Below are 57,671 nucleotides of genomic sequence, written 5' to 3'. Positions count from 1 at the left end.
AACTTCAACATCCGCGGTGGTGGAAAACGGGTAGACTACTTCTCCAGTATCTCTATCAATCACGAATCGGGTATGCTGAAAAATCGTTCAAAGGACTTCTTCTCATACAATAATAATATTGATGTGATGCGCTACAACTTTCAGAATAACATCAATGCCAAATTGAGTAATAGTTCTAAATTATCATTGCGTCTGAACGTACAGTTACGCAACATGACTACTCCCAATCAAGGAGTAGGAGCAATCTTCAGCAATGCCATGAATACATCGCCTGTTGAATTTCCGGTCTATTTCCCGGATGACGGTGAAACTCCTTATATCAAATGGGGAGCAACAGAGCGTGTGAATGCCGACTACCAGACAAACCCGGTGGCTCAGGCCGCTACAGGTTACAATAAGTCATTTGAGAGCACAGTGATTGCCGCCTTGGAATTCAATCAGAAACTAGACTTTCTGACAGAAGGATTAAGCCTTAAGGCGTTAGCTTCATTCAAGAACTGGTCAAGCTCTACCAACGCACGCGCCGGTAAATGGAACAGATTCGCATTGACAGGATACGAAGAGGACGGTAATGGCGGCTATACCTATACTACCAGCCGCATCGGAGACGAATTCCAGACAGACTTGACTGCAACCAATTCAACTTCCGGCGACCGCCGTTTCTATTTAGAAGGAATGCTGAATTATAGCCGCACTTTTGACGAACATGATATCAATGCAATGTTTATCTACAGCCAGGACGAATATGTAAACAATGTACCGGGCAACGGAAACTTCATCGGTTCATTACCCAAACGCAAACAAGGAGTTGCAGCACGTGCTTCTTATGCTTATGCAGGAAAATATATGGCTGAAGTGAACGTTGGTTATAATGGTTCGGAAAACTTTGCAAAAGGACATCGTTTCGGTCTTTTCCCATCTGTTGCCGTAGGTTACAACATCAGTGAAGAAAATTTCTTCAAACCTTTGAAAAACACAATCAGTAAATTAAAACTACGTGCTTCATGGGGATTGGTGGGTAACGACCAGATTAGCGATGCACGTTTCCTCTATATGTCTCAAATCAATTTAAGCGGAAAAGGATTTACCACAGGTGTCAATCAGAATGTAACCTACAGCGGTCCGGTATATCAACGTTATGCCAACGAAGATATCACATGGGAAGTTGGAGAAAAGATAAATTTCGGAGTTGACCTACAATTATTCCGTTCTCTTGATTTAACATTCGACATCTTCCGTGAAAATCGTCGCGACATCTTCCAGGAGAAACAAACCGTACCAACTTATATGGGTACGGCATCCACCAAAGTATATGGTAACTTAGCCGCTATGCGCAACCAAGGATTTGAACTGGCAGCCAGCTATAACAAACAGTTCAACAAAGACTGGTTCGTCAGCTTTAAAGGAACTTTCACCTATGCACATAATGAAATCACCAAATATGATGAGTCTCCCAAATACCCTTGGCAGTCAAAAGTAGGGGCGAGTGCCAATATGAATGCCATCTATATCGCTGACGGGCTCTTTATTGACAGTGAAGATATTGCACACCATCAGCAACAGCTGGGCTCAACGATCGTTCCGGGTGATATCAAATACGTAAATGTATCAAGAGACTGGTACGGATATGACGACAATCTAACTGATACAGACGACTGGGTATGGGCAAAATATCCAAGTGTACCTGAAATTGTATACGGTTTCGGTCCATCTATCAAATGGAAGAATCTGGACTTCTCCTTCTTCTTCCAGGGAGTAGCCAAAACGTCTTTCATGGTGAAAGATATGCACCCGTTCGGCGATAACTCATTGCGCAACGTACTTTCATGGATAGCAGACGAACGCTGGAGTCCGGACAACCAGAATACCAATGCGACTTATCCGCGTTTATCTAGAAAGACCAATGCTAACAATACAAAGTTGTCTACCTACTGGCAACGTAACGGAGCTTTCCTAAAATTAAAAAATGCAGAAATCGGCTATACTCATAAAAATATGCGTATATACATCAGTGGCTCCAACTTGCTAACGTTTGCCCCCTTCAAGCTATGGGACCCTGAACAAGGTGGCGGTAGCGGTCTTTCATATCCTACCCAGCGCGTATTCAACATTGGATTCCAAATGACTATTAACAACAAATAATACCTGAGAAACATGAAAAAGCATATTTTATATTTACTGTTCTTCTTGTCAGTAATGGGATTGAATACTTCCTGTAACTACCTGGACATCGTTCCTGATGAGACAGCCACAGAAGCAGATGCTTTTGCAAACCCACGTGCGGCATTAAAATATTTGTACTCATGCTACGGTTACCTCCCCCAATCTAATATGGTTCAGGGATGTATGGACTTCACCGGAGATGAGACTATCAGTCCGTTTGCCGAGACTTACGTAAAATTTGCAGAAGGTTCTTACGACTCCAGCAATACGATTATCAGCTACTGGAATACACTGTTCCAAGGTATCCGTCAATGCTACCTATTGAAAGCTAATATCAGTTCTGTTCCTAACATCAGTAAGGACGAAATAGACCTTTATACAGCGGAAGCAGACTTCCTGATTGCTTACTTCCACTTGTTATTGATTAAATGCTACGGGCCGACTGTCTTGGTAAAAGAACTCCCGGCACTCGATACACCAGCAGCCAACATGCTCGGACGCCGTCCTTACGATGAATGCATCGATTGGGTAGCCAACTTGTTTGATGATGCTGCTCAAAGACTGCCTGCTACACGTAGCACTGCTGATTATGGACGAGCCACCAGCGTTGCTGCAAAAAGCCTGAAAGCGCGTATGCTGCTTTATGCCGCCTCACCGCTATTCAACGGAAACCCTGACTATGCAAATTTCAAGAATCCCGATGGTGAGCAATTACTGTCAACCACTTATTCGGAAGAGAAATATAAGCGTGCCGCAGATGCAGCATGGGAAGCGATCGAACTGGCAGATGCTGCTCATTATAAACTTTATGAATCAACTTCCGTCAGCACCTCTTATCCGGAGCCAAATGATCTGACACAACGTAGTTTACGTATGACCTTCATAGACAAAGAAGACTACGGTGAAGTGATCTTCGCTGAAACCCGCAAGGCCGGAACCTACAGTATCCAACGTAAATCGATTCCCTACTTCCCCCGTGGTTCATGGAATGGTATCGCCCCCACTATCACAATGATCGACCGGTTTTACACAGCCAATGGATTGCCGATTGATGAAGATCCGGAGTTCAACATTAACAACAAACTGGACATCGTGACTATCCCGGATGGTACCACTTATGCTGTACCGGGAAGACAAACGCTGTATATGCATATGAATCGCGAGCCCCGCTTTTATGCATGGGTTGCTTTTGAAAACGGTTATTATGAATGCCGTACTACTGAAGAAAGATATGCGTATAGTAGTTTCTGGGGGGCCAAAGCTTCAGATGACAAATGGATAACCGGCTTCTTGGCAACAGAAAACTGCGGCGTCAGAGCCGATGACGGAAAAGTCGTTACTGCTGCCCGTAGTCAGAACTACTCTAAAACAGGATATCTGAACAAAAAAGGAGTGCATCCGGGTACAGAAGCTAACATCAACCAAGTAGAACCGACCATCGAATACCCCTGGCCTATCATTCGTCTTGCCGAACTTTACCTGAATTATGCCGAAGCTTGTGTAGGATACGGTAAAGAAGGTTATCCCGAAAAAGGAATGGCCTATCTGGACAAGGTACGCAAACGCGCCGGACTTAAACCCGTATTGGAAAGTTGGGCAAAGGCCAAACAGCCTTTGACAAGCTACGACGGTCAATGCGGTCCTGACGGCAGAGTGATGAAAATTGTCAGACAGGAACGTATGATCGAGCTTTATCAGGAAAATCATAACTTCTGGGATATTCGCCGCTGGAAAATGGGAGAAACCTATTTCAATGTCAAAGCACGTGGCCTGAACATTCTTGCCGAGAGATTGGAAGACTTTGCCAAGATTGTAGAGATACAGGACAAACGTACATTCGATGCTCCCCGTCAGTATCTGATGCCTATTCCTGCAGGTGAAGTCAGCAAAAATCCAAACATGGTGCAGAACCCGGGTTACTAATCAATGATGAATAACAACTATAAAAAAACAATCTGATTATGAAAAAGATACTTATGGCGATGTACCTTATCGGAGGGTTGGCCATGCTTTTCTCCTGTAACGATGACAGTTCATCGTATCCGACACCCAGCGACATCGACAATCTGAAAGCGACTCCCGGTCCCGGACAGATTACTTTGAGCTGGACGACGCCTGCCGATGAAAACCTCTATTATGTACAAGTAGAATATAGCATCGAAGCAACCGGTAAATCGTACAGAAAACAAGTCAGCCAATATGCCAGCGAACTGGTGATAGATAACCTGTTACAAAAATACGGTGAAATTGACTTCACCGTACAAGTCTTCAATCGTGGCAATACGGCAGGGCCCAGCCACCAAATAACGGCTCAGGCTGAAAAAGCCAGCCCCACTTTCGGCACTCCTGTGAAACTGACACTGGATGGTAAGAAGATATGGACCAATGCCCCCTTCCCTACCCGTCCGGTAACGGCTTTGGTAGATGGAGATATTACAAACTTCTTCCATTCTCAGTGGCAAACGACAGTGGCAATGCCTCATTACCTCGTGATAGACTTAGGAGAAGAAGTCAGTGCTATCAAGTTCCGTTCAACCAATACGAACCGTCCGGCAGACAGCTCGTGGAAAACGATTAATTTATATACGAGCGATGATTACAATCCGGCCCAATGGTTTGATGGTGTGAAATTTATAAATGGAGACAGTGTTGATATCTCACAGGCAGGCACTCATAAGGAAACCACTTTGACGGAACTTCCCGACGGAACAAGTGAAGTATATAATTCCGAAATAATCCCTTTGTCAAAACCTTCCCGATATCTTTGGTTTGAAGTGACAGAGACTACTAAAGGCACCTCCTATTTTGCACTGGGAGAATTGGAAATCTACAAATGTTCAATGGTCGTACCGGAATAAAAACACAAATGAAGAAATATACACTGCTTTTCTTTCTACTATCGTTTCTGCCATGCCTGTCTACGGCATGCTCTGACGATGACGGCTCTTCAACCCCCAATTTAACCGTTGGAAAAGAGACAGTTGACTTCAATTGTGAGTCCGGTAGCCAAAGTGTAGTTATCACTACCAATGTGGATACCTGGACAGTCAAATCAGATAAAAATTGGTGCCACCCGTCAGCAGACGGGAAGGCACTAAAAATATCTGTAGATGAAAGCGAGGAACGGTATGTGCGCAAAGCAACTGTTACCGTCATAGCTGCCGACCAGACGAAGACAATCACCGTACGCCAGTTGGGATACGAACCTGCCATTCTCGTTGACCAGCCCAGCTTTGAGGTAGGGGTGATCGGTGGAGAAATCCAGTTTGACGTGACGACAAATGTAGAAGTAAAATTCACTTTGCCTGAATGGATTACTGAGAGACCTGCCAGCCGCGCACCAGCCACAGTTACCACTACACACACTTATGTGGTGAAAGCGACCGTACTTGACAATCAGCGTCACGGCAACATCGAAATAACAGAAGTACTACCGGCCATTGATACCAATACCGAACAGGCAGAGCCTGTGAACGCATTCGTATCTGTTACCCAAAAAGGACTCAACGAATTTGCCGAAGGCAACGGAGAAGATGTAAAGGGCGACATCAAGATTAAAGTAGTAAGCGGAACGGCTTCTTCTTTTCAACCCGGCAGTGACATCGAGAAATCTTTTGACGGAGATTACTCGACACTTTATCATTCCAGCTGGAGTAATGGTGCAGGCAACTATTTCCCCATCACACTAACCTATAATTTTGAAACAGTCACAGATATCGATTATTTGATCTACCATCCACGCAGCAGCGGAAACAATGGCAGATTCAAAGAAACAGAAATACAATATTCAGTAGATGGTCATACATTTACCAAACTCTTAGAAAAGGATTTTCAAGGTTCAGCTACAGCAAGCAAAGTAACATTCGACCAAACGATACAGGCGAAGTCTTTCCGCTTCATCGTGAAAAGCGGTGCCGGCGACGGACAAGGATTTGCTTCATGCGCCGAAATGGAATTCTACGCAAAGAATCCCGTAAACTTTGATTATTCGACTCTATTCACAGACGCAAGTTGCAGTGAGCTAAAAAACGGTATTACGGAAGACGACATTGCGAAGTGCGAATACCCATTCTTTAAGAATATAGCTTATTATATGATTAAAGGTAAGTATCCCGCAGAATTCCGTATTAACGAGTTCAAGGCATATCCTAATCCGGATATCCAGTCGGCAACCCATAAGACAAACCCTTATAGCCAGCTGGACAATCCAACCGGAATATCAGTCAGGGCAGGTGAAAGCCTGATTGTTCTGGTGGGAGACACACACGGCTATGACATCGGACTGCGGGTACAGAATCTGGATGCGCCCGGGAATGACGGTTTTGGTGGAGTGACCTACTTACTGAATCAGGGAATCAACAAGCTTACTATCAGCGAGCAAGGGCTGGCATACGTGATGTACGTCACGAATACTCTGGACGATCCGGGGGTAACTCCTGTCAAAATTCATTTTGCTTCGGGAAAAGTAAACGGCTACTTCGACTCACAAAATCCGGAACATACCGGACGTTGGTCGGAATTGCTCAACAAAGCAACCAACCGGTATTTCGATGTACTGGGGAAATATGCCCACCTCACTTTCGAAACGAGCGACCTCAAAACGTACGCAGGCTCCAAAGGAGATGAACTGATAGACCTCTATGATAAGATCGTATACAGTGAACAGCAGTTACTGGGATTGGAGAAATACGACAAGATGTTCAGGAACCGGATGTACTTGAATGTTATGTATCACTCCTACATGTATGCAACAGCCTATCACACAGGTTACAACCGGACAACAATGAACGAAATCTGCAATCCGGAAAGGCTAAAGACAAGCGGTTGCTGGGGACCTGCCCATGAGATAGGACATTGCAACCAGACACGTCCGGGAGTGTTGTGGGGCGGTAATACGGAAGTGACGAACAACATCATGTCCGAGTATATACAAACGACCATTTTCGGCCAGCCATCCAGAATACAGGTCGAAGACATGGGACTTGTCTACAGAAACAGATACTCCAAAGCCTGGAGTGGAATTATCGCTGCCGGGAGCCCGCATGCCGATTTCCAGAATGTAGGGAATAATGCCAACGATGTATTCTGCAAACTCGTTCCTTTCTGGCAATTAGAACTCTATTTTGGAAAAGTACTGGGCAGGACTCCGTTACAACAAGCAGACAAAGGAGGTTTTTATCCGGAAGTATATGAATACGCCCGGAATAAAGACTACACCGGAATGAGTCACGGAGAGATTCAACTGGACTTTGTATATGCCTGCTCTAAGATTTCCGGCATGAACTTACTTGATTTCTTTACCAAATGGGGATTTCTCACTCCGGTTGATAAAGAACTGGATGATTACGGGAAAAAGCAACTCACCGTAACACAAGACATGATAGACGCCCTCAAACAGAAAGTAAACGCACTGGGAGGTACCCAGCCGGATGTCGCTTTAGAATACATTTCGGATAATACGTACGAACTGTATAAAACGAAACCCGCCATTATAAAAGGAGAGAATGCTACTCATTCTCCCAAAACATTTACGGTAGGTTCCGGCGATAATGCCGTCACTTATAACGGTGAGACGATCACCATAAAGAACTGGACCAATGTAGTGGCTTACGAAGTGAAAGATGAAACGGGTAAATTTGTCCTCATCTGTAGCGGTGAAAACACTCCTTCGTCAGTAGACACATTCACGATTCCGGTTCGCTGGAAAGAGGGATTCAAACTAAGTGCCGTTTCTGTTACAGGCGAACGTATAGAGATTCCAATGAATTGATCGTATCTCAGATACATTCAATATAACTATTTATCGGGTTAGGTATCGAAGGGTGTCCGCAAGCGGGCACCCTTCCGTTTATCATAATCATACGTAATACAATCGTAGCACATTTGTTACGCGTTCTTCAATCAACTGTAAAGAGCAAGAAACGTCAAGCCTCTACTTTTGCAGCAAATAATTAACGCACGCCAACATTTATGAAACGATTTCTCAGATTAGTCTCTTTGACCCTTTTAATCATGAGTACAAGCGGAAACACTTTTGCAGAGGAAAAAGTAAACGCAGCCAAACAAGGCACGATCCGCGGACGCATAGTAGACACTTCCAAACAAATCCTTCCGGGAGCCTCCATTTACATCGAAAAATTACATACCGGAGTGACAAGCGACGTCAACGGTTATTATACATTCGCCAACCTTACGCCGGGCACATACACAGTAAAAGTCAGCTATGTAGGTTATTCTCCCGTCGAAATGAAAATCACCATTCCGGCAGGAAGAACACTCGAAAAAGACGTAGTACTCAACGAAGGACTCGAACTACAGGAAGTAGTGGTAGGCGGTGCTTTTCAGGGGCAACGCCGCGCCATCAACTCACAAAAGAACAACATGGGAATCACCAATGTCGTTTCAGCCGATCAGGTCGGCAAGTTTCCCGATTCCAATATCGGCGACGCACTCAAACGTATCAATGGCATTAATGTACAATACGACCAGGGTGAAGCCCGCTTCGGACAAGTTCGCGGTACCTCCGCCGATCTTAGTTCCGTGACCATCAACGGCAACCGCCTCCCTTCTGCGGAAGGCGACACCCGTAACGTCCAGCTCGACCTCATCCCCGCCGACATGGTGCAGACAATCGAAGTGAACAAAGTCGTTACCTCGGACATGGACGGAGACGCTATCGGCGGCTCCATCAATCTGGTGACGAAAAGCACGCCTTACAAACGGATGTTCAGTGCTACAGCGGGAACCGGCTACAACTGGATCAGCCAGAAAGCTCAGCTGAACCTAGGATTCACTTACGGTGACCGATTTTTCAATGATAAATTAGGAATGATGGCCGCTGTCTCCTATCAGAACGCACCAGTAGGATCGGACGATGTGGAGTTTGAATATGACGTCAACAAAAAAGGTGAAGTAGTCATGGTGGAAGCGCAGAAACGCCAGTACTACGTGACCCGTGAGCGCCAAAGCTACTCCCTGGCTTTCGACTACGACATCAACCCGAATCACAGACTGACCCTGCAAGGTATCTACAACCGTCGCCACGACTGGGAAAACCGCTATCGTGTCACCTATAAAGACTTGGATAAAACGGGACTGGACGATGAAGGAGATATGCAGCAATCCGCCCAGATCGAGACGAAAGGAGGAACACCCAACAACAGAAACGCACGTCTGGAATTACAGCAAACAATGGATCTCAGTCTGAGCGGTGAACATCAGTTTGGAAAGCTGTCCGTCAACTGGGGAGCCTCTTATGCCCGTGCCAGCGAAGACCGCCCGAACGAAAGATATTTCAGCCTGAAACAAGACTTCCTCGGCTTTACTGTCGTAGATGCCGGTGACCGTTTCCCTTACGTAACAACGGATGTCAACCTCCACAATGGAGAAATAGACGGTGAAAGAGGCAAATGGAAAGTGAAAGAACTGACCGAAAGCAATCAGGAAATCTATGAAAAAGACCTGAAATTCAAAGTTGACTTCGAACTTCCGCTGACAAACGGCATTTATGGCAACAGCCTTAGATTCGGAGCCAAATACGCTTCCAAGACCAAAGACCGGAATACCCTCTGCTATGATTACGCAGATGCGTACAAGGATGCTTTCGACAAAGATTATATGAATAACCTCACCAGCCAGATTCGCGACGGATACATGCCGGGAGACCAATATAAAGCAACCGACTTCGTATCCAAAGAATATCTGGGATCACTCGACCTCAGCAGTCTGGAAGGGCAACAAGTGCTCGAAGAATCCTCCGGCAACTACCACGCCAGAGAAAACGTAACTTCCGCTTTCTTCCGCTTCGACCAAAGCTTAGGAAAGAAGATAAAAATGATGGCAGGCCTGCGTATGGAAGCCACTCACATCAAATACAACGGCTGGAACTGGAATGTAGCCGACGACAAAGAGGAGACAGAAACCCTCGAACCTACCGGAAATCATAAAAACAGCTACATCAACTGGCTTCCCAGCCTCTTATTCAAATACGATGTGAACGATGACTTAAAGCTCCGCGCTTCCTTTACCGAGACACTGAGCCGACCGAAATACTCCGCGCTGATCCCATGTGTCAACATCAACCGCAGTGACAATGAACTGGTTATGGGTAACTCCGACCTGACTCCGACCATCTCCTACAACTTCGACCTTAGTGCTGATTACTATTTCAAAAGTGTCGGTCTGGTGAGTGCAGGTGTATTTTATAAGAAGATCAATGACTTTATCGTTGATCAGGTAATCGGTGACTACACCTACCAAAACAACGAATACAAGAAGTTCACCCAACCCAAAAACGCCGGCGACGCCGATCTGCTGGGAGTAGAACTGGCCTATCAGCGTGACTTCGGATTCATCGCTCCCGCACTGAAATGCATCGGTTTCTACGGTACGTACACCTACACTCACACCCGAGTGAACAACTTCAACTTCGAAGGTCGCGAGAACGAAAAAGACCTGTCTCTGCCGGGATCACCCGAACATACAGCTAATGCTTCCCTCTACTTCGAAAAGAAAGGCCTCAACGTACGCCTCTCCTACAACTATGCTTCAAGTTTCATCGACAAAATGGGAGAAGTAGCAGCCCTCGACCGCTACTATGACGCAGTAAGCTACATGGACCTGAATGCCAGCTACACATTCGGAAAGAAGATAAAAACAACGTTCTATGCAGACGCTACCAATTTGTTGAACCAACCGCTCCGTTATTATCAAGGTACCAAAGACCGTACCATGCAGTCGGAGCACTATGGTGTAAAGATTAACGCCGGTGTGAAAGTCAACTTCTAACGACTGGAAAGAAGACAGCATCCGTTCCTTTAAAAGGAACACCCCGTTGGTTTAAAAGGAACGGGGCGTTGGTTTAAAACCAACGGCACCTTCCTTTTAAACCCAAAAAACAGAGAATCTCACAGCGATAAGAGACATAGTTATAAATCACTAATAATCAAACTAATATGAAAATAAAAAGCTTATTCATTCTTCTATTCCTTTCCGCCTTTACATTCATCCATGCACAGATAACGGATTACTCCATCTTTGACAAGAAGTTTAACTTTTACATAGCCAATGATTTAGGCCGCAACGGCTACTATGACCAAAAGCCAATCGCAGAACTAATGGGCACGATGGGTGAAGAGATCGGTCCCGAATTTGTATTAGCTACCGGAGATGTTCACCACTTCGACGGAGTACGCAGTGTAAACGACCCTTTGTGGATGACTAACTACGAGCTCATTTACGCTCATCCGGAACTGATGATCGACTGGTTTCCCCTCTTAGGCAACCACGAATATCGTGGAAGCACTCAGGCGGTACTGGACTACACGAACATCAGCCGCCGCTGGTCGATGCCCGATCGTTACTACACCAAAGTATTCGAAGAAAAAGGTGCTACCATCCGCATTGTCTGGATAGATACCACCCCGCTGATTGATAAATACCGCGAAGAAAGTGATAAATATCCGGATGCCTGCAAGCAAGATATCAGCCAACAACTATCCTGGTTGGAATCCGTACTGGCAAATGCCAAGGAGGACTGGATCATCGTAGCCGGACATCACCCTATCTATGCCTACACTCCGAAAGAGGAAAGTGAACGTCTTGATATGCAGAAACGGGTAGACAGTATTCTGTGCAAGCACAAAGTAGATATGTATATCTGTGGACATATCCACAACTTTCAGCATATCCGTGTGCCGGGAAGCGATATCGATTATGTAGTCAATTCCGCCGCTTCCCTCGCACGCCAAGTAGAACCCATCGAAGGTACCAGATTCTGTAGCCCCGAACCGGGTTTCTCCGTCTGCTCTATCGACAAGAAAGAGCTTAATCTGCGTATGATAGATAAAAAGGGAAATGTACTTTATACAATTACCCGTAAAAAATAAGTTCTCTTATAAAGAAAATTCTACTCTCACTGAAAAAACACACAACAAAGAGCGTCTCCTTCGTGAGGAAGGGGGCGCTCTGCTTATTTATAGTAACCCTTTATTCCAGCAGATGAAAAGAAAATCACACAATCAAGCTTATGTTACTCAGGTTTGTTACTCTGATTAGCTGTATCCGCAGGGTTACTCTTACTTAAATCATCCTTAGGCATTGTCGTAGCATTTCCGTCACGAACAGCCATATAATGCGGAGACATGATCTCAATTCCCGCTTCATTAAATCTATCCTGGATATTCTGATATAAATCCGAATAAATCTGTGACATCTGATTAGCATCCCTGATATAAGCATTAATCTGATAAACCGGATACCAGTCTTCCAGCGAAGTCTCCAGCACAAACGGACGCGGATCGTCCACCACTCCGGGAGTGTTCAATGCCGCATCAATCAATAACGGATTAACCTTTCGCCAAGGTACATCATACCCGATTGACACTTCAGCATGAATGATCAGACCATATTCACGCGCTGAAGTGCTATAGTTCACCGTATGCGATGACATCACAAACGAATTGGGAACCGTCACCACTTCATTCTTCGGTGTACGGATACGGGTCACCAAAGGAGTCTTTTCTATAATATTCCCGACGGTATCATTCAATTTAATCCGATCGCCCATCTTGAACGGACGCATATAGGTGATCACCAGTCCTGCAATAATGTTACCAATCACCGTGCTTGAACCAAGTGAAACAATCAACCCGACAAAAACCGAGATTCCCTGAAATACGCCTGAGTTGGACTTCGGCAAATAAGGGTAAATCATCGCGATCATAAAAGCGTAAAGCAAAAAACGGATAATATGAAAAGTCGGCATTGCCCAATCCGAATAAAAGCCGTTAATCTTCAGACGTCCCGCCTCTATTTCACGTGCCAGATAGAGAACAAGGCGTACCAGGTATTTTACCGCATACCAAATAACAATAATCGTAAATAAGTTGGGAATATAATCGATAATACCAACAAAGATGCCCTTAATCGGATTCCAGATGTAACCGAGTAAACGATAGGCAAGCCCCTCCGTCTGCGGGAAAATGATAAAAACCAACGGTACGGAAAACAGCAACTGCAATCCCATGAGAATATAGCGCCCGATACCTGCCAGAAAGACTAAAAGATTAGCTTGTTTCTGCGCATCCAGCAATTCGTATCCCTGAATGGATACAGGTTTTATTTTTGTATCTTTCAGCCGCAGGATGCGTACCTTCAATTTGCGGAACAACCAGTTCGTCAGACGGAACAGAAAATATTGCCCTACTATCACCAACAGAAAATAAAGAATACGTTTCACCATACGCCAGACGCTATGCTCAGCCTTCATTTCATGCAGTTTGGTGATCACATTCTGTTGTCTCCCTTTAGCAAGGGAATCACGGGAAATTCCTTCCCACAAAGCGTCCTGATCGGTAAGGGAGAGCAATACCTTATTGCCGTACATCAAGTCGGACACAATATCCGAATGGTCTATGGATACGGAATCGGGACGGAGATTAAAGCGCTTTCCCAGTTCCTCTATGGCGGCACCAGTCATTTGGGCACGCTGTTGAGGGGTATATCCTCCACGTTTTGTAAAAAGATAGAATAAAGTATCTCCTTCGGCAATGACAGGCACTCCTTTAGTGAATTGACGCAAAGAATCAATCCGTTGCCGTTGCTGGGATACCTTCACCGAATCGGCGGCAAACATCTGAAGTTTCATTTCTTCCATCTCCAGACGCATGTTTGCTTCATTGAGACGTGCCTCTTCCAACGATTTCTGCAGATTTGCCACACGGACAGAATCCGAATCCCGGTGCAAAGTTACCGGATGGGTTGCTATTGTATCTCCAGCGAAAATATTCTTCACAGCCTGTTCCAGTTGCGCCTGTACATTCACTGCAAGAAAGGCCATTATCAGCAGCAATACAAACCGTTTTATTTTTTTCATATCCATATAGAAAGATTCCAAGTTAGTAAATGAAATATAATTTCACTTTTTAATAAACATGGCAAACATACGGATTGTTTTTGACATATCCATTCAAAAAACGGTATAAATCCATACTGTTGAGTTTGGATTCATACCGTTTCTCTGAAAGATTATCCCAAAGTACTATTTTGCCATGTTTCTAAATCTCGGTCAGCTCAAGTACCCAACTTGCATATTCACGTTCCAGTTGCAGCTCGATACCGGTATTCATAAGCAATGCCCCCGAGAATACGCGATCATTCAAGAAGCAGGGATTGGCTCCCGGAGCCACGTTCAGCTCACGAATCTTATAGTTCTTTTTCGGGTCGAGTCCTGCCATACGAATACGCGGCAGAAGCTGGTTGACAAATTGCTCCATCTTATAGACAAAGAATACAGCACGGCTCTTATCCTCCGTGGCATACATCATCGAAGTCACCCCCTTGCGGTCGTAAGGAGATATCAAACGATAAAGGTCACCATACTGTATCACAGGACGGATAGACTTATAGGTGGCAATCGCCTTCTTTGAGAAGTCTTTTTCTTCATCGGTCATATTCTTTGGCTGGATCTCCATTCCCAAACGACCGGTCATCGCTACATCAAAACGGAATTTAAGCGGCACCACACGTCCCGTCTGATGATTCGGAGAAGCACTGACATGTTGTGCCATCGCAATAGAAGGATAGAAATAAGAAGTACCCCACTGGATAAACAAACGTTGCAAGGCATCAGTATTGTCGCTGACCCAGAACTCATCAAAATAAGGCATTACTCCATAGCTGACACGTCCGCCACCGCTTCCACATGCCTGAATCACTACATCCGGATATTTAGCACGAATCCGTTCCATCACTCTGACCAGACCACGGTGATAATCTATATAGATATGCGATTGCTTGTCCTTCGGCAAATAAGAAGAACCGTAGTTCAGCAATTCGCCGTTTGCGTCCCACTTGATATAAGCAATATCCGGATAGTTTGCCAATAGCGTATCGACTACATGAAAGACAAAATCCTGTACTTTCGGATTACATAAATCGAGTGCCACTTGCGTACCGCCACGACCACATGACAGTTCACGGCTTCCGGCACGCAATACCCAGTCGGGATGATTGTCAATCAGCTCACTCTTTGTATTCGTAAACTCCGGTTCGATCCATATACCGAATTTGATTCCATATTTCTTAGCCGTATCGGTCAGCCCTTGAATACCATTAGGCAGCTTTTCCGTATCTACCACCCAATCGCCCAACGAAGAGTTGTCATTTATCCGGCGATATTTCCTGCCAAACCAGCCATCGTCCATCACAAAAAGCTCACCTCCCATAGAAGCAATGTCGTTCATCATCTGGTCCATCTCAGGTTCTTTAATATTCAGATATACACCTTCCCAACTATTGAGCAGGATATCCCGTGGCTTGTCGCAACCGTGAACCATACCTGCACGTGCCCACCGATGGAAATTACGGCTGGCACCGCCAATACCTTCCTGCGAATAAGTCAGCGCCAGTACCGGAGTAGTGAATACTTCTTCCGGTTCCAGTTTATACTCGGAAGCTTCTTCATTCATTCCGGCAAAAATACTGTGTACAGATCTGCCGAACGTATCATCCATATCCACTCTGATCTTAGTACGTCCGCTCCAGCAAAGTGCTGCACCAATTACACGGCCACTATTTTCCTGCGGCTTGCCATCAAGAGAAAACATCACTTCCGAATGATCACCCAACCCGTTGCGGATACCATCCATATTCTTAATCACTTTCATTCCGGAAACCAACGGCTCACTTTCAAGCTGTGTCTCAGCTCCCCAATGTCCGTGCAAAGAAGATATCCATACATCCGCGCGACGAATCAGAAAATGACCGGAGTCAAAGCGTTTAAGTACCACCGCCTTTTTCTCGTTGTGAGACACCTCCACCCATGTTTCTATCATATCTATCTGCTGATAAGCCTTATAGTACATTTTTACAGTGAAAGGATATACACGGTCTTTCATCGTAATCACAGTCAGTATGGCATCCTTCACCGGATTCTGTTCGACCTTGTCGACAACTAAATCCAGTGTCTGATTACCATCAGCATGCACCGCATGGAGTGCTGATATTTCATAAGTGGAAGTACCGAACACCGGATAGGCCGGACGATGAAAGCCTGCCCAGGAATCAAACACCTGGTGAATCTGATTTTCTTCAATCCGCTCTCCAAAGTAAGAAAAACGAAGTTGCTGCCCCTCTGTGGCACTTGAAATAACGTGAGTTCGATATAATTCAAAACAATGTAAGTTGCCTGTCCTTGATAAAATTCACATCAATGGCAGGCTTCTTTTCAAAGAAACAGTACACAGCAATAGCTGAAAGAGCATTTGCTATAAAGTTGTTGAATGAACGGTGTCTGGAATGTTCAATCTGTGCAATATTTTTCAATTCGTCATTAACAGTTTCAATCAATGCACGTTTGCGCAATAAAATCTTGTCTGCTACAGTCATCAATGAATTTTTTCATATTATTTTTCACTTTGGTAAGCAATTGAATACCATTCAAGAACAGTTTTTCAAACAGTGCCTAACCGATATATCCTTTGTCGGCACAAAGCTTTCCTTTGATATTCTTCAAGAAATTCCCTTGTTTCAATGGTTCCCTGTCATCCACGTTTGCAGGAGTGAACATGAAATTCAGGATTTCTCCCTTGTCATTGATTATTAGATGGAGTTTGAATCCGAAGAACCATCTCATGGAGCACTTTCCACGGGTAGCCAACCCTTCAAAAGTCTTGTGTATCAGTATCCGTTGGTTACGGCATACACGAAGCGGGGTGGAATCCACGAAGCTGATACCGGTACATGTACCTAAGAACACTTGCTTGATGAAGATGGTCAGCGGCAAAAGAACTTCTTTTTCCAATTCCACAAAACGGTTGTAAGATACACACCGGGGGAAAAGATGTGTCAAATGTCTGCAGACATATTCCTTGTAATAATGCTTGAAACATCTGAATCCTCCCGAATGGAACAGAATAAGGATAACCATTATTTCAGCATCATTCATACGGTTCGGTTTGTTCCGATGCGTATGAGTCGTATCTTCGAACATATATTTTTTCTGTTACAGCGTAAATTCCTTGCAGAAATCATCTGCCATACAATAAATCTCTGTAAATTTAGCCTCTGTGAACATAGTGGTAATCGTTTGAATGTTATAAGTGAGCACTATAAATTTAATACTTTTATCGCTATGTTCCTTATAATCAAAAGAATATTTTAATCTTATATCGAACTCACGTTAAAATAATTTTCTTCCAATGCTTAGGGAGTGCTGAAGGCAACTGTTTGATACCTTTGTCAGTTAAGTCTAGACCACAAAAGCCATTAATTACCATTTGAAGTAATCCACCTGCACCAGTAGTAAAATAAGGGTTTGTTTCCCCAGCACCTTCAGAAATCACCCCGAAAGGCGGCAGTTGATTGGGACAGAAACTACGCACAAACAATTCATAGGCCTTCTCCCCATCACCCAAACGGGCATACTGCAGAGCCAATACAGAATAGGACATAGCAGGTCCACTTTTGTCTATTTGGGGCTCATAGTAGAGTAAATCTCTCTTTATTTCTTCAGGACGAGTGATAGCTTTCAGTGGATATGCCAATAAGTTTGCATCTGCCTGTTTAATAATCTGACCATCATATCCCTCGTATTCACGGGTCACGCCATCAGAAAATTTCGGTATACGCGATCCCTTTGCTACGGCATTCCAAGAGACAGGAACTTTTATGCCACAAAGAGCGTCGGATTCATTACAAGGGTCTATAAAATCACGTTGCGAACAGACGGTACCCAGCAAAGCAAAGGAAAATTCTTCTCCTGTTTTTAAATGTTTTGCAAATATATTTCTTTTATTATCAAACTCTTACACCTCAGTACATTCTCAAAAATGAAAGCCGAAGTGGCAAAGACTTGCAAATTTCTGTGTCTAGTTAAAGCTGAAGTACGCAAGAGTTTTAGATGAAGTCCATAATCCTGTATACTTTTCCGTTGCACTCTAGGCTGTAGATACTCATCGGAAACTTCAGCCCCATTTTCCACAGACAAGTCGACCGGTGTTAAAGCTTTCACTTGTATCAAACCAGCATAAGGCATACTGCGCAAGGCCCAGATACTATAAGATACTTCAAGTTTATTTGCATAGACAAAGCGAGTCTGATGTAAGGCTTCTTTCAAAAGGATACACTGCTCCCATCCGGATATATGTGTTCCATCCACTACTTGACCATCCATTTTCACATTCATACTGAAAGGATTGATGCCACGAATCAGTCTACTGACCTCATGAGGAGCTTCCGCATCAAATACATGGTTCAGTACAATCTGCTTGACGGAAAAAGGTTCTTTCCAAGGTAAAATACCGATTCCTCCATTTCCTACAGCAGTACCATAATAAGCATCATGATAGTCTGATGTCTTTATGTTCCACAGCGAATCATGAGCATGTACATAAGTAAATCCACAGACTATCCATATCAAAAGTAAAAGTATATTTTTTCCATAACTATATTATTTCAAGAATAAATTAAAACTAAACAAATCATTATATATCATTCATTTGTAAATGATTACTACAGGTTTACGAAAAAACACTGTCCTCAATTTCATAATAAAGCAAATATTTTCAATCTCTCATTATTGAACTTATATTCTTTTTGAGCATAAATCCATGTTATACAAACTTCGTGATACCAAGCATAAAAATCAAGTACAGAAAACAATAAACATTTTCCTGTTATATTTTACGATACTGCTATTAAACAAATATTTTAAGAGCAAATATTCTACATAAATATTATGCAAGAAGGACGGGTAAAAGCTATTCTGCAAAAAAAGTTTTAGACTGTACATTCCGGCTGTTTGTTCTTACCATAACTTCAAAATCGCCTAGTTCATAAACATATTGTAAATTCGAATTATAGAATTTCAAATCCTCTTCTGTGATTACAAACCTAACTTCACGGCTTTCCCCTTTCTTTAAGAAAATGCGTTTGAAATTTTTCAGTTCCTTTACAGGACGAACTACATCGGCATAGATATCATGCAAATATAATTGTACGACTTCACAGCCATCATAATCACCTTCATTTGTAACAATAACAGAAATTATCAAATTTTCCCCTTTCTTCAAAACATTAGAACTTAATACCATATCGTCATATTGGAAATGGGTATAACTCAGTCCATAGCCAAATGGATATAATAGTTCGTTACTATCTTCTAAATAATTACTTGTATAACGATTAAACACGTTTCTGTCCGGATCAGGGCGACTTGTATTATGACTATTATAATATAATGGGAGTTGACCAACAGAACGTGGGAATGATGTTGTCTATTTTCCGCTTGGATTCACTTTTCCAAACAGTACGTCAGCAATAGCATCTCCAGCTTCACTTCCTCCAAACCAAACATTTAGAATGGAAGGAATATTAGCTGCTTCCTCAGTTAGCACTAAAGGACGTCCTGTGAACAGAAGTAATACTACCGGCTTTCCTGTTTTCACCAATGCTTTCAACAAATCATGCTGAGCATCTGGAATTTCTAGTGTGATTCGTGAAACAGATTCTCCGCTCATTTCCGAACATTCACCTAAGACAGCTACAATAACATCTGCTCGGGCGGCAGTCTACAAAGCCTCTTTCAATAAAGTTTGATTATCTCCACGCTCCAATGGGCGCATGCCTGTGGCTGTCTTTTCGCGATTTTCATCATAGAAGATATTACTTCCTTTAGCATAGAGGACTTCCCCTTTATTGCCAATAGCAGAGCGCATCCCTTCCAGTAATGTACGATGTTTGGAAGGATTACACATCATACTCCACATTCCGCACATATTGTTACGTGCATTAGCCATCGGACCAATCAGTGCTATTTTCCCTTTAGTGGAAATGGGTAACAATGACTTCTCATTTTTTAGCAAAACAAATGTTTCAGATGCAATGCTACGTGCAATAGAGCGATGCTCAGTAGTATAAAGTTGTTTCGATGCTCGTAATGTATCGCAATATTTATAAGGGTTGTCAAACAGGCCTAATTTATATTTAACTTCCAACACACGACGACAAGCCGTATTGATTTGTTCTTCGGTAACTTCTCCATTTTGAAGAGACTCTTCCAATGTATTCAGAAAACCAAACGATACCATGTCCATATCCGTTCCTGCCTGCAGAGAGCGTACAGATGCTTCTTTTAAAGGGGCAATGCCGTGCGAAGACATTTCGGCAATAGAGTTATAATCTGTAACCAACAATCCCTTGAATCCCCATTCTTTTCGGAGCAAATCAGAAAGCAGCCATTTGTTCGCAGTGGCTGGAATTCCATCGACAATATTGAATGAACTCATGACACTACCTACTCCTGCATCTACAGCAGCTTTGTAAGGAGCAAGATATTCATTATACATTCGTAAGCGGCTCATGTCTACTGTATTGTAATCACGTCCAGATTCCGAAGCTCCATAAAGTGCAAATTCTTTCCCTGATATCCCCGTACATAGGCTTTCGCCATTAAAGAACCAAGATAAGGATCTTCCCCGCTTCCTTCCGCAATACGTCCCCAACGAGCATCACGACAAATATCTACCATTGGACTGAATGTCCAATTTACACCATCTGCACTTGCTTCTATAGCAGATATGCGAGCCATTTTTCGACAGCCAAGGTATCCCAACTGCACGAGAGAGCCAATGGAATGGGGAAAATTGTTTCATAGCCATGAATTACATCAGCACCAACAAGCAAGGGAATTTTCAGCCTGCTCTCTTCTACAGCCAAGCGTTGCAATTCGTAGATTTTATCTATTCCTTTCACATTAAAAAATCCACCTATTTCCTGTTTACGAATCATTTCGCTAAGTTCTCCGTTTTTCACAGTTCCTGTTGTGATATCACCTCCGGATGGCAGATTCAACTGACCTATTTTTTCGCATAATGTCATGTGATCCATCAAATCACTGACAAATTGATTCATTTGTTCATCAGTCACATCGATATGATGGGCGGTACATGCTTCTCTCAATATACCAATAAAGAATATCATAAGAAAATCCCAACATGTTTTCATAATCAGATTAACATTTATTATTATTCTATAATAGCTGCAAAACCACCATTTCTTTTCATTGAAATAGTAATGGAAGAAGATTTTGTAACGGTAGACAGTTTGTGTCTATAATCAGTTGCTTGACGATTAGCATTAATGCCGTCTTCAAAACTACTCATTTGATAAGAACGCCCTTCATTTAGAAAATCAAGGGAAATTTCAAATTTTCTTTCCATTTCTGCATTATTGGTTATACCGCCAATAAACCACTTATTCCCTTTGCGTTTTGCTACAATGACATACTCTCCAACCTTAGCTTTGAGCGATTTGGTCTGATCCCATGTTACAGGGACTTGTGAAATAAAACGGGTGCAATTCTCATTTTTTCGATAGTTAACCGGATTGTCAGCTAACATTTGCAATCCACTCTCAAAAAGAATGAATGTAGCTAATTGGAAAGCTCGTGTTCCTACACCTGCAGAATTGGGACGTTGAGCACTATAAAGTTCAGGCTGCATGCTAATCATGGGTCCCGGAGTATAATCCATTGGACCTACAGCATTACGCATAAAAGGAAGGTATATACTATTATCTGGATAACATCCCCTCATGTGTTCCAAACCTTTCACTCCTTCATAGGAAACAACATTCGGATATTTATACTCCAAACCTGCAGGAGTAAAAGAGCCATGAAAATCAACCAAAAGATGATGTTTAGCTGCTTCTTTAGCCACACGCTCATAAAAATTTACCATCCACTGGTCGCTTCTGTCCATAAAGTCGATTTTTATGCCTTTAATACCCCATTCTTCGTAAGTCTTGAATAAATCAAAGTTTTGTTCAACAGCCACCCACGACAGCCATAAGATTATGCCTACGTTCTTATCTTTTCCATACTGAATCAACTCGGGTAAGCGCATTTGTGAATTGGGTTTGTTAGGATTAAGTACGGTTTCAGCCCATCCTGCATCCATTACAATATATGGAATATGAAATGATGAAGCAAAATCTATATAATATTTATAAGTATCGTAATTGCATCCTGATACAAAATTGACATCTGGACCATAAAGAGCTGCATCGTGCCACCATTCCCAACTTGCCAAACCTGGCTTAATCCATGAATTGTCTTCAAGAACACTTTTAGTGGCTAATTTGTAATTCATCGTATTTTCAATGAGTTGAGAGTCTTCGCTCGTAATTACAAAATAGCGCCATGGATAATTCCGATTTCCTTCAGTTTGTGCTATATAATCAGCCTCTTTAGTAATTTTCATACTCAAATCTCCCTCTTCTGCAAATTCTAAAGGCACTTTGGGAAAGATTGCATTCAATCCGTTTTTACCGTTTCCTTTTAAAAACATACACGGATAATCGAAACGATCAGATTCGCCAACTAATATTTTATATTGCTTGCGTGTATCAATCAATATGGGAAGCACAGACATTTTGTCCGTATCCTTCCATTCTTGACTGGAAATATGTGTATACTCTTCTTCATAAGGTGTTTTAAAACTTGAAGGTTGCTGCAAATGGAGCAGATATTCTTTAGGAAAAGAAATAGCAAAATCTTCTCCAAGTACCTCAACCTTATCAGTTTTATGAGTAATAAAACGATAAGCTACCCCGTCATCAAAAGCACAAAATTCGATGGAATATCCTTTGAAATCAAGTATAAGAGTGTTATAACGACTCATAACAGTAGAGAATTTAAGAGGCACAACTGGCTTCAGTTCTTCCGAGAAACTTTTACGTTTCTGCCGTAGTAATTTCGGATTATCTCCCAGGATTTCGTTATTCAAAAACAAACGGAGATAATTGTCCTTTAATAGAATTTCATCGTTGTAATAAATATCGTAGTAAATCTTATCAGACAGACAAAACTCCACTTTTATAGTCTTGTCTGGTGAGAACAGACTCATTTTTTTCTTGGCATATACTGTGGTAGCAAATAATCCTATTAATAATAACAAATAAAAATTTTTCATACGCATATTTTTTATTTTTGTGAGAATGATGATAAAACGTGATTATACTCCTCTTCACTCAAACGCACCATAGCTCCGTGTCGGGAGTCGGGAATATTACAATCACAAACTTCCCATTTTTCTGCCTCTATATGCTCCGCATCAAAGCGTACATATTCGTGCGGATATCTTTCAGAGAAAATCATCCATCCCTTATTGCCAGGTTTGGGCATGAGGATAGGAGCTTCGAAATAAGTATAGGGAGTGGTAACAGGATGCTTAGGATTTACCAAAGAATAAGGACCCGTCAAATATGACGATTTAGCCAACCGAATAGATTTCCCCGTCGGAAATACCATCTTCCGGCCACCGTTCGTCCTTGATAACCGCATAGTAATTTTTACCAATTTTTCGGATTATGACATCAATGGTAGCCATTTCAGAATCAGCTTTACTTGGAAAATCGAACAAACGTTTTGGTGATGAAAAAGAACTAAAATCTTCTGTCAGCACATAATATGTACGCATACTTTTCCATTCATCATTTCCTTTGACTCCTTTTTTGGCCGCATACCACGTAACAATATACTGCTTGGGATCTTCGTCATAATACAATTTAGGTGCGCCAAACCTATTTCCTCCGGTATAATAATTATCGGTAAGGACAAAAGGGGATACTGGAAGTTCCTTTTCAATACTCCACGCTACAAGATCCCTTGAGGTCCAAAGCAATGGCTTTTGAGTCTTTTCCGAAACACCAATCATATAATATCTGTTATCATGACCTTTTATAATATCGGGATATCCTCTATATTCAGCATTGCCCCGTTGATTATTATTCAATTTTGTCCATGTACGTGCATCTCTACTTATGTAATAGTACATACGTCCATAGTCTTCATGTCGCATATGGATAAAAAGGTATCCTCCTTGAAGTTGGGTACTATGAGGCTGTCCTCGAACATTCGAAATACAAATGCATACAAGACAAACATATAAAGAGCTAATAAGTAAGTTTCTAATTTTCATGTAAGTTTATTTTAGTTAGCCAATGCAATATCATCTTCCCATTGAGGACGGTTGTAGGTTTGACTCAATTGTTTTCCGTACGATTTAGCTTGTTCCACCAAGTAATTGGGTAGTGGTATGTACTGGTGTGTAGGCAATGTCCCTTTTGCTTTGAAACATGCTTGTGAATATTTATTGAAGCGTATTAAATCTATTTTTCGATGTCCCTCATATAGAAATTCCTTTGATCTTTCATCTAATATGACATCTAGAAAAGCCTCCTTAGTTGCAGTTTGTTGAACAGACAAATCATCTAGTCCGCTCCTTCTTCTCACTTGATTAACCGCTTCTACTGCCTGTGGAGAAGGTGCAGCGTTAGATTGTCTCACTTCTACCTCTGCCATCATCAGCAACACATCAGCCCAGCGAGCCAATGGAAAATCGTTCCCTTGAAAAGTCGTGTTGGTCTCGATTGGGTATTTATAAATAATATATCCGCTCCATCTCTTGTTCAAATCTTCTCTGGTTACCTTTTCAGTAACTATACCTTGATTATTTACCCAATACTCATCTAATATCACTGCACGGCGTTTATCCTTCGCTTCATAACTGTCATAAAGTTTCGGTGAAACATTGTATGCTTGCATCCATCCACCTCCTTGATAGTTGAAAGGAGTAGGATTTCCTTTGTCATCCACCTTGGAGGCATCGTTTGGTGTAGCAAGCATAGATAGAGGGAAAAAATTACCACTACTAACGTCTCCGTTTGCCGAAGGATCACAGCTTACAGCCATAATGATTTCGGAGTTGAAATCATTTATAGCCTTAAACATATCTACATAAGAATTATCTCCCTTTGTAAACAAGCTATATCGATTATCTTTGCTAAGTTCACGATACATCTGCATCGCTTTTTCATAATAGCCTTTCATGTGTGCACCTTCATTAAGACAATGCTTCATCATACAGAATTTAGCATAATCTGACGTATAACGGCCGTGTTCCTTTACTGCATCAGGCAGATTTTCCATGGCATATTGGAAATCATTGTAAATCCAGGTAGTCATATCATCCAGTGAAGGTCTGACTAAATTTTTCAAAGCATTTTCATTGTTAATATCATCTTTGTCAACAATTGCAGGTAATGGTCCATAAATGTGCATGAGGTAATAAAGCATAAGACCTCTGCATAAATGCGCCTCTCCTAATAGTCTTTTCTTGCTGACAGTTTTGAAGATTTGATCGTCAGCCTTCTCCAAAGTAGCAATAATCTCTGTAAAACGAGTAATTTGGGCTAGCTTAGGAATGTGGTTTATATTATGCTCACCTACCCATGAACGCTCTGCGTAGACACAATCTCTGTAATCAGCCTGTGATAGTTTCATCCATGATCCCCAACCTAAGTTCCAGGCAGCCATATTATCAGACGGAGCTTCAAATACCCTTAGGATTCCCCCTTCGGGAATATAAAAACTATGTTGTCCAGGATCGTTTGCTATTTGGTACTGCCATGTTGTCGTAAAAGGAATATAACACGTCATAGTGTAATCTTCATATTCACTCTCTGTCGTAGGATAGTTTTCCGGATTCAACGTCCCGTAAAGTTTGGGGTCAAAATTATCTTCACAGCCGTATACAGCTATTGATGTAATAAAAAACAGTATGAAGGATTTTATATTTTTCATATTCATAGTTATTAATGTTGATTAGAACGTAATGTTTGTTCCAAGTGAGAATGTACGGGCCTGGGGATATTCACCTCTGGAAGCATTGTTTGCTCCACCACCGGTATATATTTCTGGGTCAAATCCTTTGAATTTGCTGATGATAAATGGATTTTGGACATCCACATAAAGCTTGATGCCTCTTACATATTTTTTTAGTTTTCCCAAAAGTTTATCCCTGAAATTGTATGATAATGTCATGTTTCTCATTCTCACAAATGAGGCATTTTCCATGTCTATATTGACACCGGCACCTCCTGGCAACGCACCCATGCGATCAATAGCCAATCCGGGACGAGTACCATTGGGATTGGTTTGAGAGTTCCAAAGCAGATATGCATATTTGTTGGTGTTTTCCGGATAATCTACTGCCAATGGACCAGGTAATGCTGCTCTATAAGCAATATTAGATTTGAGGATTCCAAATTGTCCGTACATAAAGAAACTGAACTCCCAATTCTTATAGTTAAATGTATTTCCGAAACCGATATAGACATCTGGAGTATTATCTTTTAGATATATATCGCTTTCGTCGATTTTTCCGTCCTTGTTTTTATCATCAATAATTGGACAACCCGGAAGTTGTGCTTCTGCCTGCAATGATTTTTGTGATTCCGGCATATTGCTGCGATCAGCATTGATAATACCATTCATCTTATAGTAATAGTAGGCATTCATAGGTTCCTTTTCTCTTTTTTGATAACAGCGATAATCATAATTCGGTAATCTTGCTTTCCAGAACGAATTGTTTTTCGAGAAGGTTATCTGCGTATTCCAGGTAAGTTCCCCTACAATATTTTTAGTATCAAGCATGATTTCCCATCCTTGACGAAAGTAATGACCTCCGTTTATGGGGCGAGTAGGATAAATTGCGAGAGGAGATGTTGATGCATAGCCCAACAAACTAGTTACATCATTACGGAACAAATCTATGCTACCACTTAACCGGTTTTTCGCCAAAAAGAAATCTAATCCGATGTTCTTCATAATTGTTTTTTGCCAACTAACGTCAGGATAATTTGTTCCCATTGACACACAAGGTACATAAAAAATACTATTGTCACTGAATCCCACTTTAAATCCGCTAGGCTCATACACACCGTAAAGTGAACTGCCTAAGTTATCCTGCCCGGTTTTACCATAGCTAGCTCTCAATTTTAACAAGTTAACCCAAGAAACATTCTTGAGAAAGTTCTCATTTGAAATCTTCCACGCTGCAGATACAGATGGAAACAGGGCATATTTTTTCCCGGGGAAAAACTTATCAGTTCCATCCCGGCGAAGGGTTGCCGAAACGACATACCTATCCAAAACATCAAAACTGATTTTAAAAAACTGAGATCTTTTCTCGTTTTTCAATGTGTGAGAAGTTGGATATATCTTTCCTTTAGCTGAACTGATATCATGCTCATTAATCATGTCATGTGTATCTTCGTAAGAGATTCCATATCCTTCATTACTCTCTAGATATTTACCCATTCCAGCCATTACATCCACTTGTACGATATTGAACATGTATTTCGAAAATGACAACATAGCTTCTATTGTCTGTGTTTGCCTGCGTTGCGAGAAAATATTTCCCCTTGACTTATACATGCGGGCAAAATACACATCGGATGGAATAAATGTTGATCTTCTGACATTTTCCTGATTCATGCCATACACTCCTTTAAATACAAGAATATCTTTATACAGTTTCATGTTGACAGAAAAATTTAAACTGTATCCATTTTCTCTGCTATAGTCCACTATATCTTCCATCGCTTTTGGATTAGGTATATTCCGGAAAATAGTGTAATTCCCATCATCCTGTTTTACTGGCAAATAAGATGGATACAAGAGCGCTGAAGTCAAAACACTGGGGGCGACATCTCCTTGATTTCCAGTATCGGTACCAATTATACCATTATTATATGAATTCTGATTTGCATTAAAAACTGACGTCAAATTCAGGAAAGGGAACAAATCCAAACTTAAATTTCCATGAACAATATATTTACTCATATCTGATTTCGATACAGTACCTTGCTGCTTCATGTAACTTCCTCCTAGATAATACTTAAATTTAGAGTATCCTCCACTAATAGTCAGATTATGTTTGGTAAGGAAACCATGGCGCAGTACTAAATCCTTCCAATCCGTATTGGTCGCATTTTGTATATCCGCTTCAGAAAATTGAGGTTCCCATTTTCCATCATAAGGAGTTGTTCCATAAGGATATTGCTTGTTGTTATATAGATAATTTTCCCTATTGAAAACATTAGCTAACTCCATATATTCTTTCGAATTGAGCACATCTAAATAAGGATAGTTGCGTACAAAAGAATAGCTGCCATCATACACGATACTCGGTACCCCTTCTTTACCTTTTTTGGTAGTAATCAATATTACTCCATTATCAGCTCCAATGCCATAGATAGCAGCAGAAGCATCTTTAAGAATCTCCACAGACTCCACATCTGCCGGATTCAAATTGGCAAGGCCATTACGGTCGATATTATTCGGAAGTCCCACTTGACCACAATTTCCACTGATGGCATTATTCGGCATAACAATACCATCTATAACATAGATCGGATTTCCTCCTCCACGAATTGAAATATTCACTCTCCCATCAGGCTGCATGCTGTTCACTGTAGCTTGTAATCCAGCCGCTCGTCCCATCAGCAACTGGTTTACATGACTGACTCCTGCTTGTGAAATTTTATCTGTTTTCACTTGTGCAATAGCAGTTGTAAGATTTTTCTTCGATACCGAACCGTAACCTACGACCACAACTTCATCAATGAGTTTTATATCTTCATTCAAATATATTTCTAAAAACGATTTGTTTTGTACATCAAGAACTTGAGACACGTAACCGATATAAGAAATAATAATCTTTTTATCAGGTGAAACGTTCATTTCAAAATGACCATTGATATCACTGATTGCACCAATTTCTTCCCTTTCCACCGCAATGCTTGCTCCAATTATTGGTTCTCCGGTTTTACTATCTTTAATTATACCTTTCAGCTTTTTATTATTTGTTTTAACCTCTTTTTTAGCGTTCAGAATAATTTGTTTTTTCTTGATTTGATACTGAATAGACGTTCCTTTCAACAAAATGTTCAATACAGAATCTATTGTTTGTTTGTCAACATGTATGGTTCGCTTTTGACGAACATCAATCACCTGTTTGCTGTACTGAAAAGAATACACTGTTTTCTCTTCAATCTTGTTTAGTACATGCTCCAAAGACACATTGTTCAAATGAAGCGTTATTTTTTCATTTTGTGCCCAACCTATTCCTGTTGATAATAGCACAATTAAAAAAAATAAAAATGCATACTTTTTATTTTTCATAGTTTTATATTTTTGATAATTATGTTTTGTCTCTATTGCTTTACTGGTTTTAACCAATCTTGTTTTATATTCAAGACTGTTTAAAAAGAAAATACCACATAAAAATACATGAAAAAAATGGAAAAATTTCTTCATACAGTCAACTAAAAATTAAAAGGTCAGTATTATAATATAATAAGATTAAAACAAATATAATATAAGCAGCAAAAACTGTAAACATTCAAAACTTCGGGAAATGATTATTTAAGTATAGCTAAGTTGTAAGAGTTTTTTCTTTTTTTTATGAAAAAAGCTTATTATCCACGGAGACATAAACGCTTTGTAATACTTAAATATAGTAAAACTATTGCAGTATCAATAGTTCGGTAAAAGACCGAAATATTGATACTGCAACCTATAGAGGTTTAATAATAAAACTAAATACTATAATAGATGATATTGATTATTTCAGTTCGAAGCAAACTTTAGAACGAATATCAGCAGATGAAGAAGCCATCAATGCCTCGAATTTGCCAGACTCAGCTATCCATTTATGCTGTTTTTCGTCAAAGAATGAAAGTTCTTCAGCAGTGATAGTAAACGAAATCTCTTTGGTCTCATTGGGCTGAAGTTCTACTTTACAAAATCCCTTCAATTCTTTAATTGGTCGAATCACAGAAGAGTTCAAGCATTTAATATATAGCTGTACAACTTCAGCTCCAGCACGATTTCCTGTATTTGTAATTGGAATAGTAATATATAACTTTTCACTCTTTTCTATAGCCTTACTATTCACTTTGGCTTTTCCATACTCAAATGTAGTATAGCTTAAACCATGACCAAAAGGGAAATTAGGTTTTAACTTGTTTTTATCAATGAAACGGTAGCCAACAAATAATCCTTCGTTATAGGGTATATCATAGACCTCATTCCCTAATACATCCATTCCTTTATGTCCTGGATATTCGCCTAATTTGTGAGCACCACATTGATCAGGACAAGCATAATAAGTATATGGGAGTTTACCGCTAGGATTAACATCTCCCATTAGTATAGAAGCCAAAGCATTGCCTGTTTCACTTCCCAAATACCACGCTTGAAGTATAGTAGATACATGATTTTTCCATGGCATAGCTACACCTGTTCCACTGATATTGATTACAACTAGTTTTTTATTAACTTGCAGCAAATCCATAATCAATTCATTTTGATTATAAGGCAAATCCATTGTTTTTCTATCTGTACCTTCACAATCCTGATATTCGCTTTTGTTTAGTCCTCCTATAAAAAGAACGATATCAGCATTACTAGCTACTTGAAAAGCTTCTGTCCTCAGTTCTTTTGGACTACGGTCATCCTTTAAATTTTGACCAGTTTTCACTCCATTATATTCTCCGGTAGGATCTCCTACGTATCCGCGTGCATATATGATTTCAGCTTGTTTTCCGATACGTTTTTTCAGTCCCTCCAAAGGAGTGACTTCATATTTGACTTTCAAAGAAGAGGAACCACCTCCAACGGTCATCATTTTAATGGCATTTTCACCAATAACAGCTATGCGTTTTACCTTTGACAGATTAATTGGAAGTAAATTTGCATTATTTTGTAACAGCACAATACCTTCTTCTCCTATCTTCCGGCAAGCGGTCTTGTGTGCATCTGATACCATCGATCCCCACGGCCGATCATTATTCATGGCAGTACGGAATGTAAGTCTTAATACTCGACGCACCTTTTCGTTTAATTCTTTATCAGTGTAAATCCCTTCTTTTATTCCTTTCAAGTACGGGTTTGCAAGCCAATAATTATCATAGGCATTGCTAGTACCTTCCGTTAAACCATCTGTCCAACTTCCGAACTCCATATCCAATCCTCCAATTATAGCGGTATGTGTATCATGAACAGCTCCCCAATCCGATATGACCACACCATCCCATTGCCATTCTTCTTTTAAAATCTGATTCATCAGAATTGGATTATAACTAGCATGTTCGCCTCGAAATAAATTATAGCCTCCCATAAAACTCCAGGCTTTTCCCTCTACAGCAGCTGCCTTAAAGCCGGGAAGATAGATTTCATAAAGTGTACGGTCGTCAACTATAGGGTTTGAAGTGTGACGGTTAATTTCATTATTATTTAAAGCAAAATGCTTAACACAGGCTGAGACTCCATTGCTTTGCACTCCCTGAACATATGGTACAACCATGTGACTAATTAGATATGGATCTTCTCCCATATACTCAAAGTTACGTCCACAAAGAGGAGTCCTATAAACATTTATACCTGGGCCAAGCAATACACTTTTGTTGCGGAATCGGGCTTCTTCACCAATGCTTTTCCCATATAATGAAGCCATTCTTGGATTCCACGTAGCTGCTAGACAAGAAAGTGCAGGGAAAGCCATACAAGAATCATTGGTCCAAGCTGCTTGATCCCATTCATCCCACATGACTTCAGGGCGTACCCCCATTGGACCATCAGTGCACCATAGTTCTGGAATACCCAATCTAGGTACACCAGGAGCACTGAATTTGGATTGTGCATGAATAATATTAATTTTTTCCTGCAAAGTCATACGAGAAAGAGCATCTTCTATGCGTTGTTCAATTGGTTGGCTTTTATCCAAATAGATTGGAGTTTGCGGTGAAACTGACATTCCACAAAATAAAAAGGCGCAAAATATAATAACTTTCAGTGTTTTTCTTTTCATATTTAGTGATTTTAATATTAATAAATGTCTATGTGTTATTTTGAAAGGAAACAAGATATGTTAACCATACCTTAAAGTATAATTCATACATACTATACTGTTTTATAGCAAAATACAACAATGATTACCCCGTTGGCAAAATCGAGTTAACGAATAATTAGTTCTGTCAATACCCTCTGCTTTTTGCAATTACACATACAAAAGTTATCAATTCACAAGTTTTCTGATAATGCTACAAAGTAAACAATCTTTCTATGTCTTTTTGCATTATTTCGTTTAATTATAAATTACTTATAATTTAAATTTCGTCAACGGTTGATAAATAATTGATTACAAAAAAAACAATACTTTACCTTGACAATGTTAAACGACTGGTTTTAACGCCTCTAAATGTCATTTTTACAGGTTTTATATAACCTTCATCATCAAAAAACATCCGTTCAATGCAAACAACACGAGCATTTCCATCTTTTTCATTTAATGGATGTCGATGATATACAATATACCATTCATCATCTTTCAATCCTTTTATCACAGAATGGTGTCCGGCACCAGTAGCAATGCTTTTGTCCTGTTCCAATATTTTACCTATACGTTTAAAAGGTCCGAATGGTGAATCTGCAATGGCATAAGCTACGCAATAGCCAGGGCCGGTCCAATCACCTTCTGACCACATAAAATAGTACTTTCCTCTATGTTTTAGCATAAAAGGTCCTTCAACATAATTTTCAGGAGTTACTTCCTTGCAAAAAGAGCCGTCCTCAAAAGGTACAATATGCAGAAAATCATCACCTAATTTCATCATATTGCAATGTCCCCAACCTCCATAGTACATGTAATAACTGCCATCGTCATCCTTGAATACAAACTGATCAATAGGCTGTGCTCCATTTATAATCTCATTGATTAATGGTTTACCCAACGCATCCTTGAACGGCCCTTCCGGACTATCAGCAACAGCAACACCTATACCACCAATTTCACCTTCATGTACGTCATTAGCTGAAAAATATAGATAATATTTTTTATTTGCATAAATGATAGAGGGTGCCCATAGAGCCTTTTTTAACCAAGAAACATTTTCTACTGAAAGAATTTTGGAGTGTTTTTTCCAACTCACAAGGTCAGATGAAGAAAAAGCATCTAGAAAAAGTTGCTGCTCGAATGGAGCTGAATAAGTAGGAAAAATCCAGTAACGATTGTCAAATACTACACCTTCAGGATCGGCGTACCATCCATCAAATACTGGATTACCACTTTCTTGAACTTCTTGCGTTTTGCTTAGAGAACACGATGAAAAAAATTGCCCACTTAACAATACATAAAACACTAACAACTTGTAATTTATATTTAACATATATAATATGTTTAAAAGAAATATGGATGCAGTAAATACGACTGCATCCATACATTTAATTATATATTATAATTTATTTTACCTCAATCAATTCCAATACCCAACTGTCATATTCCTTATTCAAATCAAGAGCAAAACCTGCGTTCATTAAAAGGTCGCCAGAGAATACCCGATTATTCAAGTAACAAAGTTTGTCATCTGCAGCCAAATTTAATTCTCTGATTTTGTACTTCTTGTTTTTATCCAAACCAACAAGACGAACATGCGGTAATTGTTGGTTGACATAGTGTTCCATTTTGAAAGCAAAGAACACCGCACGTTCTTTATTCTCAGCAACATACATCATAGACGCTACTCCTCTCTTTTCATATGGAGAAATCAAACGATATTGATCTCCATTTTGAATAACCGGACGAATTCCTTTATAAGTGTCAATGGCTTTTTTTGAGAATTCCTTTTCATCAGCGTTCATGTTCTTTGGTTGAATTTCCATACCCAAACGACCTGTCATAGCGATATCAAAGCGGAATTTCAACGGAACGATGCGACCTGTCTGATGATTAGGTGATGCACTGACATGCTGCGCCATTGCTATAGATGGATAGAAGTAAGAAGTCCCCCATTGGATAAACAGACGTTGCAAAGCATCTGTATTATCACTTACCCAAAACTCATTGAAATAAGGCATTACTCCGTAGCTGGCACGTCCGCCACCACTACCACAAGCTTGCATAACTACATCTGGATATTTAGCACGGATTCTTTCCAATACATTTATTAAGCCACGATGATAGTCAATATAAATATGTGATTGTTTATCTTTTGGCAGATAACTTGAACCATAGTTCATAACTTCTCCATTAGCATCCCATTTGATATAAGCAATTTCTGGATTTTTACTCAACAACTCATCCACCACATTGAAAACAAAATCCTGTACTTTAGGATTGCATAAATCCAGTACTATTTGTGTACCGCCACGGCCACACATTAATTCTCTATTTGTAGGACGCAGTACCCAATCAGGGTGCTTTTCAATCAATTCACTTTTAGTATTAGTAAATTCTGGTTCAATCCAAATACCAAATTTAATACCATATTTTTTGGCAATATCTGTAAGACCTTTAATGCCATGAGGTAATTTTTGGGTATCTACAACCCAATCACCCAATGATGAATTGTCTTGCACACGACGATATTTATTTCCAAACCATCCGTCATCCATTACAAATAGCTCACCACCCATTGCTGCGAAATCCTTCATCATCTGATCCATTTCCTGTTCTTTGATGTTAAGGTATACTCCTTCCCAGCTGTTCAACAGAATGTCTCTCGGTTTATCACAGTTATGCACCATTCCCATGCGAGCCCAACGGTGGAAGTTTCGGCTAGCTCCGCCTAATCCTTCACAAGAGTAGGTAAGGGCAAGTTTGGGAGTGGTGAATTTTTCACGAGGTTCAAGTTTGTATTCAGAAGCTTCTTCATTCATTCCGGCAAATACGTGATGCACATGGCTACCATACGTGTCATCAGAATCAATTCTGATTTTCGTACGTCCCCCCCAACATAAAATAGCTCCAATTACACGTCCGCTATTTTCTTGAGGTTTACCATCTAATGAAAACATAACCTCTGAATGTTCACCCAATCCGTTACGTACTCCATCCATATTTTTGATCACTTTCATTCCCGAAGTTAGCGGTTCTGTAGTAATTTGGGTTTCAGCTCCCCAGTGCCCAGGTAGAGAAGAAAGCCATACATTACCTCTACGAATCATAAAATGACCTGAATCGAAGCGCTTAAGTATTACCGCTTTCTTTTCGTTGTGAGAATATTCGGCCCATGTTTCAATAATATCTATAGTTTTAAAAGCACGATAATTCAAAGTCACATAAAAAGGATAAACTCTGTCTTTTAAATAGATAACGGTAAGTTTGGCATTTTCTTCATCAAAAGTTTCCACTTTATCTACGATTAAATCCAATGTCAAGTTGCTATCAGCATGAACTACTTGTAATGCCGAACTTTCATAAGCTGAAGTACCAAATACGGGATAAACCGGACGACTTAATCCGTTCCATGAATCAAAGACCTGATTAATTTGATCCTCATTAATTCTGTCACCAAAGTAAGCGAATTGCAATTGTTGACCTTCTCCCCACGTGTTCAATAGTATGGATGAACGGGGAGTTGAAATTAGCACTTTGTCATTCCATGCTTGAAGCTTTTTAGCAGGGAATAACAAGCACAGCAATAATACATAAACGATTTTCTTCATTTTTTATAATTGTTCAATTAAACAAATTGTTGTAATTTGTACACACATTTTTATTTAAGGATTACAAATGGACCCATAAGCTTTATGAGTTACATTCTGCAATTATAGTCTTCCAAACTCATTATTTTACAGGCTCTCCATCAATAGCTACTATCTGTTTTACAAATAGTTCACTTCCGCTAGACAAGTGAGGTGGACGATAAGACTCCACAATTTTTATTTTCAACAGATGTCCTTTTATTTTTTTTGTTAAGTATTCATCTGAAACCTTTTCCCACTGCACATCATTGATTTTCTGGTACGAACGTTCCGTCAGATATTCCCAATTATTCAAAGCGACAGGAGTGTAATCTTCTTTACCACCAAGTATGAATTCTGCATCATCAGACACATAATATTCAATTTTCTTTACGTCTTGATAGTCGTTATTCTGACGTTGAACCCAACCTAAGCTATGAATAAGAACTGTTTTTTTCATATCTACCACAATCGTATGAGGGAGATCCCGTGAACCCTGAAATTGTTGCGGATTTTGATTATCATCATTGGCAGCTTCATAATTGGCATGCCAGTACGTATAAAGGTTGTTGTCAAATAACATACCAACGCCACCGCCATCTCCACCACCGCCCCAAGGAGCATTTTTTTGGTCACTATTGCAAAATACGACACTCCAAGTGCTACGGTCGCAATCTTCCACTATATACTTGGGATTATTCAAACTCAAATAGCAAACTTCATCACTCACAGCAAATCCTGTCAAAGATATGCTTTGAATTTTCAAAGGCAACAGATAATTCCTGTCACTTTCAAGTGGAGTACGGGAAACTGGTATTGTTAAATTAGCTTCGTTAATACCTTTCTTGAAAACTAAATTTGGGAGTTCATAAGCAGTTGATGGCATCGGTAAATAACCAGTCCCATGCTGTTTATTATATTCATTGACTAAAACTTCTTTATTATCATCGCTCAATGAACAAGTGAAATCCCATTTTGACAGAATGTTTCGAAGATTTGCCTCTAACTGTACATCCACATTTTTGAATTTCATAGTGGAATGTACTTCCTCTTTTTTGAATGTTATTTGAGGCTGTTTTACATCTACTAACAGAAGAATATCGTTTTTCAGCACGTCAACAGAGTCCTTCTCACTATGAAGTCTGATTGGTAAAACATATTGGACTCCTTCATTCTTCTTCATTTCTTCATAAATCAAATCTGAATGGAAAGTTACATTAACTTCTTTACTCCCTTCCTGTGATTGAAACTCCAAATCCGTAGTAGATACTGAAAAAGAGTAGGTTTCCTTAGGAATAATACGATAATCTATATTATCCATCAGCCCATAAGTTTTGTTTAGCTCTTCCTGATCGATGATAGACAATTTCGCATGGGCAGGTAGAGACTTGTCAATTCCAGCCTTTGCAACATGAATGCAGTATACCGGAGAAGACTCTACTGTATTCATATTCATTTCCTGTTTCCCATATTCCTTCACATAAAGGATATTATTAGTGGGTACATATTGTTCATCGGTATAATTATCTACAATTCCGTCTTCAGAATCACTGCAAGAAACAGCGATTATCATCCCTACAAACAATATAAATTTGCATGCTAAATGTTTCATATACTTATAAGTTTATTCATATTAAAATTACCACTGAATAGCCTGGTCTTCATCCGGAATCAGTGTATTGATTGTACGTTGCATTGCCATACTTCCAGTTGCACGATAGCGAATCGGATTCAGAGGGTCGGAAGTATTATCTGTATAGTAATAATTTAGGTATATCACTGTAACATGTTTTTCCATAAATGGTTCCGTCGGATGATTTTCTATACTTCTACGATAATAACAATTACCATAGGATTTAATATGAGTTGGATTGTCCGGATCCATTGCACTTATCTCAACTGGTCCTGTTACAACACCTTTTTCATCTGATGTACCTTCACCAAAGGTAACAAGTACTTTATATTTGTCACGATTTTCATCTTCCTCCCACCAAGTTCCAGCATAGAAAAAGACACTTTTTTCATCTACTACGCGCAACTCACGACTAGATACTGTAGCTGGGTCATTATTATTATCACCCAAATAAATGTTCATCGCATTGGCAACATATTCACCTGAAAAATCATTAAATAGATGTATATGCAATAATGCTTTATTACGCCCTTTCCATAAATTCTGAACATACAAAGGATCACTATCTATACTTAGTGGAAGTATCCACTTTTCATTCAAGTCAATTCCTTTCAGATTAAAATCTATTTGATAGGTCTCGGTATTCTTTCCACTAGGAATGTGACAAACATTTCCTGTGGGAAACGAATAATATTTTTCCGGAAGTTGATGATACCACAAATCCTGGCGGTTAGAGTATTTCTCAATATTCAAATCATTTATAGTATCATTATCTACACTGATTTTCACATCAATATCGCGGGCATTGTTTTGCGACCCACTGACAATGACTGGAAGTTTAAACTTGCCAGTACCATCAGGTTGGTAACGCATATAAATATCGTGTACACCATTGCTGCCAGGGGTAGCTTTAAAGGAAATCATTTCAGTATACAATTCGTCCTTCCATTCATCATTGCAAGAACTACACAAAACGCATAACCCCAACAGTGAACTTACTATATAGTTTTTCATATTATACATTCTTTAAAACATTATATCATTAATCATAATCTTGCCAACCGGGAGCTTGAGTCATATTTTTATTCCGTTGCAATTCATCATAATTCACAGGCCAGAAATACTGTTTCCGTGAAAAGGCTGTTTGAACTCCACTCACTCTTACAGGAGTATAAAACATTTCTCTATTTGCTTCGTCCATCATTACATTACAACCATATATTTGCGCACCTTCGTGCTCTGGAGCTATTTTCCAACGGCGTACATCATAGTATCGTTGGCTTTCATTAAAGAATTCCACTTGACGTTCATGCACTACTCGTGTAAAGAACAATTTACGATTGTTATAAATGCCATCAGGAAAATCAGGTACTCCTGCACGCATACGCACTGGTTTCATACCTCTTCGCATTTCATTAATATCACGACGCACGGTATAGGTTGTACTACCATCCCATGATTCAATCTGATAATTATTTCCTTCTTCAATATTGTTCAACGCTTCGGCATACGAAATTAAAATGTCAGCATAGCGGAGTGCCGGTTCTACTTTTGGAAGAGCAGTTCCATTGTTAACATAACAATCACTTGGATGAATATATTTTTTTATGCCGATTCCTGTGGCTAGCCAGCGTTCGCTATTGTTGGAACGTCCGTCTTTTGATCCACGATAATACCATACTTGCTGGTTCTTCACAACTTCCGAACCGTCGCCTGTGGCAGAAGTACAGTTCCAACGTGCACCATTGTAACCTACAGATGCGTAGAAACGCGGTTCTCGGTTGGCATATCCCATCCATACTCCGTCTTCTAGATTGTCATAAGGACGGTCTTTTTTATTTTCCGGTCCTGCAAATCCTTTCAGACATTTTTTGCGGTCGAATGCCGTACCGTCAGCCATATCATATGCATCACATTGTTTCATTGTCATACTATGGATATTCCATCCTCCTAAAGAGGCAGGCATCTGGTGTCTCACCATGTCCAGCACATCACTGAAATCACCTAAGTCAGGATGAAGCTCAGCTCCGTTGTTTATGACACGGCTAAAAATCATTTCTGGATTATTGAAGAAATTTACTTCACCATTGAAGACTGAACGATATGATTCAAGTGGATCGATATCTTTCCATCCGTCGGGGAAGTTTGCTTTTGAATATACAGGATGATAAGGAGGAACTATCGTCTTCGGATTAGCATAATCACCTTCTACTTGTTCTTCACGAAATTTAGCCGTATAAAGCTTGTACCAGTTTCCTTCTATGACATCTCTTGCCGCTGCAGCAGCTTTTGCCCATTTTTCTTCACTATATTTCTGGGGAATCAGCTTACGTCCGGTTTTATCCACAAAGTCTGCCATTTCTGTATTACCGTTTGCCAGAGGACTGGCACCGTACAGATAAGCTTTAGCACGAACAGCTAGTGCAGCTCCTCTTGTGGGGCGTGCAATGTTTAGGTTATCGCGTCGTTCGGGCAATTCCTTAGCAGCTTGTTTCATCTCTTCAGCAATGAAATCCACACATTCTTCGTAGGTGTTGCGTGAGATGCTTAATTCATCATAAGACTTTGTATAGTCCACGCCAGAAGCTGGCATCAAAGGAATAGGACCATATCTTTTCAACAAAAGCCAGTAGAAATAAGCGCGAAGGAAACGAGCCTGTCCTTTAATATCAAGAACCTCTTCTTCTGTAAAAGCTGTATTCTGATCTACTTTGTTAATCAGCACGGTAGCCTGATATATGGCAGCATATGACCATTTCCAACTATTTTGGTAATAACCGTCATAACCATTGTCGTATCCATAGCCGATTTCTCCTAACTTGTATGCCTTGTAGCGGTCATAGGTTTCAGTAAAGACCTGATCGTCTGCAAAGTTTTGCGGACAAAACTTCGAATGTCCTACTTCAACATTATCACCCAATAAACGGCTATAACAATAAGACAGCCATTGCATCGTATAATTTCTGTCTGTGAAAATCTTTTGTTCCGATTGCATATCGTTGAAGTTCTTTTCAACATTCAAATAATCAGAACAAGAAGAGAAACCTATTCCCAAAGAGGTAATCGCAATTCCTATTAAAGTATATAATTTTCTATTCATATTTCTCTGATATGTTTTAGGATTATAAATTCAAGGTTAATCCAAGTGTAAAGGTTCTGCTTAACGGATATTTCTCACCTGTAGTACTTCCCATTTCCGGATCCCAAAGATCGAATTTAGAGAAAGTTAATAAGTTTGTACCCATAAAGTAAACACGTATTTTATTCAAATGAATCCGATTGGTCCATTTCGTAGGTAAAGTATAACCTACTTCCAGGTTCTTTAAACGTAGGTAAGAGCCATCGCGCATCCAATAGGTAGATGTACGGTAGTTATTGGCATTACCTCCGAAGCTTAGACGTGGGTATTTAGCATTCGGGTTTTCATTTTTTCCCAATGACCAATAATTTCCGTCAACATCAGTCATAATATTCCCCCAATATCCTTGGCTGAATGGATAAGCTACAGCACCTTCAATAGAGAACGTTGATTTTCCTGCTCCCTGGAAATGCAGATTGAAGTCAAATCCTTTCCACATAGCCGACAAACCAAAACCATAAATCAAATTAGGCTTGTCTGTAGCACCGATAGGCACAACGTCAGCGTCTGTAATCAATCCGTCACCATTAACATCTTTATATTTGATATCACCTGGTGCTACATCTCCGAAGGTTTGGGTTGGGCTGTTCCGGATTTCCTCGTAATCACGGAACAATCCTTCAGCAATCAATCCGCGTAACTGTCCCACACGAAAACCTTTTTGTCTGGTGTAGCCATAGCGACTGTAAACCTCGTCATATTCCTTGATTTCATTCTTGCTATAAGTCATGTTGGCACGGAATGTGAAATCGACTTCACCCAACTTATGATTGTAGGCAATGTTACCATCAAATCCTTCTGATTTAACAGATCCCACATTGGCAAAAGGTTGGTACTCCAACAATCCAATGCTGAAAGGCAGATAGGAACGTTGCATGTAAATTCCTTCACGTTGTTCGTGGAAATAGTCGATTGTACCGTTCAATTTGTCGTTGAATAAAGAGAAATCTAATCCTAGGTCATGTTTTTCGGAAACTTCCCATGTAATGTTTCTCGATGCGAATTTACTATAAGTCAACCCCGGATAGAACACACCGCTTGAATTCGCTGTACCTATATCTCCGTAGTGGTATCCATATTTATCTTCAGTCTTATATGTAGACAAATAAGGGAAACGAGTGGCTAGGAAATCATTACCTACCTTACCGAATGAATAACGTAACTTGAACATGTTCATCCAGATAAGATTCTTCCTGATAATGGGTTCTTCTGCAATATTCCATGCTACAGAATAAGCAGGGAAGAAACCGAACTGATATCCTTTGGCAAAATTTTCAGAACCGTTATAACCGAAGTTGAAATCGACAAAATAACGATATTTCCATCCATAAGTAAAACGTCCGGCTAAGCCCTGATGACGGCGATCGATGGCCTGAATTGCATTTTTCTCAAAATTCTCAGAAGTATTTACAATCTTTTCCTGTGTGTATTTCAATACTCCACCTACCAAATGATCGCCAAATGTTCTGTTATAGTGCAGTTCAGCTTCCAGATATTCTTTACGTTCACCTGTTGAAATCGGATGGATGGACATTAAATGTTCGTTTTCTACTTTTGTGAATTCCAATTCTCCAAAACTATTGCGTTTGTTTTGAGCTTTCCACATGTCAGGCCATTTGAGATGAGCTTTACTATTGTGAGTATTTGTATCATATCCAAACCGGCCGTAGAATTTCAATCCGGGAGTGACAAATTTCAAATCCTGTTCTAAATTGATGTTCGTCTGAATCTTATTGTTCCAGTTTTCTGTATAACCCATCTGAGTGACTAATAGCCATGGATTCACTTGATTGTTACTACCTTGTGCAGCCCATTTTCCGTCTTTATATTTCACTGGTGTTGCAATGGGATTATATGAAAGGACTGAAGCCCAAATCTGTTCAGGAGTGCCTCCAGGCTGATTCTGCTTATCTAGTGAACCGCCTATACCCACTTTCAGCAAAGTTGTCTTTGTCAGATTTAAGTCTACATTCATACGATAGTTCCAGCGACGATAGTTTGCGTTGGTATCATAGTCTTTGAGACCTTCATCGGTTTTATACATACCTCCTTCGTCTACATAGCTGGCGGAAACAAAATAGCGTGCTGTGGTTCCACCACCACTTAAATCAACAGTAGCCCGATAAATAGGAGCACCTTTTTTAAGGATAAGATCCATCCAATCAACATTGGGGAATAATTCAGGGTCTAGTCCGTTGGCAAACAGCTCAATATCTCCATCTGAGTATGGAGCTGGTTTACTACGTGTAGTAAATGCCTCATTCACCATTTGTACGTATCTGACACCATCTACAAATTTCGGTGTTTTCGTGCGTGCGCTGTATGAAGTTTCTATCTTGGCATTTACTCTTGTCTTACCTTCGCATCCGCGTTTGGTAGTAATCAATACTACACCGTTAGCGCCGCGAGAACCGTAAATGGCAGTGGCAGAAGCATCTTTCAATACGGAAAACGATTCAATATCTTCCACATTGAGTTCGTTCATACTACGTTCAAATCCGTCCACAAGGACCAGTGCACCGGAACCTGCACCAAAAGTTGAAATACCTCGAATCCAAAACTCTGAAATGTTTTCACCCGGTTGTCCGGAAGTCTGGCGTGCCATAATTCCTGGTATATTACCGGCCAATGCATTGGTAATACTGGCACTTGGCGTTCTCAGTTGAGCAACATCTACCGTAGTCACCGCACCTGTGACTGTAATTTTCTTCTGAACACCTGTACCGGTGATGGTTACTTCATCCAATGAGGTGGTTTCGTTTTCTTTCATCACCACATTGATTAATTTTCTTCCTTTTACCAGTATTTCCTCGTTTTTAAATCCAATATAAGAATAAATTAAAGTAGAAAATTCAGGGACTTTTATTTTATAATGTCCTTCCATATCAGTCATCACACCAAATCCCGGCATGTTTTTCACTATGATATTTGCACCGATAAGAGGTTCTTTATTAGCATCAGTTACAATACCAGTAACTTCTATTTGTTGTTCTTGAGCATGAGAGACGTTGATGATCCCCAATACTAAAAACAATAAGACGACTACTTTTTTCATTTTTAATAGTATATTTTTAATAGTATTATTCGGTTCTTAGATAGCGGATACAATGGTTACCGTTATCTACCAGATAAAAGGTTTCTTCATCTGCATCGTAAGTACAGGCTCTCGGCCAGTTGAAACGTGCTTCGTGTAGAGGGTCCCCGTCAATATAGCCTGTATACTTACCATCTGCTGTATAATTGCTACGTCCGGCGATAATGGAGCAAATGCGGTCTGGGGTAATTCTCCACATACAGTGTCCCACCTGGTCTACAAAACAAAAATCGTACATATCTCCGTCCGGTCTGTTTACGTACCCAGCATTCTTGGCAAAATCACCTCCCCACGGGCGACCAAAACGAGCTTGAGCACCCGGTCCCTCTTGAAGATTATTCGCGTTGTTCAGACTGTAATAATCCCCGGCATAGAGCTGCAATCCGCTTAACATTCGCGTTTCAGCATCATAGTCACATTTGTAAATTGCCCCTGTATTGCGGCTGAAAATCAAGACATATCTACCTTCCGGATGTGCTTTTATCTTAATCTGTTGTTCTTTGTCAATGGACACTTGGTTCATAGAACACATCACCTGATTTCTTCTGTCCATATAGGGAGGCGCCTGTGCATTTCGGTCCATCTTTATAACGGAACCGTTTGACCAAACCGTATAAAAGACCGTTCCGTCGGGCATATATGCTACTGAATAAGCGCTCGGACCATAACAATATGGGCGCAACTTGCTAAAGTTTTCAGAACGAAGAGCATACCAGATGTTTGGTTTCTCCACATTACCGAATGTATGATTCCAGTTATCGTCAGGAATCAAAATGGTATCAGCATCAGCTGAAAGTTCAAAAGTTTGCATAAAAGGTGAACGGCTTCCTGAGTAAAGCGTGGTGATTGTTCTCTTGGTAAGATTTACAGCACGAAGCCCTTCGCTTCCCCCCTCATAATTTGAGGTAAAAATAACTTTATCTCCATTTTCAGATTTTGGATCGAACATCATCCAATCTGAATAAGGTAGTCCAGCTCCATCGTCAAAGGAACCATCTTGAAATGGAGCTGCTCCTGTATTCGGATCTACATTTCTTAACAAAGTACCCACGACTTTTCTTGACTGATAATTAACTTTTTCTTCAAAAGTATAATCAGTTACCACATTTTCATCTTTGTCCTTGATTACCACATTTACAATACCGGAATAAGCACGAGAAGGCAGCATACAATGAATTTTATTACCATTAGAAGCAATCACAGGGGCTTTCTTACCACCAATAGTAACATGAATTTTGGATTCATCCGTACCAAAATTAGACCCCATGATATACATTCGGGTACGTACTCCTCCCTCTTTCGGAGTAAAATCCGTAAACTCAATTGGTCTTGACGGATCGCATGGCCTCAAATCCCATATAGTAGGGTCTTTAAAGTCCTCTTTACATCCAAACATTGTACACAACGTCAGCGCAGCAATAAAGCATCTATTCATAGACTAATATTAAAAAGGTTAATTAATATATTTATTTTACAGTAATGCTATTTGTGAAAGTTTTATTTCTCTAATTGTTTTTATTCTTAAACAGAAATGCACTTTCTATTGATACAAAGAGGAACACATATAATAATGTATAAAGCAATTTCAAGGCTAATCCCTTCAATTAGAGCTTTTCAAAAGCCCCATACAGTGTTAATTCCTGTCAAATAATACTTTTGTATAATGGATTCATGTAGAAATCTTCACACCTATCAAAGATTTGGCAGTCATAGTATTCCACGTATAACATATAAAAGACAGTTCACAACATAATTACCACACACCTTTAACATATTTTTAATGTCCGTTTTTTGCAGTCATTTTTTTGTTATGTATTTACTGGGTAATCATAAATGTATGAGATATAGAACATAGAATGGAAGATGAACAAATCAATAAGATAAAGTTTGTGTCAGAAGATTCTTTTTACATAGAAGAACTTAAAAAAGGAAATATAAAAGCCTTTGAATTTATTTTTAATAAGTATTATAAAGACCTTGTTTATTTTTGTAACGTTTTTTAAATGATCAAGAAAACTGCGAAGATTTAGTACAAGATATCTTTGTGCGCTTATGGGAAAATCGGGAACATTTCGAAATCAGGGGTTCTTTAAAATCTTACCTTATGACGGCAGTGAAAAACAACAGTTTAGAAGAGCTTAAGCATAAGAATGTGATTAGAAATTATCAAGATTATGCAATTGCTCATAATAACTCATTCGACTATGACGTAGATAATTACATTCTATATTCAGAATTGAATCAACAACTTCAAAAGGAATTGGATAAATTTCCTAAAGAAATGAGAGAAGTTTTTGAAATACACCGATTCAAGAATAAAAAATATCACGAAATTGCCAATGAATTAAATGTATCAGTGCGAACTATAGAAAATCGAATTAGCAAAGTGCTAGAGGTTTTAAGAAAAAAGATGGAAGGCTTTTATGACTTTATTTTATATTTTTTTTACATAAATAAAATGAGGGCATTTTCTTTTGCAACAGTCTTATAATTTTTAGCTGAATCTAATTAAGAAAATATATCCTTTTATCAGAAATAGTTAAATCATATATTATTACAACAATTAACAATTCTTCCATTTGTCACACGTGACAAAAACGGGCAATGTTATTATTTTTACATCTCCTAGTCTATCGCATGATTTATCTACTGTAATTAGCTTAAATCATATACTATCAACATAGAATGTCACTTTATTCAGCCTCATTTCCCCCGAATTATGAGCGAAATGTCACATTAATGTCCCATAATGTCACTTTATTTTTCATATTGTCCTTCATTGTTCATCGTGACAAATATATTATCAACATCTTATAGATCAATTGATTAACTCATCTAAAATGACAGCACACATTTATTGCCAAAGTTGGTATCACATTAATAGCCCCCATAGTTGGTTCTATTGTTTTCTCATTTTATTTTATGCTCATTTGTATAAAAGACTAGCCTAAAACAAAACCCCACATCGTATTAACACACGTTAACCAATAGTTACTGAGAGAACAAACAGCTACACGGAGATGCAACGAATGCCATTCCGGAAATAATGCGTTTCTGCGATCAAAAAAAAGAATAATTGAGAAATCACTAACACCTGCATGATTGGAAAACCCTCAAAGAGATGGCGGCCTCAAGAAGACATGCATTAATATACAATGATTCCAGTCGAAACTTTCAGTTTATGCACAGAATATGCAGTTTATAATCATAAGTATCTTGTCATCTATACTATCTGACCTGTTGGGTAGCTATAGCCAACAGATCAGATAGCAATAATCAAGGAAAGAAGTGTTCATATCCAACGAAAAGGTGACAGTTCCGATATATCAGAGTTGTATAGATTCTTATATTTCACTATCAATCAATAAAATACGAATTTCCAATCGTTTATTTTCATTTCTTCCCGACTCAAGGTGGAAAAACAGGATTCCAGGAGGATTAAAAATACAAATTGTCAAAATGCTCGCAGTCCGTCATTGGACTAATCCTCCCAATGTACAGATTCCAAAAACCACCGGACGTTTTCTTCACTCAGCTTATGTTGTTTCAGAATTTCCGGCAACTTGCCATAATTTCGGATAAAATCAGTAATAAGCCGGTTCATCCGCTCCGGTGTATATTCGATACTCCTCCCGATTGACTCCATCGTACCCAATTCCTCATTGAGCACAATATCGGCATCTTTATATTTCAGCGCAACGATGCTCTTCTGAAGTCTCCTGAACTTTCCGGCAAGTCCGTTCAGGTCTGCCGTCTGTTCGGGATAGGTAATCACCACTTGCTTCTCACACTTCGCATCCGTTACGGGTATATCGACCAGAAGGGATAAGGAATTTCCATCATATATATAATCCGCCGTCTTCCCATTCACCGTTACCGACTGAGGAATGGCAGAACTCAATACCTTCACCCTGAAACCACGTTCGGCGGGTACGCCCGGATATTCTCCTTTCCGACTGCCAATCGTCACTTCCAGGCGGTTGCCGACCCGCTTCGACTGCAAAGACGTACAAGCATACTTTCTATCATACTCTTTATCATTTCCATTATCCTCGTACAGTTCGAATGCCCCATCTCCGCCGGGGAAAACAGTGACCACATAAGAAAGATCATCATCCGCCAGCGACTTCACACGGTCGCAGAAAGGAAGAATCGAACCAGCCTTGATATAGATAGGATATTCGTCAATGGCAAAGGCACGCGTTACTGTCTGACCACCTTTCAGCATCGTCCCCGTATGCCATTCATACCAGTCGGTTCCGGCAGGTAGCCATACATTCAAAGTGGAATAATCACCTTTCATGGGAGCGGTGACGGGTGCAATCAACATCTGGTCGCCAAACATATACTGGTTCCGGTAATCGTATGCTTCCTTGCTTTCAGGATAATCATAGTATAGCGGACGACAGATAGACAATCCCTCGTCATACGTCTTACGGGCCATTGTATAAACATAAGGCGCCATCTCATAACGTTGCAAAATGGTGTTACGAATCGTATTAAAGTAGACAGGACTGAATACCCAGGGTTCTTTGTTCAACACTCCGCTCTTAGAAGAATGAGTACGCATCACAGGGCTGACCGCACCAAACTGCATCCAGCGTGTGAACATCTCCGGATCAATCCGGTCTGCCTCAAAGTGTCCTCCCAGGTCATGGCTCCAATAACCGTAAAGCACATTGGAAGCTGTAGAATTGAAGTAAGGCTGGAAATCAAGTGATTTCCAGGAAATAACAGCGTCGCCCGAAAAGCCGATCTGGTAACGATGATTTCCCAGTCCGCCCCAACGATGATAGAGCATCGGACGGGTAGTGCGGTTTCTTTCCATCTCGGTGAAAAAGACATAATTAATCCACCATACATTATTCAGACTGTCCACTTTCTTATCATACGGAAACTGCTGCCAGTCGAGCCACCAGAAGTCTACCCCTTCCTTCTCCATCGGATGAAGAGCATTTTTGAACACGGCTTTCATCAACTTCTTATCCGAAGTAACCCAAGGGATCGTATCCTTTCCTTCTGGATTCATGCCTATATCGGTGGCTATCGCCCGATAGGGTTCCTCATAAAAAGCAAACCCGTCAGCCGGATGCAAATTAAGGGTCAGCTTGACCCCTTCCTTTTTCAGATCAGCAAGAAGACGTCCGGGATCAGGAAACAGGCGTTTGTTCCAGGTCCATCCGCTCCATCCTCCTTTGCCCGGTTCCGTATAATGCCAGTCCATATCAATCACCAACACATCGAGAGGAATATCATACATCCGGAATTTACGCAGCAGTTCTCTCAGTTCATTGTCCGAGTAACTCCAATAGCGCGACCACCAATAACCGAAAGCATAACGGGGAGGCAGAGGCGTCTTGCCAGCAAACATGGTATAGTCCCTTAATGCCGACTTATAATCGTGTCCGTAAGCCATGAAATACCAGTCCTGACCTCCTTTCTTCTCGCGTGGTTTTACCCAGTTCCAGTCGGCATCATCGAATAAGAAGTTATCTGAATCGTCGATTAAAGTCCAGCCGTCGGTAGCCAGCAGACCATCTTCGAGCGGCATAAGCTCATTGGTATGCATATGCCTGTCTCCATCATAGCCATCCAAGGTACGATAGGTTCCCTTCAGATTGCCTTTCTGTTTCATACCGGGCGTCCACCGGAAAGGATACACACCTTTGGCAGATACAATGGAAAGATTACCCGAAGTAAACCGCCCGCTGCCTTTCTTGTACTTCATCCGGAACTTTGAGGTAGCCAGCTCCACCCATCTTCCATCCTTCTTCAACTTATAATCCACTGCCGGATAATTCCTGTTGACAGCCACAAACGAAAAATCGTCAACAAACTGCCCGTCGGGTGCATACTCCAACCGGAGTGTACCGTCGGTCACCACCGTAAAACGAACCTGACTGTCCTGATAAGCAATGTTCGTACCCTGACCCGATGCTGCCAAAGGTATACAGCACAAAGCCACCAATAATAAGGAAAGAGTTTTTAGTTTACCGTACTCATTCATAGTATCTATTCATTTAAATTAGAAATCTCAACAACGTTAATAAGACTGTTCAGAACGGAAATACCACACGGGAAAAACAAAAAAAACAAAGAGAGGAAGAAATTCAAATTAATCTATATCTTTGCAGCGCCTATTGATCTGATATTTTGATTCTCCGGATTGGAGAACTGCAAACGCATTATTAATGTTACCGAATCATTATGGAAAATAAAGCCTCAAACAAACACGAGTCCATGCTAGAGGATATTATCCACCTGAAAAGACTGAAAGAAGGAGATTCCCGGTCTTTTGATTTTCTTTTCAACAAGTACTATAAAGACCTTGTCCTCTTTAGCTGCGTTTTCCTGAAAGAGCAGAACAGCAGTGAAGATATTGTGCAAGACATCTTCTTCCGGTTATGGGAAAACCGTGAGAACCTGACCATTGAAAGTTCGCTGAAAGCCTATCTGCTGACTGCTGTCAGAAACAGCTGTTTCGAAGAACTCAGACATCGGGAAGTAGTCCGTATCCATCAGAACTACGTCATGGGAAGCTTAGACCTGATAGACTATAATACAGAACACTACCTGCTATATTCCGACCTGAACGATCACTTGCAGGAAGCTATCAAGAAACTTCCCGAAGATATGCGAACCATCTTCGAAATGAACCGGTTCAAAAACCTGAAATACCGGGAAATAGCGGAAGAACTGAACGTATCCGTCCGCACCGTAGAAAGTAAAATCAGCAAGTCGCTGGAATTTCTAAGAAAACACCTGAGCGGTTTTTATGATCTGATATTACTTTTTATCATAAATTTAATGAGGTAATTTACACTTGAACAGTCATTATAATACAGATAATTAGCACTATGCCTGACAAAAATATAAATATAGATACAGACGTCATCCTAAGATACTTGGAAAAGACCGCTTCACCCGAAGAAATCCGGCAACTCCGTGAATGGATTGCCCTCTCTGAAGAGAATGCAAACTACTTTCAGGAAATCAGAAACATCTGGGAAGTGACCACTCCCGCCGTCGATCCAGAAAAGATAGATACCAGCAAAGCCCTGGCAAAAGTAAAGAACAGAATCCATACAACGCCACAGGCTCCGATGAAGAGAACACGACTGATCACTTACTGCCGGAGAATCGCCGCCATTCTTCTGTTGCCGGCAATCATTGCCGTAGTGGCATTGTTGATGAAAAAAGACCATCAGGCTCCCCTTATCGCCTTCAACGAAGTGACGGCTCCATACGGAACGGTATCCACGCTGACACTGCCGGACAGCTCGAAGGTTTGGCTGAACGCAGGAAGTACGCTGAAATATCCGACCGCTTTCACCAGCAACGTCCGGGAAGTGGAAATGTCCGGAGAAGCCTACTTTGAGGTGCATGCGGACAAGAAGCATCCTTTCATCGTCAGTACGGGAGACTTGAAAGTAACGGCTACCGGAACCGCTTTCAATGTATGCAACTTCGCCAAAGCGAAAGAGGAAGTTATCACGTTGGTGACCGGAAAGGTCAATGTGTCTCATGAGAATAACATCCGGCATCTATTGCCGGGACAACAGCTGAATTATCAGAAAGCATCGAAAAGCATGGAGGTCACGGATATCGATACGTACCAATACATCTCCTGGAAAGACGGTATCCTCGCATTCAGGGACGATCCACTCAAAACAATATTCGACAGGCTGGAACAAGTCTACCGGGTACGTTTCATCCTGAAAGACCCGTCGATCAACCAATTCACTTACAGAGCGACTTTCAAAGGTGAGACGCTGGATGAAATACTGGATTATATGGGAATGAGCATCCCCATCACTTTCCGGACAACAGAAACAAAACAAGAAGGGAATGACAGTGTAAGCGTCCGTACGATAGAAGTATATAAGAATTAGACGTTTCTGATATAAAACGCTGCGGAAAGGACAAAGACCACGTATACGCTTTGTTCTCTCCGCATTCTCTTTTTTCTCTCCACCACCTGTTTTTTTTCGTTTTCCCATGTAGTATTTTCTTTCTGAGCAGTCTTATATACAAATCACTTAAGTGCATTCCTGTATCAATACTAAAAAAACAATTCTGATTATGAAGAGAATTACATTCTTACTATTAAGTTTTCTGATGGCTGTTTTATCTCCGAATCCCGTCTCAGCACAGAACAACAGCACCTTGACACTCAGCGTATCTGATACGCCTCTGAATGAAATTCTGAATAAAATAGAAAAGAAGACCAGCTATTCTTTTCAGTATAGCACGCAAGTGATCGATGTCCGGCAGAAACGTTCGATTCACGTCAGGAACCAGCCGATAGAAGCAGTATTAAACATACTTCTGAAGGGCACGGACATCCAGTATCACATCAAGGGAAAGCAAATCATCCTGAATGCCAGAAAGAAGGAAACGAAAAAGGCACCGGAAAAGTCAAAAGGCATCGTCATGGACAGTAAAACCCGTGAACCGATTATCGGGGCGAGCATTACGGTGGAAGGAGAAAAGACCGGTGCTATCAGCGATATCGACGGCCGTTTCGAGATTGAGGCTCCGGAGCATTCGAAGCTTTGCGTTTCTTATATGGGCTATGCCACGCAACTGGTTCCGGTAAAGGCGAACAGCTTACTGGAGATATGGATGTCGGAGGACACGAAAGTGATCGATGAAGTAGTGGTGGTAGGATATGGTGCCGTATCCAGAAAGAATCTGACGACTGCCATTGCACAGGTGAAACCGGAAAAGATTCCACAAGCGGCAACGAGTAATATCAGCCAGTTATTGATGGGCCGTGCCGCCGGATTACAGACAGTGGTCAACAGCACCCAGCCGGACGGCAAGGTAAATATATCCATTCGCGGCGGAGAAAACCCGATCTATGTAGTAGACGGCATCGTGATGCCGGGCGATGCCATCAGCACGAATGGCGGAGAAACAGGTCTGCCGAGCAATGTCAACCGCAGCGGACTTGCCGGCCTGAATCCTGCCGATATCGAGTCCGTAGAAATACTGAAAGATGCCTCAGCCGCCATCTATGGTATCGGCGCAGCCAACGGAGTCATTTTAATCACCCCCAAGAAAGGGAAAGAAGGCTCTCCCAGCATCAGCTATGACGGCAGTTACTCTTTTGTAAGAAACTACCCGTATCTGGATGCACTCAACTCACAACAATACATGGAACTTGCCAATGTATTCAACAAAGAGAACTACTTGTACAACAAGAAACAATACCCCTATGGGCCGGCCCCATATGACGGAAAATGGAGTCCGCTATTCTCAGAAACAGATCGTCTGAACGTACTCGACACCAACTGGAAAGACTACGTGCTGAAAAGCGGCTACATCACCAAGCATAATCTGACAATCAGCGGAGGAACCTCCAAGATCAGATATTATCTGGGAGGAAGCTATCTGGATCAGGAAGGAACCGTGCTCAATTCCGGCATGACCAAATATACCTTTCGCGGAAACATCGGAGTCGATCTTTTTCCTTTTCTGAACTTCACCTCCGCTTTCAATGCCAATCAAAAGACCTACAGCAACTGTATGGTAGGCACCGATACAGGCAACCGGGGAGATGTAGCGGGCAGTGCGCTGACTTCAGCCCTTTTATATCCGCCTTACCTGCCTCTGACACAGGATGACGGCACCTATACCATCTTTCGGAGCATCCCCAATCCCAAAGCAATGGAGGACATCGCCGACAAGACGAAAGAAAACGAATATAATCTGAACTTCACCGCCCATCTGAAACTGTACAAGGATATTCTTTCCGTCAAAGGAGTATACGGAATGAATCAGGAAAGCATGAGACGTTCGATCTTTATACCTTCGGATGTTTATTTCTCCAGAATGTACAAGTCAAGAGGAAATATACAATCGGAAAGAAGGCTGACACAGACGCTGGAAGCCATGCTGACGTTCTCCAAGTATATGTTCAATACCGTACAGATAGATGCCTTGGCAGGTATCGGCAAGTATCTGGAAAGTTACAAAGGATACGGCATTTCCTATGAAGATGTACACGATGCCATCAACGAACACGACATCAGTTCCGCAAAGGGCAAGTTTTATCCGACATCGCACACCGCAAAGAATGAAAAGAGATCGCAGTTCTTTAAAGCGGGCTTTGACATACTGGACAAGTATGTGATCACCGCTACACTGCGACGGGATGGCACGGACAAGTTTTTTCCGGGGAATAAGTATGCCTTGTTTCCATCCGTATCGGGGGCTTGGAAGATTTCGAATGAGAACTTTCTGAAGAGCATTTCGTGGATTAACCTGCTGAAGCTCAGAGCAAGCTGGGGAAAGACAGGACAGGATAACCTGGGCAGTTCTCTCTACGGATCGTATGCACCCAACAATTTCAAGGTTAATTTCAGTGATAACAGTATTATCAACATTCCTTATGTGTCTATGAGAGCCAATTAGCCGGATGTAAGCTGGCAAAAAACAACGATGAAGAATATCGGTCTGGACTTCTATCTGCTGAGCGACCGCATTTCCGGCAGCTTCGACTTTTTCAGAAATGACATTACCCGCCTGCTGGGATATGCTTCGACCTCCCCGCTGGCCATCTACGAAACCAGACCGGTCAACGGAGGCCATTACTACAGAAGAGGATGGGAGCTGATGCTGGATACCAAAAACATCGTCGGAGAATTTACATGGAACACCTCGCTTACTTTCTCCAAAACAAATTCATTCTAGAAGGAAAGGCTGCCCAACTATGACTACCAGATTTATCAGAAGAGAGAAAATGAGCCGATGAACGCCTATTACTATTACAATGTGACCGGCATCACCAACACCGACCGTTCCAATATGCCGGAATCACAGAAGTCATTACAGGCAGAGGCCCAGCTGTCCGATTATCGAGGACAAAAACAAGGACGGTAAGATAGATGAAAACGATATCTACATGAAAGATAATTCTCCGGCTGTTTATGTCGACTTCGGCAATACATTTACTTACAAGAACTTTGAATTCAGTTTTTTTATGTACGGGCAGTTCGGCATACAGAAGTATAATATCGCCTACAGTGCCGCACAAGCCGGTCCACTGGCAGTCGACTATCCGGAGAATTCAAACAAGTTTACCTATCGCCTCTGGAACTCGCAGACAAATCCCAACGGAAGCCGTCCCAGTCTGGCCATTGGCAAAATGGGAGCATTGCCGGGCAATGCATGGGTGAATACAGATATGGAAAACGCATCATTCATGAGAATGAGAAATATCACGCTGGCTTATAACCTGACCGGAAACCTACTCGGTTCTCTGCAAAGATATGTACGGAATATCAAAGTGTACGTGGATGCCCAGAATCCTTTTATACTGACCAAGTTTCAAGGATTCGATCCGGAGATATATACCGGAGGAGGCGGAGCCGGCGGAGGTTCCAGAGGTGAATATCCTCAGACACGTACCTTCTCTCTCGGAGCTAATATTACTTTTTAAATGAACTTAAGAAGATTTGCAGAAATGAAAAAAATAAGATTGATAAGACTGTTTATTGCAACAAGCCTGTTAGTATTATGTAGTTGTGAGGATAATTTCGATCCCAAGATATTCGGAACTTTAAATCCCGACAACTTCCCTTCGACGGAGACGGAATATAAAGACTATGCCCTGGCGTGTTACTTGCCGTTCACCACAACGTGGACTTACTACATCGGTACAGAACTGAGACAACATGGCTTTTATATACCGGAAGGCGGCATTCTCAGAATGTTTGAGTCTCCTTCGGACAATATGGCTGTCTGGGGCACGGGCTGGGGAGAGTGGCTGAAATTTTCACAGGCCGACTTCAACAATTGTATTTACTATGAACGTTCCTGGGTGAGCGAAGATAACATCAACCACATACCCAAACTGGGACAGATCACCAGATTCACGGAGATTATCTCCACATTGGAAAAAGCGGATGAAAGCATCTTCCACACCATCAGCAAAAAGCAACTGCTGGGCGAAGTTCATTTATGCAGAGGTCTGATGATCTATTATCTGATGCATATTTACGGTCCGCTACCCGTCATCACACAGGGAGAGGACGTTACCAACGAGGAAGCACTGAATAATCTGGTCAGACCTTCACTGGAAGAAATGACGTCATGGATTTACAACGACTTTGAATTTGCAATAGAGAATCTCCCGGAAACAGTGGAAGAAAGAGGACGCTATACATCGGATTATGCCAGATTCTGCCTGATGAAACATTGCCTCAACGAAGGAGAGCATATGCCGCATTACTATAAGAAAGCACTGGAAATGTATCAGGAGCTGGAGGCTACCCATCGTTACAGCCTCTTTAAAGAAGGGGACAATCCGTATGTGGATATGTACAAAGCCAAAAACGACTTTAATTGCGAGATTATCATGGCTTTAAGCTGCGATCCGTCTGCCGACGGAGGAGACAGCAGCGGCAACTTCTTCCCGCTGTCCATGCTGACCACTCCGAATGATGCCTCCAAAGTAGATATAGACGGACATCCTACCCCATTCTACTATCAGAGAAAAGGGTGGGCACAATTCTACAATGTATCTCCCAAGCTGTATGACAGTTACGACTCCAGAGACAAACGAAGAGCCGTCATTTTAAATGAGTATTGGGTAGATAATGGCACGGGAGGAGTGACCACGAAAAGAACCAAAGAAGGCCTGGGAGTCAGATGGGACAGATACATTATCAATAAATTCCCGATAGAGACAAACACGGTCTTTCAGGGAAACGATTTCCCACTGGCACGCTGGGCGGATGTTTTACTGATGATGGCGGAAGCGGAAGTGCGCAAATCCAATGCGGCCCTTTCTGCGGAGGCTGTCAGTGCCGTCAATGAAGTGAGGAACAGAGCGGGACTGGATAACCTGTCCGCCCGGCAAACAAGCTCTAAAGAATCCTTCCTCGATGCGATTCTGGAGGAAAGGGCGAAAGAGTTCCTGTACGAAGGACAGAGGAAAATCGATCTGATCCGGTTCAACAAGTATGCCCAGCTATGCCGGAAAGTAAAAGGCGTATCACCTACACACCAGTATGTACCGCTGCCCAACTATTTTGTAGAACAGGCAAAGTCTTACGGAAAAGACCTGCAACAAACTTATTCACGTCCCGGATGGAGTGAAGATTTATCAAAAGCTACTAACTAATCAACTTATTATTATCATGAGAAAACATTTACTACTGAAACTCTTATTTGTGTGTTTTGTATTAACCAGCCCCAGCGTCAAAGCCGGAAACGGAGGGTATCTTTTCGCACACATGAGACATGAGGATTACGGACGTCTATATTACTACATCAGCAGGGATGCCAAAAACTGGACCAAGCTGAACAACAACGAACGGGTGGTTCCGGAATACAGGGGGCATCCCGACATCATGAAAGGCAGGAATGGACGCTACTATATGATCGGCGTATCTGAAAAGACACAGAATCCCATCCTTTGGACTTCCAAAGATTTAGTAAAATGGAAACAGGAAAAAGAGTTATCTGCCGAACCATTTATCCATATCGAAGGCTACTTTACAGAACGTGCCTGGTTTGGCGCTCCCAAACTTTTTTATGATAAGGATTCAGATCAATATCTGATTACCTGGCATGCCTGCAAGGCAGGAGCCACCGGCAACGAAGAGTGGAAAACCATGAGAACTTTTTATATATTGACCAAGGATTTTGAGTATTTCACAACACCTGAACGTTTGTTTGACTTCCAGAATGAGGCAGACCGGGAAATGGCTACGATTGATGCCATCATCCGAAAAATCAATGGCAGTTATTATGCCGTTATTAAAGATGAAAGATGGCCTGAAGACGGAGTGCCGACAGGCAAAACTGTCAGAATCTCCCATTCCCGGAATTTAACCGGTCCATATACTGATCCCGACCAGCCGGTGACTACTCCTTATACTTACTATGAAGCTCCTATCCTGATGCCCAAACCGGACAATGACGGGTGGATGATCTTCTCTGAGAAGTATCCGCATGAGTATGTCCGTTTCCAGGCAGGCAGTATGGATGCCGAAAAATGGGACTGTACGGATCTGACTATTCCGGATTCACGCCACGGAGCAATGGTCCGCATCAGTGAGAAAGAGTATAAAAAAATACTGTCCGGTTTCAAACACTAAGAAAAGATCAATTATATAGATGATGTTTATGAAAAAGAATTTGTATATCGTTCTCTTATGTTTTTTCTGCCTGAACCTCTCTGACATACAGGCGAAGAACCGCTGGAGCATCAATCCGGATAATGATCCGGATTCATTTGCCTGAATAAAAAGAATGCAAC

35 protein-coding genes and 2 pseudogenes (1 of these 37 only partly in view) are annotated in these 57,671 nt (G+C 41.0%); 16 read left to right on the top strand and 21 right to left on the bottom strand.

Annotated elements, in window-relative coordinates; translation table 11 throughout:
* The 6 genes from BLW31_RS15315 to BLW31_RS15290 all read left to right on the top strand — a co-directional run.
* Positions 1 to 2,142 carry the 3' portion of a SusC/RagA family TonB-linked outer membrane protein gene (locus BLW31_RS15315; protein WP_010535776.1) on the top strand. It extends 1,236 nt beyond the left edge of the window, so 2,142 of the gene's 3,378 nt are visible here — the last part of the coding sequence; its start codon lies beyond the left edge, outside the window; it ends in the stop codon at positions 2,140 to 2,142.
* A gap of 12 nt (positions 2,143 to 2,154) precedes the next feature.
* Complete coding sequence (locus BLW31_RS15310; RefSeq protein ID WP_010535777.1) at positions 2,155 to 4,086, top strand: RagB/SusD family nutrient uptake outer membrane protein; 1,932 nt, start codon at positions 2,155 to 2,157, stop codon at positions 4,084 to 4,086.
* A 38-nt stretch (positions 4,087 to 4,124) separates the two neighbouring features.
* Positions 4,125 to 5,021 (top strand): DUF4959 domain-containing protein, encoded by an 897-nt coding sequence (locus BLW31_RS15305; RefSeq protein WP_010535778.1) that lies wholly within the window; start codon positions 4,125 to 4,127, stop codon positions 5,019 to 5,021.
* Between the two features lie 8 nt (positions 5,022 to 5,029).
* Entirely contained in the window at positions 5,030 to 7,933 is a 2,904-nt protein-coding gene (locus tag BLW31_RS15300) for a M60 family metallopeptidase (protein ID WP_022301247.1), read from the top strand.
* Positions 7,934 to 8,133: 200 nt separating this feature from the next.
* Entirely contained in the window at positions 8,134 to 10,950 is a 2,817-nt protein-coding gene (locus BLW31_RS15295; RefSeq protein ID WP_022301248.1) for a TonB-dependent receptor, read from the top strand.
* A gap of 167 nt (positions 10,951 to 11,117) precedes the next feature.
* Complete coding sequence (locus tag BLW31_RS15290) at positions 11,118 to 12,050, top strand: metallophosphoesterase (RefSeq protein WP_010535781.1); 933 nt, start codon at positions 11,118 to 11,120, stop codon at positions 12,048 to 12,050.
* 143 nt (positions 12,051 to 12,193) lie between these two features.
* Here BLW31_RS15290 and BLW31_RS15285 read toward each other — a convergent pair whose 3' ends face one another.
* The 20 genes and pseudogenes from BLW31_RS15285 to BLW31_RS15195 all read right to left on the bottom strand — a co-directional run bounded on the left by BLW31_RS15285 (position 12,194) and on the right by BLW31_RS15195 (position 44,834).
* Positions 12,194 to 14,044 (bottom strand): mechanosensitive ion channel family protein, encoded by a 1,851-nt coding sequence (locus BLW31_RS15285; RefSeq protein WP_022301250.1) that lies wholly within the window; start codon positions 14,042 to 14,044, stop codon positions 12,194 to 12,196.
* A gap of 175 nt (positions 14,045 to 14,219) precedes the next feature.
* Positions 14,220 to 16,367, bottom strand: coding sequence for an alpha-galactosidase (locus BLW31_RS15280; RefSeq protein WP_074759608.1), 2,148 nt, complete (start codon positions 16,365 to 16,367; stop codon positions 14,220 to 14,222).
* A pseudogene (locus BLW31_RS15275) lies at positions 16,333 to 17,239 on the bottom strand (IS982 family transposase). The gene BLW31_RS15280 and the pseudogene BLW31_RS15275 overlap by 35 nt, the downstream one beginning before the upstream one ends.
* A 100-nt stretch (positions 17,240 to 17,339) precedes the next feature.
* Entirely contained in the window at positions 17,340 to 17,903 is a 564-nt protein-coding gene (locus BLW31_RS25070) for a kojibiose phosphorylase (protein WP_022301253.1), read from the bottom strand.
* Between the two features lie 26 nt (positions 17,904 to 17,929).
* Positions 17,930 to 18,583 (bottom strand): hypothetical protein, encoded by a 654-nt coding sequence (locus BLW31_RS25065; RefSeq protein WP_022301254.1) that lies wholly within the window; start codon positions 18,581 to 18,583, stop codon positions 17,930 to 17,932.
* Positions 18,584 to 18,923: 340 nt separating this feature from the next.
* Positions 18,924 to 19,256: a fibronectin type III-like domain-contianing protein gene (locus BLW31_RS24860; protein ID WP_229121221.1), complete on the bottom strand. Its 333-nt coding sequence runs from the start codon at positions 19,254 to 19,256 to the stop codon at positions 18,924 to 18,926.
* Positions 19,257 to 19,439: 183 nt separating this feature from the next.
* Positions 19,440 to 21,042 (bottom strand): annotated as a pseudogene (locus tag BLW31_RS15260) (glycoside hydrolase family 3 N-terminal domain-containing protein).
* Positions 21,043 to 21,188: 146 nt separating this feature from the next.
* A complete protein-coding gene (locus tag BLW31_RS15255; RefSeq protein WP_022301260.1) occupies positions 21,189 to 23,135 on the bottom strand; it encodes a glycoside hydrolase family 97 protein in 1,947 nt (648 codons plus the stop codon).
* 11 nt (positions 23,136 to 23,146) lie between these two features.
* Positions 23,147 to 23,425 (bottom strand): glycoside hydrolase family protein, encoded by a 279-nt coding sequence (locus BLW31_RS24855; protein WP_229035542.1) that lies wholly within the window; start codon positions 23,423 to 23,425, stop codon positions 23,147 to 23,149.
* Positions 23,426 to 23,435: 10 nt separating this feature from the next.
* The gene (locus tag BLW31_RS24850; RefSeq protein ID WP_074759607.1) at positions 23,436 to 23,999 is read right to left on the bottom strand and encodes a glycoside hydrolase family protein; all 564 of its coding nucleotides are present in this window, start codon (positions 23,997 to 23,999) and stop codon (positions 23,436 to 23,438) included.
* A gap of 155 nt (positions 24,000 to 24,154) precedes the next feature.
* A complete protein-coding gene (locus BLW31_RS15240; protein ID WP_022301263.1) occupies positions 24,155 to 25,807 on the bottom strand; it encodes a RagB/SusD family nutrient uptake outer membrane protein in 1,653 nt (550 codons plus the stop codon).
* 21 nt (positions 25,808 to 25,828) lie between these two features.
* On the bottom strand, positions 25,829 to 29,191 hold the full coding sequence (locus tag BLW31_RS15235; protein WP_029425113.1) for a SusC/RagA family TonB-linked outer membrane protein: 3,363 nt from the start codon (positions 29,189 to 29,191) through the stop codon (positions 25,829 to 25,831).
* Positions 29,192 to 29,633: 442 nt separating this feature from the next.
* Complete coding sequence (locus BLW31_RS15230) at positions 29,634 to 31,826, bottom strand: glycoside hydrolase family 3 C-terminal domain-containing protein (RefSeq protein ID WP_050544895.1); 2,193 nt, start codon at positions 31,824 to 31,826, stop codon at positions 29,634 to 29,636.
* A 403-nt stretch (positions 31,827 to 32,229) separates the two neighbouring features.
* Positions 32,230 to 33,288 carry a glycoside hydrolase family 43 protein gene (locus tag BLW31_RS15225; protein WP_010535790.1) on the bottom strand — a complete coding sequence of 353 codons (1,059 nt, stop codon included), beginning with the start codon at positions 33,286 to 33,288 and terminating at the stop codon, positions 32,230 to 32,232.
* Between the two features lie 22 nt (positions 33,289 to 33,310).
* Entirely contained in the window at positions 33,311 to 35,515 is a 2,205-nt protein-coding gene (locus BLW31_RS15220; protein WP_010535791.1) for an alpha-galactosidase, read from the bottom strand.
* A 121-nt stretch (positions 35,516 to 35,636) separates the two neighbouring features.
* The gene (locus BLW31_RS15215) at positions 35,637 to 37,145 is read right to left on the bottom strand and encodes a BT_3987 domain-containing protein (RefSeq protein ID WP_010535792.1); all 1,509 of its coding nucleotides are present in this window, start codon (positions 37,143 to 37,145) and stop codon (positions 35,637 to 35,639) included.
* Positions 37,146 to 37,172: 27 nt separating this feature from the next.
* A complete protein-coding gene (locus BLW31_RS15210) occupies positions 37,173 to 38,180 on the bottom strand; it encodes a DUF4973 domain-containing protein (protein ID WP_010535793.1) in 1,008 nt (335 codons plus the stop codon).
* A 28-nt stretch (positions 38,181 to 38,208) separates the two neighbouring features.
* Positions 38,209 to 40,266, bottom strand: a complete 2,058-nt coding sequence (locus BLW31_RS15205) for a RagB/SusD family nutrient uptake outer membrane protein (RefSeq protein WP_010535794.1) — start codon at positions 40,264 to 40,266, stop codon at positions 38,209 to 38,211.
* A gap of 22 nt (positions 40,267 to 40,288) precedes the next feature.
* On the bottom strand, positions 40,289 to 43,360 hold the full coding sequence (locus BLW31_RS15200) for a SusC/RagA family TonB-linked outer membrane protein (RefSeq protein WP_010535795.1): 3,072 nt from the start codon (positions 43,358 to 43,360) through the stop codon (positions 40,289 to 40,291).
* A 25-nt stretch (positions 43,361 to 43,385) separates the two neighbouring features.
* Positions 43,386 to 44,834 carry an IPT/TIG domain-containing protein gene (locus tag BLW31_RS15195; RefSeq protein WP_022301268.1) on the bottom strand — a complete coding sequence of 483 codons (1,449 nt, stop codon included), beginning with the start codon at positions 44,832 to 44,834 and terminating at the stop codon, positions 43,386 to 43,388.
* A gap of 421 nt (positions 44,835 to 45,255) precedes the next feature.
* Here BLW31_RS15195 and BLW31_RS24845 point away from each other — a divergent pair, with 421 nt between their 5' ends.
* The gene (locus BLW31_RS24845) at positions 45,256 to 45,402 is read left to right on the top strand and encodes a hypothetical protein (RefSeq protein WP_022301269.1); all 147 of its coding nucleotides are present in this window, start codon (positions 45,256 to 45,258) and stop codon (positions 45,400 to 45,402) included.
* 41 nt (positions 45,403 to 45,443) lie between these two features.
* A complete protein-coding gene (locus BLW31_RS15190) occupies positions 45,444 to 45,890 on the top strand; it encodes a sigma-70 family RNA polymerase sigma factor (protein WP_231945959.1) in 447 nt (148 codons plus the stop codon).
* A gap of 990 nt (positions 45,891 to 46,880) precedes the next feature.
* On the opposite strand, the gene BLW31_RS15185 is transcribed toward BLW31_RS15190, so the two are convergent.
* Positions 46,881 to 49,406 carry a glycoside hydrolase family 31 protein gene (locus BLW31_RS15185; protein WP_010535798.1) on the bottom strand — a complete coding sequence of 842 codons (2,526 nt, stop codon included), beginning with the start codon at positions 49,404 to 49,406 and terminating at the stop codon, positions 46,881 to 46,883.
* 200 nt (positions 49,407 to 49,606) lie between these two features.
* Between BLW31_RS15185 and BLW31_RS15180 the strand changes: the two genes are divergently transcribed.
* The 8 genes from BLW31_RS15180 to BLW31_RS15160 all read left to right on the top strand — a co-directional run bounded on the left by BLW31_RS15180 (position 49,607) and on the right by BLW31_RS15160 (position 57,510).
* Positions 49,607 to 50,215, top strand: a complete 609-nt coding sequence (locus tag BLW31_RS15180) for an RNA polymerase sigma-70 factor (RefSeq protein WP_010535799.1) — start codon at positions 49,607 to 49,609, stop codon at positions 50,213 to 50,215.
* A 41-nt stretch (positions 50,216 to 50,256) separates the two neighbouring features.
* Positions 50,257 to 51,291, top strand: a complete 1,035-nt coding sequence (locus tag BLW31_RS15175; protein WP_010535800.1) for a FecR family protein — start codon at positions 50,257 to 50,259, stop codon at positions 51,289 to 51,291.
* Between the two features lie 190 nt (positions 51,292 to 51,481).
* Positions 51,482 to 53,818 (top strand): SusC/RagA family TonB-linked outer membrane protein, encoded by a 2,337-nt coding sequence (locus tag BLW31_RS15170; RefSeq protein WP_010535801.1) that lies wholly within the window; start codon positions 51,482 to 51,484, stop codon positions 53,816 to 53,818.
* 27 nt (positions 53,819 to 53,845) lie between these two features.
* Positions 53,846 to 54,097 (top strand): TonB-dependent receptor, encoded by a 252-nt coding sequence (locus tag BLW31_RS24840; protein ID WP_010535802.1) that lies wholly within the window; start codon positions 53,846 to 53,848, stop codon positions 54,095 to 54,097.
* A gap of 57 nt (positions 54,098 to 54,154) precedes the next feature.
* Entirely contained in the window at positions 54,155 to 54,286 is a 132-nt protein-coding gene (locus BLW31_RS24835; RefSeq protein WP_022301271.1) for a hypothetical protein, read from the top strand.
* 22 nt (positions 54,287 to 54,308) lie between these two features.
* A complete protein-coding gene (locus tag BLW31_RS24830) occupies positions 54,309 to 54,845 on the top strand; it encodes a hypothetical protein (protein WP_010535803.1) in 537 nt (178 codons plus the stop codon).
* A gap of 24 nt (positions 54,846 to 54,869) precedes the next feature.
* Positions 54,870 to 56,531 carry a RagB/SusD family nutrient uptake outer membrane protein gene (locus BLW31_RS15165; protein ID WP_010535804.1) on the top strand — a complete coding sequence of 554 codons (1,662 nt, stop codon included), beginning with the start codon at positions 54,870 to 54,872 and terminating at the stop codon, positions 56,529 to 56,531.
* Between the two features lie 16 nt (positions 56,532 to 56,547).
* A complete protein-coding gene (locus tag BLW31_RS15160) occupies positions 56,548 to 57,510 on the top strand; it encodes a glycoside hydrolase family protein (RefSeq protein ID WP_029425117.1) in 963 nt (320 codons plus the stop codon).
* Positions 57,511 to 57,671: the final 161 nt, after the last annotated feature.

This window comes from Bacteroides faecis MAJ27 (assembly GCF_900106755.1).
GTDB classification, from domain to species: domain Bacteria; phylum Bacteroidota; class Bacteroidia; order Bacteroidales; family Bacteroidaceae; genus Bacteroides; species Bacteroides faecis.
Note: the sequence above shows the minus strand (reverse complement) of the source record. Positions and strands in the feature narration are given on the sequence as shown.

Bases quoted from the DNA above. Each gene is read 5' to 3' on its own strand.
- BLW31_RS15255 (WP_022301260.1), bottom strand. From the start codon at position 23,135: ATGAAAAATTTTTATTTGTTATTATTAATAGGATTATTTGCTACCACA.
- BLW31_RS15170 (WP_010535801.1), top strand. From the start codon at position 51,482: ATGAAGAGAATTACATTCTTACTATTAAGTTTTCTGATGGCTGTTTTA.
- BLW31_RS15305 (WP_010535778.1), top strand. From the start codon at position 4,125: ATGAAAAAGATACTTATGGCGATGTACCTTATCGGAGGGTTGGCCATG.
- BLW31_RS15285 (WP_022301250.1), bottom strand. From the start codon at position 14,044: ATGGATATGAAAAAAATAAAACGGTTTGTATTGCTGCTGATAATGGCC.
- BLW31_RS15165 (WP_010535804.1), top strand. From the start codon at position 54,870: ATGAAAAAAATAAGATTGATAAGACTGTTTATTGCAACAAGCCTGTTA.
- BLW31_RS15220 (WP_010535791.1), bottom strand. From the start codon at position 35,515: ATGAAGAAAATCGTTTATGTATTATTGCTGTGCTTGTTATTCCCTGCT.
- BLW31_RS24860 (WP_229121221.1), bottom strand. From the start codon at position 19,256: ATGGTATTAAGTTCTAATGTTTTGAAGAAAGGGGAAAATTTGATAATT.
- BLW31_RS15175 (WP_010535800.1), top strand. From the start codon at position 50,257: ATGCCTGACAAAAATATAAATATAGATACAGACGTCATCCTAAGATAC.
- BLW31_RS15290 (WP_010535781.1), top strand. From the start codon at position 11,118: ATGAAAATAAAAAGCTTATTCATTCTTCTATTCCTTTCCGCCTTTACA.
- BLW31_RS15160 (WP_029425117.1), top strand. From the start codon at position 56,548: ATGAGAAAACATTTACTACTGAAACTCTTATTTGTGTGTTTTGTATTA.
- BLW31_RS15295 (WP_022301248.1), top strand. From the start codon at position 8,134: ATGAAACGATTTCTCAGATTAGTCTCTTTGACCCTTTTAATCATGAGT.
- BLW31_RS15225 (WP_010535790.1), bottom strand. From the start codon at position 33,288: ATGGATGCAGTCGTATTTACTGCATCCATATTTCTTTTAAACATATTA.
- BLW31_RS24845 (WP_022301269.1), top strand. From the start codon at position 45,256: ATGGAAGATGAACAAATCAATAAGATAAAGTTTGTGTCAGAAGATTCT.
- BLW31_RS24850 (WP_074759607.1), bottom strand. From the start codon at position 23,999: ATGTACTATTACATAAGTAGAGATGCACGTACATGGACAAAATTGAAT.
- BLW31_RS24830 (WP_010535803.1), top strand. From the start codon at position 54,309: ATGAAAGATAATTCTCCGGCTGTTTATGTCGACTTCGGCAATACATTT.
- BLW31_RS15210 (WP_010535793.1), bottom strand. From the start codon at position 38,180: ATGAAAAACTATATAGTAAGTTCACTGTTGGGGTTATGCGTTTTGTGT.
- BLW31_RS24840 (WP_010535802.1), top strand. From the start codon at position 53,846: ATGAAGAATATCGGTCTGGACTTCTATCTGCTGAGCGACCGCATTTCC.
- BLW31_RS15230 (WP_050544895.1), bottom strand. From the start codon at position 31,826: ATGTCAGTTTCACCGCAAACTCCAATCTATTTGGATAAAAGCCAACCA.
- BLW31_RS24835 (WP_022301271.1), top strand. From the start codon at position 54,155: ATGAACGCCTATTACTATTACAATGTGACCGGCATCACCAACACCGAC.
- BLW31_RS15235 (WP_029425113.1), bottom strand. From the start codon at position 29,191: ATGAAAAATAAAAAGTATGCATTTTTATTTTTTTTAATTGTGCTATTA.
- BLW31_RS15300 (WP_022301247.1), top strand. From the start codon at position 5,030: ATGAAGAAATATACACTGCTTTTCTTTCTACTATCGTTTCTGCCATGC.
- BLW31_RS15195 (WP_022301268.1), bottom strand. From the start codon at position 44,834: ATGAATAGATGCTTTATTGCTGCGCTGACGTTGTGTACAATGTTTGGA.
- BLW31_RS15200 (WP_010535795.1), bottom strand. From the start codon at position 43,360: ATGAAAAAAGTAGTCGTCTTATTGTTTTTAGTATTGGGGATCATCAAC.
- BLW31_RS15310 (WP_010535777.1), top strand. From the start codon at position 2,155: ATGAAAAAGCATATTTTATATTTACTGTTCTTCTTGTCAGTAATGGGA.
- BLW31_RS15180 (WP_010535799.1), top strand. From the start codon at position 49,607: ATGGAAAATAAAGCCTCAAACAAACACGAGTCCATGCTAGAGGATATT.
- BLW31_RS15240 (WP_022301263.1), bottom strand. From the start codon at position 25,807: ATGAAAAATATAAAATCCTTCATACTGTTTTTTATTACATCAATAGCT.
- BLW31_RS15205 (WP_010535794.1), bottom strand. From the start codon at position 40,266: ATGAATAGAAAATTATATACTTTAATAGGAATTGCGATTACCTCTTTG.
- BLW31_RS15215 (WP_010535792.1), bottom strand. From the start codon at position 37,145: ATGAAACATTTAGCATGCAAATTTATATTGTTTGTAGGGATGATAATC.
- BLW31_RS15185 (WP_010535798.1), bottom strand. From the start codon at position 49,406: ATGAATGAGTACGGTAAACTAAAAACTCTTTCCTTATTATTGGTGGCT.